General features: G+C 44.5%; 61 protein-coding genes, 2 pseudogenes and 1 riboswitch (2 of these 64 running past the window's edge). Of the genes and pseudogenes, 34 read left to right on the top strand and 29 right to left on the bottom strand.

Going from position 1 to position 57671, the window contains the following annotated elements:
• Positions 1 to 304, top strand: the 3' portion of a protein-coding gene (locus LDO37_RS02630; RefSeq protein ID WP_101111077.1) for a DUF2170 family protein. Its footprint begins 95 nt before the window's first position; the window shows 304 of its 399 coding nt (coding positions 96–399); its start codon lies off the left edge, out of view; its stop codon occupies positions 302 to 304.
• 1 nt (position 305) lies between these two features.
• On the opposite strand, the gene thiQ is transcribed toward LDO37_RS02630, so the two are convergent.
• The 5 genes from thiQ to mpl all read right to left on the bottom strand — a co-directional run bounded on the left by thiQ (position 306) and on the right by mpl (position 5926).
• Positions 306 to 1010, bottom strand: coding sequence for a thiamine ABC transporter ATP-binding protein (gene thiQ / locus LDO37_RS02625; RefSeq protein WP_126609322.1), 705 nt, complete (start codon positions 1008 to 1010; stop codon positions 306 to 308).
• The gene (thiP, locus tag LDO37_RS02620; RefSeq protein WP_126609321.1) at positions 1003 to 2598 is read right to left on the bottom strand and encodes a thiamine/thiamine pyrophosphate ABC transporter permease ThiP; all 1596 of its coding nucleotides are present in this window, start codon (positions 2596 to 2598) and stop codon (positions 1003 to 1005) included. Before thiP ends, thiQ begins: the two co-directional genes overlap by 8 nt.
• A 67-nt stretch (positions 2599 to 2665) precedes the next feature.
• Positions 2666 to 3646, bottom strand: coding sequence for a thiamine ABC transporter substrate binding subunit (gene thiB / locus LDO37_RS02615; RefSeq protein WP_399481193.1), 981 nt, complete (start codon positions 3644 to 3646; stop codon positions 2666 to 2668).
• Between the two features lie 72 nt (positions 3647 to 3718).
• Positions 3719 to 3850, bottom strand: a riboswitch (TPP riboswitch).
• Positions 3851 to 3904: 54 nt separating this feature from the next.
• Positions 3905 to 4528 carry a flavin prenyltransferase UbiX gene (locus LDO37_RS02610; protein ID WP_126609319.1) on the bottom strand — a complete coding sequence of 208 codons (624 nt, stop codon included), beginning with the start codon at positions 4526 to 4528 and terminating at the stop codon, positions 3905 to 3907.
• 33 nt (positions 4529 to 4561) lie between these two features.
• Complete coding sequence (mpl, locus tag LDO37_RS02605; RefSeq protein ID WP_126609318.1) at positions 4562 to 5926, bottom strand: UDP-N-acetylmuramate:L-alanyl-gamma-D-glutamyl-meso-diaminopimelate ligase; 1365 nt, start codon at positions 5924 to 5926, stop codon at positions 4562 to 4564.
• A 349-nt stretch (positions 5927 to 6275) separates the two neighbouring features.
• Between mpl and fbp the strand changes: the two genes are divergently transcribed.
• Positions 6276 to 7286 carry a class 1 fructose-bisphosphatase gene (fbp, locus tag LDO37_RS02600; protein ID WP_126606335.1) on the top strand — a complete coding sequence of 337 codons (1011 nt, stop codon included), beginning with the start codon at positions 6276 to 6278 and terminating at the stop codon, positions 7284 to 7286.
• A 225-nt stretch (positions 7287 to 7511) separates the two neighbouring features.
• On the top strand, positions 7512 to 8042 hold the full coding sequence (gene ppa / locus LDO37_RS02595) for an inorganic diphosphatase (RefSeq protein WP_101111082.1): 531 nt from the start codon (positions 7512 to 7514) through the stop codon (positions 8040 to 8042).
• 138 nt (positions 8043 to 8180) lie between these two features.
• On the opposite strand, the gene LDO37_RS02590 is transcribed toward ppa, so the two are convergent.
• The 4 genes from LDO37_RS02590 to LDO37_RS02575 all read right to left on the bottom strand — a co-directional run bounded on the left by LDO37_RS02590 (position 8181) and on the right by LDO37_RS02575 (position 15509).
• Positions 8181 to 8528 carry a gamma-glutamylcyclotransferase family protein gene (locus LDO37_RS02590; RefSeq protein ID WP_101111083.1) on the bottom strand — a complete coding sequence of 116 codons (348 nt, stop codon included), beginning with the start codon at positions 8526 to 8528 and terminating at the stop codon, positions 8181 to 8183.
• Between the two features lie 24 nt (positions 8529 to 8552).
• A complete protein-coding gene (gene tamB / locus LDO37_RS02585; RefSeq protein ID WP_126606336.1) occupies positions 8553 to 12320 on the bottom strand; it encodes an autotransporter assembly complex protein TamB in 3768 nt (1255 codons plus the stop codon).
• Positions 12317 to 14032, bottom strand: coding sequence for an autotransporter assembly complex protein TamA (gene tamA / locus LDO37_RS02580; RefSeq protein ID WP_185829710.1), 1716 nt, complete (start codon positions 14030 to 14032; stop codon positions 12317 to 12319). Before tamA ends, tamB begins: the two co-directional genes overlap by 4 nt.
• A 193-nt stretch (positions 14033 to 14225) precedes the next feature.
• Entirely contained in the window at positions 14226 to 15509 is a 1284-nt protein-coding gene (locus tag LDO37_RS02575) for a hypothetical protein (RefSeq protein WP_126606337.1), read from the bottom strand.
• A 327-nt stretch (positions 15510 to 15836) separates the two neighbouring features.
• Between LDO37_RS02575 and LDO37_RS02570 the strand changes: the two genes are divergently transcribed.
• The 3 genes from LDO37_RS02570 to LDO37_RS02560 are packed head-to-tail and all read left to right on the top strand — an operon-like array spanning position 15837 to position 18546.
• Entirely contained in the window at positions 15837 to 16727 is an 891-nt protein-coding gene (locus LDO37_RS02570; protein WP_126606338.1) for an N-acetylmuramidase family protein, read from the top strand.
• Positions 16728 to 16786: 59 nt separating this feature from the next.
• Complete coding sequence (locus LDO37_RS02565; protein ID WP_126606339.1) at positions 16787 to 17560, top strand: lamin tail domain-containing protein; 774 nt, start codon at positions 16787 to 16789, stop codon at positions 17558 to 17560.
• Positions 17561 to 17601: 41 nt separating this feature from the next.
• Positions 17602 to 18546: a hypothetical protein gene (locus LDO37_RS02560; protein ID WP_126606340.1), complete on the top strand. Its 945-nt coding sequence runs from the start codon at positions 17602 to 17604 to the stop codon at positions 18544 to 18546.
• Here the strand turns inward: LDO37_RS02560 and LDO37_RS02555 are convergent.
• Positions 18512 to 18772 (bottom strand): hypothetical protein, encoded by a 261-nt coding sequence (locus tag LDO37_RS02555; RefSeq protein ID WP_126606341.1) that lies wholly within the window; start codon positions 18770 to 18772, stop codon positions 18512 to 18514. The two genes, LDO37_RS02560 and LDO37_RS02555, sit on opposite strands and share 35 nt — an antisense overlap.
• 144 nt (positions 18773 to 18916) lie before the next feature.
• Here LDO37_RS02555 and LDO37_RS02550 point away from each other — a divergent pair, with 144 nt between their 5' ends.
• The 17 genes and pseudogenes from LDO37_RS02550 to LDO37_RS02470 all read left to right on the top strand — a co-directional run bounded on the left by LDO37_RS02550 (position 18917) and on the right by LDO37_RS02470 (position 34416).
• A complete protein-coding gene (locus LDO37_RS02550; RefSeq protein ID WP_126606342.1) occupies positions 18917 to 19342 on the top strand; it encodes a hypothetical protein in 426 nt (141 codons plus the stop codon).
• 15 nt (positions 19343 to 19357) lie between these two features.
• Positions 19358 to 19657: a hypothetical protein gene (locus LDO37_RS02545; RefSeq protein ID WP_126606343.1), complete on the top strand. Its 300-nt coding sequence runs from the start codon at positions 19358 to 19360 to the stop codon at positions 19655 to 19657.
• A gap of 30 nt (positions 19658 to 19687) precedes the next feature.
• The gene (locus tag LDO37_RS02540) at positions 19688 to 20548 is read left to right on the top strand and encodes a hypothetical protein (protein ID WP_126606344.1); all 861 of its coding nucleotides are present in this window, start codon (positions 19688 to 19690) and stop codon (positions 20546 to 20548) included.
• An 85-nt stretch (positions 20549 to 20633) separates the two neighbouring features.
• Entirely contained in the window at positions 20634 to 21356 is a 723-nt protein-coding gene (locus LDO37_RS02535) for a hypothetical protein (RefSeq protein WP_126606345.1), read from the top strand.
• Between the two features lie 4 nt (positions 21357 to 21360).
• Positions 21361 to 22317, top strand: coding sequence for a hypothetical protein (locus tag LDO37_RS02530; protein WP_126606346.1), 957 nt, complete (start codon positions 21361 to 21363; stop codon positions 22315 to 22317).
• A 207-nt stretch (positions 22318 to 22524) separates the two neighbouring features.
• Positions 22525 to 24021 carry a pyridoxal-dependent decarboxylase gene (locus LDO37_RS02525; RefSeq protein ID WP_126606347.1) on the top strand — a complete coding sequence of 499 codons (1497 nt, stop codon included), beginning with the start codon at positions 22525 to 22527 and terminating at the stop codon, positions 24019 to 24021.
• On the top strand, positions 24018 to 25013 hold the full coding sequence (locus tag LDO37_RS02520) for a ligand-gated ion channel (RefSeq protein WP_126606348.1): 996 nt from the start codon (positions 24018 to 24020) through the stop codon (positions 25011 to 25013). The genes LDO37_RS02525 and LDO37_RS02520 overlap by 4 nt, the downstream gene beginning before the upstream one ends.
• Positions 25010 to 26347, top strand: a complete 1338-nt coding sequence (locus tag LDO37_RS02515) for a cache domain-containing protein (protein WP_126606349.1) — start codon at positions 25010 to 25012, stop codon at positions 26345 to 26347. Before LDO37_RS02520 ends, LDO37_RS02515 begins: the two co-directional genes overlap by 4 nt.
• Positions 26344 to 27489, top strand: a complete 1146-nt coding sequence (locus LDO37_RS02510) for an MFS transporter (RefSeq protein ID WP_224055313.1) — start codon at positions 26344 to 26346, stop codon at positions 27487 to 27489. The genes LDO37_RS02515 and LDO37_RS02510 overlap by 4 nt, the downstream gene beginning before the upstream one ends.
• Positions 27490 to 27665: 176 nt before the next feature.
• A complete protein-coding gene (locus tag LDO37_RS02505; protein WP_126606350.1) occupies positions 27666 to 28256 on the top strand; it encodes a GNAT family N-acetyltransferase in 591 nt (196 codons plus the stop codon).
• 196 nt (positions 28257 to 28452) lie between these two features.
• Entirely contained in the window at positions 28453 to 29415 is a 963-nt protein-coding gene (locus tag LDO37_RS02500; RefSeq protein ID WP_126606351.1) for a transposase, read from the top strand.
• A 220-nt stretch (positions 29416 to 29635) separates the two neighbouring features.
• The gene (locus tag LDO37_RS02495) at positions 29636 to 30265 is read left to right on the top strand and encodes an MFS transporter (protein WP_221768495.1); all 630 of its coding nucleotides are present in this window, start codon (positions 29636 to 29638) and stop codon (positions 30263 to 30265) included.
• A 437-nt stretch (positions 30266 to 30702) separates the two neighbouring features.
• Positions 30703 to 31320, top strand: coding sequence for a DUF2589 domain-containing protein (locus LDO37_RS02490; protein ID WP_126606353.1), 618 nt, complete (start codon positions 30703 to 30705; stop codon positions 31318 to 31320).
• Between the two features lie 74 nt (positions 31321 to 31394).
• The gene (locus LDO37_RS02485; protein WP_126606354.1) at positions 31395 to 31889 is read left to right on the top strand and encodes a DUF2589 domain-containing protein; all 495 of its coding nucleotides are present in this window, start codon (positions 31395 to 31397) and stop codon (positions 31887 to 31889) included.
• A gap of 16 nt (positions 31890 to 31905) precedes the next feature.
• On the top strand, positions 31906 to 32499 hold the full coding sequence (locus LDO37_RS02480) for a DUF2589 domain-containing protein (protein ID WP_126606355.1): 594 nt from the start codon (positions 31906 to 31908) through the stop codon (positions 32497 to 32499).
• A 12-nt stretch (positions 32500 to 32511) separates the two neighbouring features.
• Complete coding sequence (locus tag LDO37_RS02475; protein WP_185829830.1) at positions 32512 to 32733, top strand: hypothetical protein; 222 nt, start codon at positions 32512 to 32514, stop codon at positions 32731 to 32733.
• A gap of 747 nt (positions 32734 to 33480) precedes the next feature.
• Positions 33481 to 34416: pseudogene (locus tag LDO37_RS02470) on the top strand (alpha-amylase family glycosyl hydrolase).
• A 177-nt stretch (positions 34417 to 34593) separates the two neighbouring features.
• Here LDO37_RS02470 and LDO37_RS02465 read toward each other — a convergent pair.
• From LDO37_RS02465 to LDO37_RS02455, 3 genes are all read right to left on the bottom strand, one after another.
• Positions 34594 to 35196, bottom strand: a complete 603-nt coding sequence (locus LDO37_RS02465; RefSeq protein ID WP_126608256.1) for a hypothetical protein — start codon at positions 35194 to 35196, stop codon at positions 34594 to 34596.
• A gap of 439 nt (positions 35197 to 35635) precedes the next feature.
• Complete coding sequence (locus LDO37_RS02460) at positions 35636 to 36130, bottom strand: outer membrane beta-barrel protein (protein ID WP_126608255.1); 495 nt, start codon at positions 36128 to 36130, stop codon at positions 35636 to 35638.
• A gap of 427 nt (positions 36131 to 36557) precedes the next feature.
• Complete coding sequence (locus LDO37_RS02455) at positions 36558 to 37625, bottom strand: L-dopachrome tautomerase-related protein (protein ID WP_126608254.1); 1068 nt, start codon at positions 37623 to 37625, stop codon at positions 36558 to 36560.
• A 128-nt stretch (positions 37626 to 37753) separates the two neighbouring features.
• Between LDO37_RS02455 and LDO37_RS02450 the strand changes: the two genes are divergently transcribed.
• From LDO37_RS02450 to LDO37_RS02435, 4 genes are all read left to right on the top strand, one after another.
• Positions 37754 to 38329, top strand: coding sequence for a TetR/AcrR family transcriptional regulator (locus LDO37_RS02450; RefSeq protein ID WP_126608253.1), 576 nt, complete (start codon positions 37754 to 37756; stop codon positions 38327 to 38329).
• A gap of 407 nt (positions 38330 to 38736) precedes the next feature.
• On the top strand, positions 38737 to 39147 hold the full coding sequence (locus LDO37_RS02445; RefSeq protein WP_126607931.1) for a PAS domain-containing protein: 411 nt from the start codon (positions 38737 to 38739) through the stop codon (positions 39145 to 39147).
• A complete protein-coding gene (locus LDO37_RS02440; RefSeq protein ID WP_126607930.1) occupies positions 39147 to 39689 on the top strand; it encodes a cupin domain-containing protein in 543 nt (180 codons plus the stop codon). Before LDO37_RS02445 ends, LDO37_RS02440 begins: the two co-directional genes overlap by 1 nt.
• Before the next feature lie 44 nt (positions 39690 to 39733).
• Positions 39734 to 41503, top strand: a complete 1770-nt coding sequence (locus LDO37_RS02435) for a GMC oxidoreductase (protein WP_221768535.1) — start codon at positions 39734 to 39736, stop codon at positions 41501 to 41503.
• A 104-nt stretch (positions 41504 to 41607) separates the two neighbouring features.
• Here LDO37_RS02435 and LDO37_RS02430 read toward each other — a convergent pair whose 3' ends face one another.
• Complete coding sequence (locus LDO37_RS02430) at positions 41608 to 42162, bottom strand: hypothetical protein (RefSeq protein WP_126607929.1); 555 nt, start codon at positions 42160 to 42162, stop codon at positions 41608 to 41610.
• 178 nt (positions 42163 to 42340) lie between these two features.
• Here LDO37_RS02430 and LDO37_RS02425 point away from each other — a divergent pair, with 178 nt between their 5' ends.
• From LDO37_RS02425 to LDO37_RS02415, 3 genes are all read left to right on the top strand, one after another.
• Positions 42341 to 43132 carry a substrate-binding periplasmic protein gene (locus LDO37_RS02425; protein WP_221768534.1) on the top strand — a complete coding sequence of 264 codons (792 nt, stop codon included), beginning with the start codon at positions 42341 to 42343 and terminating at the stop codon, positions 43130 to 43132.
• A 220-nt stretch (positions 43133 to 43352) separates the two neighbouring features.
• Entirely contained in the window at positions 43353 to 43922 is a 570-nt protein-coding gene (locus tag LDO37_RS02420; protein ID WP_126607927.1) for a cysteine dioxygenase, read from the top strand.
• Between the two features lie 294 nt (positions 43923 to 44216).
• Positions 44217 to 45113, top strand: coding sequence for a hypothetical protein (locus LDO37_RS02415; RefSeq protein ID WP_126607926.1), 897 nt, complete (start codon positions 44217 to 44219; stop codon positions 45111 to 45113).
• Between the two features lie 389 nt (positions 45114 to 45502).
• Here LDO37_RS02415 and LDO37_RS02410 read toward each other — a convergent pair whose 3' ends face one another.
• The 10 genes and pseudogenes from LDO37_RS02410 to LDO37_RS02365 form a co-directional block, all read right to left on the bottom strand.
• Entirely contained in the window at positions 45503 to 45769 is a 267-nt protein-coding gene (locus LDO37_RS02410; RefSeq protein WP_101111115.1) for a hypothetical protein, read from the bottom strand.
• An 87-nt stretch (positions 45770 to 45856) separates the two neighbouring features.
• On the bottom strand, positions 45857 to 46045 hold the full coding sequence (locus LDO37_RS02405) for a RebB family R body protein (protein ID WP_101111116.1): 189 nt from the start codon (positions 46043 to 46045) through the stop codon (positions 45857 to 45859).
• Between the two features lie 180 nt (positions 46046 to 46225).
• Entirely contained in the window at positions 46226 to 46504 is a 279-nt protein-coding gene (locus LDO37_RS02400; protein WP_126607925.1) for a RebB family R body protein, read from the bottom strand.
• 16 nt (positions 46505 to 46520) lie between these two features.
• Positions 46521 to 46778, bottom strand: coding sequence for a hypothetical protein (locus LDO37_RS02395; RefSeq protein ID WP_126607924.1), 258 nt, complete (start codon positions 46776 to 46778; stop codon positions 46521 to 46523).
• Positions 46768 to 47211 (bottom strand): RebB family R body protein, encoded by a 444-nt coding sequence (locus LDO37_RS02390; RefSeq protein WP_126607923.1) that lies wholly within the window; start codon positions 47209 to 47211, stop codon positions 46768 to 46770. Before LDO37_RS02390 ends, LDO37_RS02395 begins: the two co-directional genes overlap by 11 nt.
• A 116-nt stretch (positions 47212 to 47327) precedes the next feature.
• Positions 47328 to 47540 (bottom strand): hypothetical protein, encoded by a 213-nt coding sequence (locus LDO37_RS02385; RefSeq protein WP_224055312.1) that lies wholly within the window; start codon positions 47538 to 47540, stop codon positions 47328 to 47330.
• Positions 47541 to 47696: 156 nt separating this feature from the next.
• Positions 47697 to 47894: pseudogene (locus LDO37_RS02380) on the bottom strand (RebB family R body protein); the annotation flags it as partial.
• Positions 47895 to 47918: 24 nt separating this feature from the next.
• Positions 47919 to 48188, bottom strand: a complete 270-nt coding sequence (locus LDO37_RS02375; protein WP_126607921.1) for a RebB family R body protein — start codon at positions 48186 to 48188, stop codon at positions 47919 to 47921.
• 52 nt (positions 48189 to 48240) lie between these two features.
• Positions 48241 to 48441: a RebB family R body protein gene (locus LDO37_RS02370; RefSeq protein ID WP_126607920.1), complete on the bottom strand. Its 201-nt coding sequence runs from the start codon at positions 48439 to 48441 to the stop codon at positions 48241 to 48243.
• Positions 48442 to 48534: 93 nt separating this feature from the next.
• Positions 48535 to 49728, bottom strand: coding sequence for an AraC family transcriptional regulator (locus LDO37_RS02365; protein ID WP_126607919.1), 1194 nt, complete (start codon positions 49726 to 49728; stop codon positions 48535 to 48537).
• Between the two features lie 530 nt (positions 49729 to 50258).
• Between LDO37_RS02365 and msrA the strand changes: the two genes are divergently transcribed.
• Positions 50259 to 50891, top strand: a complete 633-nt coding sequence (gene msrA, locus LDO37_RS02360) for a peptide-methionine (S)-S-oxide reductase MsrA (RefSeq protein WP_126609612.1) — start codon at positions 50259 to 50261, stop codon at positions 50889 to 50891.
• A 38-nt stretch (positions 50892 to 50929) separates the two neighbouring features.
• On the opposite strand, the gene LDO37_RS02355 is transcribed toward msrA, so the two are convergent.
• Positions 50930 to 51139 carry a DUF1107 domain-containing protein gene (locus LDO37_RS02355; protein WP_101111126.1) on the bottom strand — a complete coding sequence of 70 codons (210 nt, stop codon included), beginning with the start codon at positions 51137 to 51139 and terminating at the stop codon, positions 50930 to 50932.
• A 209-nt stretch (positions 51140 to 51348) separates the two neighbouring features.
• Between LDO37_RS02355 and LDO37_RS02350 the strand changes: the two genes are divergently transcribed.
• Positions 51349 to 51900 (top strand): YtfJ family protein, encoded by a 552-nt coding sequence (locus LDO37_RS02350; protein ID WP_126609613.1) that lies wholly within the window; start codon positions 51349 to 51351, stop codon positions 51898 to 51900.
• A 103-nt stretch (positions 51901 to 52003) separates the two neighbouring features.
• Here LDO37_RS02350 and LDO37_RS02345 read toward each other — a convergent pair whose 3' ends face one another.
• The gene (locus LDO37_RS02345) at positions 52004 to 52396 is read right to left on the bottom strand and encodes a RidA family protein (protein WP_126609614.1); all 393 of its coding nucleotides are present in this window, start codon (positions 52394 to 52396) and stop codon (positions 52004 to 52006) included.
• A gap of 55 nt (positions 52397 to 52451) precedes the next feature.
• Positions 52452 to 53900, bottom strand: coding sequence for an N-acyl-D-amino-acid deacylase family protein (locus LDO37_RS02340; protein WP_126609615.1), 1449 nt, complete (start codon positions 53898 to 53900; stop codon positions 52452 to 52454).
• A gap of 351 nt (positions 53901 to 54251) precedes the next feature.
• Between LDO37_RS02340 and LDO37_RS02335 the strand changes: the two genes are divergently transcribed.
• The gene (locus tag LDO37_RS02335) at positions 54252 to 55505 is read left to right on the top strand and encodes an amino acid deaminase (RefSeq protein WP_126609616.1); all 1254 of its coding nucleotides are present in this window, start codon (positions 54252 to 54254) and stop codon (positions 55503 to 55505) included.
• Positions 55506 to 55580: 75 nt separating this feature from the next.
• Positions 55581 to 55970, top strand: coding sequence for a RidA family protein (locus LDO37_RS02330; protein ID WP_101111132.1), 390 nt, complete (start codon positions 55581 to 55583; stop codon positions 55968 to 55970).
• 171 nt (positions 55971 to 56141) lie between these two features.
• Here LDO37_RS02330 and LDO37_RS02325 read toward each other — a convergent pair whose 3' ends face one another.
• On the bottom strand, positions 56142 to 57134 hold the full coding sequence (locus LDO37_RS02325) for a M48 family metallopeptidase (RefSeq protein WP_126609617.1): 993 nt from the start codon (positions 57132 to 57134) through the stop codon (positions 56142 to 56144).
• Positions 57134 to 57671: the 3' portion of a YjgN family protein gene (locus LDO37_RS02320; RefSeq protein WP_126609618.1), read on the bottom strand. It continues 698 nt past the right edge of the window; 538 of the gene's 1236 nt are visible here — the last part of the coding sequence; the start codon falls outside the window, past its right edge — the gene reads right to left on this strand; its stop codon occupies positions 57134 to 57136. Before LDO37_RS02320 ends, LDO37_RS02325 begins: the two co-directional genes overlap by 1 nt.

Below are 57671 nucleotides of genomic sequence, written 5' to 3'. Positions count from 1 at the left end.
CAAAGAAGACAGCTTAATTGCCTACTTAAGTATTTCTGAACATCAGATCGTCATAGAAAGTATTCTATTCCCAGAACGTAACGTAAAAGATGTTAACGCCCTCAATAAGGAGATCCTACAAACTCACAAACTGATTCCATTAACCAACGTCGGTATAAACAACGTAGACGAGGTGAGCTACTACACTGCATTTGGATCGCTGTCATCTCAAGCTAAAGAAGAAAGTGTCATCATTGAAGTGGCAACGCTTTTCACAAACGCCGAAGCTTTTATCGACATGTACAACCATCACCTAGAGTATTGATCTACTCACCCGCTCTAACAAATACCGCTATTTCTTGGTTTGAGTTCGTTGCAACTAACTCCTCTATCGGCAATACCGAACGCACCTCCCCTTTTGACATGTAAGCAAATTGAGTGGCAATGGATTTCGCATCGCTGACGTGGTGCGTCACCATCACGATGGCAATGTTTCTCTCTTTGGCTAACGTTTGTACCAGCGAGAGCATTTCCTCACGAATGACAGGGTCAAGCGCTGAGAAAGGTTCATCCAAAAGCCAAATGGAATGAGGCTGAACAAAACATCTCGCCAATGCCACCCGCTGTTTCTGTCCGCCAGAAAGCTGCTCTGGAAGTCGATCCAAAAAGTCACCGTTCCCGACCATTACCGCCGCTTCTTCTACCTGCCCTTTCTGTTTTGAAGAAAGCCTTAAGCTAGGTTCTATACCCAACCCTATGTTTTCACGCACGGTTAAGTGAGCAAATAGGTTGTTTTCTTGGAATAGCATAGACAAAGGAATCTGGTGTGGCGGTAACCCTAAAACCGATTGCCCCGCGACAAGGATCTGCCCTGACTGTGGCTGAATAAAACCTGCCACCAGCGACAATAACGTAGATTTTCCTGCGCCACTTGGCCCCATCAATGAAACGATATCGCCTTCACTCACATCTAAGTTAAACCTAAACAGCTCATCGTTATAGCGGTAATGCACATCTTGTAAACTAAGAATGGTCATGGGGAACTCTCTGTTTAAATAGGGCTTCAACAAGTGAAAAACTCAACACACTCAGAAGTAAAAGGCACAAAGAAACCACTGCTGCCGCTTCCATTTGGTAGCTTCCAAGTAATTGAAATAAATACAAAGGCAGAGTCCTAAACTCTTGGCTACCAAACAGAGCAATCGCGCTAAGATCGCCCATCGATAGCATAAAGCTTATAGCGAAAGCATGGGCAAAGGGTTTTCGCAGTGCTCGCCACTCCATTAGGCGAAAATGATTCCACCCTCGAATACCTAAACTTGCTGTTAGATATTGATACTGTTGAACCAATTGGTACATAGGGAGCGACAATGTTTTGATAACGTAAGGCAATGCCATTAAACAGTTCACTGCAACGACAATCCAAAATGCTAGGCTAAATACGTCGGCTATTTCTCTGATCAATAAAAACAACCCGGTACTGATCACTAAGCCCGGTGTGACGAGGATAATGGTACCCGCCAATTCTATTTTATCGGCACGAAAATGTTGTTTTTTGAGTCGCCATACTCGGCTAGTCGACAAAATCGCTGCACCCAATAGCAACGCAGAAATACTGGCTAGTAAGGCGACCTGAAGCGAGGAAAGCACAGCGTTCCAAAAACGACCATCCGACAATACGATAAATACTTTGCTGTTAAGACCGCTTAACACAACCATTGTTAGAGGCGGCAACACCAACATCATCACTAAACCTATCCAAATGGTGTCCCAAGCTTTGGCTTTGCGGCTATCAGAATACATAGGCAGTGGTTTCAAGCTTCCTGAAGTCACAGACAAAGGCTTTGATAGCTTTTGAACACTGATGGCGAGTACGCCACACAACAACATTTGCCACATGGCTAGCAACGCACCCGTTTGAAGATCAAAATCGAATTTTATCGCTTGATAGATAGCTAATTCGATTGTCGTTGATTTCGGTCCCCCGCCGAGTGCCATAACAGTAGCAAAACTCGTAAAGCAAAGCATAAAGACCAAACCACACACTTGAGGGAGCTGCGTTGCCAATCGAGGCCACTCTACCCAGCGAAATTTATTCCATCGGGACATCCCTAAATGGGCACATAATTTATGTTGCTCTGGCGGGATACTCTCTAACGCTTGAAGCAGGAGCCGAGTTGCATACGGCAGGTTAAAAAACACATGGGCGAGCAAAATGCCGTTTAAACCATAAATCGAAAAAGGCAAAGACATCCCATTGTCTTTCAGCCAATCGGCAATCAAACCACTGTTGCCATATATGGCTAATATTCCGAATACCCCAACTAAAACTGGTAACACCAACGTGCTAGCAAACAGCTTAAGCAGTAAGCTTCTACCGGGAAATTGTCGGTAAGACAGTGCGTGCGCGACAGGAATGGCAAACCCTACGCTGAGTAATGTAGACAGAAAAGCTTGATAAAAGCTGAACTGGGTAACATGGCGATAATATGGATCAGACCATATTTGGAGAGGATTCAGAGAAGGCGCATTTGACAATAATGCCCACAAAGCGGAGACAACAAAGATTAAGATAACCGTCGCGACGACTATCCCGACTTTAGGTACATTTCGAATCACAGCAGAATGAGCCTATGCATATACAAGCAAGCCACGCATTATGCATGGCTTGTCGATAATGTAAAACTTAGAAAGTCAGGGCGTTTTGCCATTCCTTAATCCACGTTTTTCTGCTCTCAGCGACTTCATCTGAAGAGAAAGACAAGACTTTCGCTGGAACGGTTAACGTGTTGTATCCTTCAGGAAGCTCAACTGCAGTTACTGGGTACATCCAGTTGCCTGTCGGCATCGCAGATTGGAACTCATCGCTTAGAATGAACGCCATAAATTCGTCGGCTAATTTTTGATTTTCACTCGCCTTCACTTTTGCCGCGACTTCAATCTGAGTGTAATGACCTTCAGCAAAATTAGCAGCTGCATATTTGGCGTCTTTTTCTGCAATTAAGTGATACGCCGGAGATGTTGTGTATGAAAGCACAAGATCGGACTCGCCTTCCAAGAACATTGAGTACGCTTCAGACCAACCTTTCGTTACGGTGACCGTTTTCTTGGCCAGTTGTTTCCATGCATCCGTCGTATTGTCGCCATACACCGACTTCATCCACAGCATTAAACCTTGACCAGGCGTCGAGGTACGTGGATCTTGGTAAATCACTTTAAGATCATCACGCTTTTCAACCAGCTCTTTTAGGCTCTTGGGTGGGTTGGTGAGTTTTTCTTTGTTATAAACAAACGCAAAATAGCCGTAATCGTAAGGGACAAATGTGCTGTCTTTCCAGCCACCTGGGATCGTCACGTTAGTCGTGTCAACGCTATGTTCGGCAAGCAAACCGCTTTTCTTTGCCTCAGCCATTAGATTGTTATCAAGACCAAGAACGATATCCGCTTTGCTGTTTTTACCTTCAAGGCGTAAGCGATTGAGAATGGTCACGCCATCGTCAAGTGCAACAAACTCTAGATTACATCCGCATTGAGCTTCAAACGCTTTTTCGACCGTTGGACCCGGTCCCCAATCCGCAGCAAAAGAGTCGTACGTGTAAACCGTTAGCGTGTTTTCTGCGGCGAATGCCGGTGTGGCAGCAAGTGTAGAAAGTGCTGTTGTCGTCAATACATGAGTAGTCAGTGCGTATTTCACTGGTCGCTCCTATCCATTGTTGAGCGGCACAGGTGTTGAGAGGGGTAAATTTCCGCGCTCAATTCCTACGCCAGTATTATCTGGTTCAGGTGTACGGGTTCAAACCAAAGGTTTATCTCAGCCATAAGAAAAGCGATGCAAACATCGCCTATTCATTTAGCACCCCGATGAGAGTGGTTCTATTTTATCGACTTCTATGAACTTAGCCATATGCAATTACTTCAATCGTTTCTAATTGCGCTGATCATATCCCCAACGAGGGACCAATCCTTGCTCGACACCTAAATGGTCAAGAACGCGTGCAACCATAAAGTCGACTAAGTCATCAATGCTAGTTGGTTGATGATAAAATCCCGGTGCGGCAGGCATAATGGTGACACCCATTTGCGAGAGCTTATGCATATTTTCCAAATGAAGAGTAGAAAAAGGCGTTTCACGAACAACCAAAAGTAATTGCCCACGCTCTTTCATGACCACATCGGCAGCACGCTCTATAAGATTATCCGACATGCCGTGGGCGATGGCAGCCACACTGCCTGCGCTGCAAGGGCAAACCACCATCTGTTTCGGTGCTGCCGAACCTGAAGCTACGGGTGAAAACCAATCTTCTTTACCGCAAACGATGAGCTTATCCGCATCGCACTGAAGGTGTTCAACCAGCGCTTCTTTTACGCCATCTGGAGAGCCCGGTAGTTTCAACCCATGTTCCGTTGCCATCACCACTCGCGCGGCGGAAGATATCAACAAATAGACGGTGTAATCTGCGGCGAGTAGGCATTCCAGTAGCCGGAGCCCATAAGGTGCTCCGGATGCCCCTGTAAATGCCAACGTAATGGCTTTATTTTTTTGAGTCATTCTTACTTCTTGCATTGAAAAATCAGTCCACTCTTAGGTTAGCGTATCAGCCGTGAGTGCATTGAGTAACTTATCATGAATCCCACCGAATCCCCCATTGCTCATCACCAATATCTGATCGCCTGGTTTAGCTTCTTCGACGATACGTGTAACCAGCGTATTGATGTCGTCGCTAGTCTGCACCGGTTGATGGCATTGACTCGCAACATCGTCGACTGACCATTGGATATTATCTGGCTGAAACAAATAGATGGAATCGGCAGCACTTAGTGCATTGGCGAGTGTTTCTTTATGAACACCCATTTTCATCGTGCTGGAGCGAGGTTCTAGCACCGCTAGAATTTTTCCTTCACCAACCTTATTACGTAATCCTTGTAACGTTAGTTCAATGGCGGTTGGGTGATGAGCAAAATCATCGTAAACCGTAATACCATTCACCTCGCCTTTCAGCTCTAGGCGTCTTTTTGTGTTTACAAATAACGCCAGAGCTTCACATGCTAAATCAGGCGTAACACCCACGTGCCTCGCCGCCGCAATCGCCATCAGTGCATTATCGACGTTGTGATCACCAATCAGGTTCCAAGAAACCTTGCCAACATGTTTGCCTTGGAAGATAACGTTAAATTCACTGCCGTCTGATTTGATCTTTTCGGATTGCCAGTCGCCATTGAAGCCTGTCTTTTCTTGTTCGCTCCAACAACCCTGCTCAAGCACGCTTTCAAGCGCTTCGTCATTAATTGGGGAAAATATACGGCCATTTTCAGGCACGGTACGGATCAAATGATGGAACTGTCGCTTAATATCATCCAAGTCGTCGAAGATATCTGCATGATCAAACTCAAGATTATTCATCACCAAAGTTCGCGGGTGATAATGAACAAACTTAGAACGTTTATCAAAAAAAGCGCTGTCATACTCATCCGCTTCGACCACGAAAAACATACTTTCACCAAGACGAGACGAAACACCAAAATTGCCTAAAACGCCCCCAACTAAAAATCCGGGTTGATAACCGCAGTGCTCAAGGATCCAAGTTAGCATGCTCGACGTGGTCGTTTTGCCATGCGTTCCAGATACCGCCAACACCCAGCGATCATGCAACAAAAATTCTTGCAGCCACTGTGGACCTGATGTGTATTTCAGATTGTGATTCAGTACATATTCTACACAAGGGTTTCCACGACTCATTGCATTACCAATCACCACCAAGTCTGGCTTCGGCTCCAATTGCGACGGGTCAAACCCCTCTATAATTTCGATACCCTGAGATTCTAATAGCGTGCTCATTGGGGGGTATACATTGGCATCAGATCCCGTGACTTTGTGCCCCATTTGACGAGCCAATACCGCTGCTCCGCCCATAAATGTCCCGCAAATTCCCAAAATATGAATATGCATAAATTACGATTCCTAGTCTGTTTTGACGTCTTTAATTGCTTCTTATCATGCCTGATTTATGTCAGCGAAATGTGAGTATAAAAGTGTGATGTCCAACTAAAATTATTCAAGGATCAGCACGTTACTTCATTACCATTAAAAAGATTCAACTTATACAATAATAAATGAAACCCAGATACCCCTACATTTATCGGGTAGGCAACCCAACTTAGATTGGGACTTTATTGTATCTGAGCTCAACCACGCGACCTAGTTTCTTAACCGTGAACCCTTGAGAAACTTGACCTTCCCCAGTCAGTGTCGTCGGTAGCTCAGATCTCAGCCCAGAAAACTGAACAAAGGAACAAACATGTCTGAGATACGCACTCTAGGCGAGTTTATTGTTGAAAAACAAAATGACTTCGCTCACGCCAGTGGCGATCTATCCTCTCTTCTCGGTTCAATTAAGCTTGCTGCCAAAATTGTAAACCGAGAAATCAATAAAGCGGGTCTTGTCGATATAACGGGTGCCGTAGGCACAGAAAACGTACAGGGCGAAGCTCAGCAAAAGCTTGATGTCTACGCCAACGAAAAATTCAAAGCTGCACTTGAAGCTCGCGATCAGGTTTGTGGTGTCGCCAGTGAAGAGGAAGACGAAGCGGTCGCATTCAATAAAGAACTCAATAAAAATGCGAAGTACGTTGTTTTAATGGATCCACTGGATGGTTCTTCAAACATTGACGTAAACGTTTCCGTCGGCACTATCTTCTCTATTTACAAACGCGTTTCACCTATTGGTACGCCAGCAACAGAAGAAGACTTTTTCCAGCCCGGTGACAAGCAAGTCGCGGCTGGTTATATCATTTATGGTTCTTCAACCATGCTGGTATACACCACGGGTAAAGGGGTTCATGGATTTACTTATGACCCATCACTCGGCGTTTTTTGTCTGTCTCATGAAAATATGATGATCCCTGAAGATGGTTTGATTTACTCCATTAACGAAGGTAACTACATCCGTTTCCCAACGGGCGTGAAAAAGTACATCAAGTACTGTCAGGAAAATTCGCCAGAAGAAGGTCGCCCTTATACATCCCGCTACATCGGTTCATTGGTCGCCGACTTCCACCGTAACTTGCTTAAAGGCGGTATCTACCTTTACCCAAGTACACAAAGCCACCCGAACGGAAAACTGCGTTTGTTATACGAATGCAACCCTATGGCATTTTTGATAGAGCAAGCAGGCGGTCTGGCTTCCGATGGCGTTAATCGCATTATGGAAATCAAACCAACCGAGCTGCACCAGCGCGTGCCTTTCTTTGTGGGTTCTAAGAATATGGTTCGCAAGGTTGAAGAGTTTCTTGAACTGAATCAAGACTGAAACCGCCAAGCATAAATACGAATAATCCCCGCCTAGCTTAATAAAGCTGGTGGGGATTTCTCGTTTTAGTCACTCAGGTAGCACCCCAAATCCGATTATTTGACACCCACAGCTGGGTTAATTTCCATCAAAAGAGGATGCCCTTTTGGTCTAAAGTGGAATAGCAGGTTACGGTAAATTCGCTTAAGCTATGTACAGTGAAATTCATTAGAAAAGGAAAGCACAATGAGTTTAAACAATGTACCCGCGGGTAAATCATTACCTGATGACATTTATGTCGTAATCGAAATTCCAGCAAACGCAGATCCGATCAAATATGAAGTCGATAAAGATTCTGGCGCGGTTTTTGTGGACCGTTTCATGTCTGCCCCCATGTTCTACCCATGCAACTACGGTTATGTAAACCACACCTTATCCCTAGATGGTGACCCAGTGGATGTGCTTGTTCCGACACCACACCCACTTATTCCCGGCTCTGTTATCCGCTGTCGTCCTGTGGGGGTTTTGAAAATGACCGACGAGTCTGGGGAAGATGCCAAGATTGTAGCCGTACCTCACAGTAAACTCTCAAAAGAGTATGAACATATCCAAGATGTGAATGACATCCCCGAATTGCTAAAAGCGCAGATTACGCATTTTTTTGAGCGCTACAAAGAGCTTGAATCGGGTAAATGGGTAAAGGTCGATGGCTGGGCAGACGCTGCCGCCGCACGAGAGGAAATCCAGACCTCTTATGATCGAGCGCAGAATAAATAACCTGAACTCGGAATACTTTGGATAGCATTCCACAAATAAAAAAACAGCCCAATATCGACTGGGCTGTTTTACTTGAAATACATTAACGGATTCTGGATAACCAAAGAACTCATTCACCACCAATACCGTTCTACAGAACTAAAAGCGCTGGCACCAATCTCCCGAGTCGATTGGCTCCGATAACTGGCTGCCATCTTGATAGAGATAGACCCATGCTTCGCCAAATGGAGTCGACATTTTCTCACGTCGGTATTCGTATGGCACATCTTCAAGGTGATCTAACTTAGCCAATATTTGCGCATTGATCCGGTAGATTTCACCACAAATCTCTTGTTGACCTTGTACCATTCCTGGGTAATGACCTAAATCGTACAAAGCAAACGCAGGCCCTGTCCGAAACTGGGCGACCAACTCGCACCCTTCCAAGAAGTGATGATTGTCTTCGCCTTGTCGCAACGTCCCATACACAAACACCAGCTGTTCCATCGCACTCTCCATCAGGCTCACGCCTTAATCAAATTCGAACTGGTAAATCAAATCCACCGCACTATCAAGACCAGAAACCGCTTCAACATACAAATCCTGCATCAAGCGATAACGCACGGTAAATTCACCAAGTGAGTTAAAAATACCCACTCCGTAAGTGACTTTCAAGCCGGGTAATATGTATCCGCTCACAGTTACTTGAGAGTCATCACCAGAACCAGCCGTATCCAATTGCAAATCTTGTACACCAAATGCCTGGCCAATCTCTCCGACCACTTTTCCGCTTTTTGCTAAACTCAAGCCGATCAACGTGGTGGTCATTAAGTTTCCACCCGCTTCAGCATCTATATCTCTACCACGCAATAGGTAAGACAGTGCATTGGCTTGCGGCATGGCAGGGTCTGAAAATATCGATACCTGAGGATTATCCGCTGGTCCATCGACACGAATACCCGCGGTGACATCATCTTGGATATTATCTGGGTTGCGGATAGCGGTGATCACCACATAGGGCTGATCCACAGGACCATTCATTAATATCTTACCGGTTTGAATCAGCAGATCTTGACCGAACGAACGATATGAACCATCGAGGATATTGACTTCCCCGACGACAAAAGGCCCTTTGTCACGTTGAGAGACTTTTAAATCCCCTTTTAGATTGCCTAATAGACCAAAGGCACTTAACCGGAAGTCGTCACCAATTTTCACATTCACGTTGGTTTGAATGTTCATTGGCAAAGGCTGCTTTTCTTCTACAGGCTTGAAGTTTTCATCCAGTAATACTTCATCACTGGATACGCCAACCGCACTTGGCGGTAGCTCTTCCACTTCAATACGCCCCCACGGTAAGTGAATGTCGCCCTCAATTTTAGCGAGCTTAGGCGTCGCTGAAATCTTAAGATCTGGCTTCACTTTAATGTGAACCATTGGCGGTAGCTTCACGTTCAACTCTTCAGCAAAAACGGCTAAGTTGCCACGCCACGCTTTTAGATCCGCCCAGTTTCCATCACCGTCTAAATTGAGCGTGCCATCAGGCGTGTGAATTTGCGCGTTCAGAACCGCATCGTACCCGTTAAAGGCAACGGAGATTTGACCTTCATTGACATCAACGGGAGTAATGTCACCTTTGGCAATCAGTTTCTCAATGACGAAATCACCCTGCAATTTTGGATGAAGTAAAGGACCACTAAACGTTAAGTCTGAATGAATATTGGCATCCGCTTTACTGAATTCACCCAGCAAAGGCTTGAGCATACCGAGGTGGATATCGCGAATCCCCAACTTGCCGTCAATGGCCTGATTGTTGGATTGCACATTTGCAATATTCGCCTGACCATCAATCACACCGTTGTCGACTAAATCCAATGACCAGCGACTTCTTAAGTTATCGTTCTCTAACTCGGCATCTAACGTTATGTTGTTCCACCCAAGTGTGACTGGTGCATCCAACGATTGTGTAACCTGCCCTTCTGGTAAATAAACAGACACTTTTAGCTCAGGCTTGGCGTTTGGTGCCCAGCTCGCCCATGCTGTCGCATTAACTTCGCCTTGAAGGTCGGTTTCCTGTGGGACGAAGCGCTTAATCTGTTCAAAGTTAAACTGCTTGATAGCAATATTCGCCTCACCACTTTCCCCCGCAGAGAGGTCTTTGGTTAAACACAATGACGCATCTTGTTGATTCCAACAATGGGCTTGAACACTTGCCAGATTGGTTGCCATGTTAAAGCCTAATGCCGCCTTATCGGCTAATGTCCATGTGCCTTGTTCGGATGTAATTTCTGCGCGTTGTAATTCGCCTTGCCATACCATTTCTGGTTTATCCGTTAACCCACCGACGACCTTCAAACTTGTAGACACCAAATCGGATAACACATCTAATGTAAGCTGATGAGCTTCCTGTGTACCTGAGAATTCCAGATCCACGTTATCGATGTGTTGATCTTGCGCTTTCACGTTTTTAACGACTAATGACAGATCGCCTTTCGGAGCAGGTAGAGGTGAGATATCGCCAAATAGGGCAACGGATTCCACCGTCACTTCTTGCTTCCAATCGACTTCGTTAACACTCAATTCAATCTTGATTTGGGGTTCTTCAAATTCACCACGCAAGTTAACTTTGCCGTACATGTGCCCACGAAGTTCTGGAATCGACTTAACAAATTCAGGGAAGTTTAGCTCTACATCCAGCCCCCATTGTTTATCCAATGAACCCGACACAAATAGGTTATTAGGACCATGAGATAGCTCCAGCCCTTCAGTATGGATGCTAGGTTCACCGCTTTTATTGATGTCCGCAGCATCCAATTGACCATTGATGTACAACGGGTAGTCGCGGATTAAACCCTGGATAGCCAGTAGTGGGACACCCACTTTCCAACCACCACTTTCGGTTAAGGAGCCATTGGTCGTGATACTGCCACTGATATTGCCCTCGGCTTCTGGCCATTGTAACCCCGGCTGTATGCTGTCTAAACCGAGCGTAGTGTTCCATTTCACTAACTTGGACCAATCAGCTTCAACCTGACCAGAAACTCGACCGCCTAACGTATTGAGGACTAAGCTGTGTACATCGATACTTTCTAATGTGCCGCTCGCTGACGTATCGAGGTCTAAATCCGGAATATCTTTGCCCTGCGCTTTTAACGCAAGGGAGATCTGATACGCATCCAAGTTACCTTTAATATCAATGCTTTCAATGTCTGAGCGATAATCGTATTTGCCAGTAAGAGGCCATTGCACTTCCCCTTGTGACAAAGACAAGTCGAAAGGCAGCACAGCCTGTAGCGGCTTTAGGTTTCCTTCAAGGTGCGCTTTGATGACGCCCCCAAAATCAGCGTTGAGGTTGAGTTTCGCCACGCTACCGTCTGCCTTTAGCGCCAAGGTTTGCCCTTTTAACTCAGTCTGATTGAGTTTGGCATTAAGGGTCAATTTCGGGAGGGAGTAATCTCCTTTCAGTTCGATCTCAGTGCTAGCGTCCGCACTAACTTCTGGCATATCCAAGACCAGCTTTTCAATGCTGACTAAATGATCGCTCGCTTTCGCCTTTAATCCCAAGTGATTCACCTTCACTGGCGATTCACCGTGCAAAGCAAAGTTATGAATATCAAACCCTTCTACAACGACATCCAGCGGAATCAATACTTCTGGAAGTTCAATGTCTGCGTTTTTGTCCGTCGCAGCTTTGTCCGTCGACGCTTTTTCGACCGAAGCGTTGGCGTCGGTTGGAGCAAGTGTAATATCTATGCCATCCCATTTTGTTGGGTGCAACGTCAGCACTCGACCTTCCATCGTCGCCGCAGTAGAAAACGACTTCCACTTGATCTCTGTGCCCAACACATCAAGCGCAATATCATTCAACTGAACACGGTTAACTGAGACAGAAATAGGCAATGCGATCTCGGTGAGTGGCTCTGAAGGTGTTGGTTCTTCCTGAGTAGGCGCTGTGCCTGTAAGAGCAAAGGATAATGATTCTAGAGCGAGATTATCGATGCACACTCGGGGTTCAAATAAACATTCTGCATCCAGTTCGAGTTGCACTTTCTTAGCGTGTAGTTCGATAAATAAATCGGGATCACTAAAATTGACTTGATGAAGCGTTATACCCGTGAGTATCGCTCCTTCAGCTTCGTCTACAGTGAGTTGGGGCAATGCTTTTTGCGCCCCCCATATGGCAAGGTTCAACCCCGCTTGCGTGAACAGTAAGCCACCCAATAGAAGTAACAGAACAAGAACAAAACACGGAATAAAAAGGGCAAAGCGCACTAACCATTTAGCAACAGTACGGGTCATAGCTCTGGTCCCAACGTAAAGTGAATGGCAAATCTTTCGTCAGGTTTTTTATCCAATCCCCAAGCAAAATCTAATCGAATTGGACCCACAGGCGAAGCCCATCGAATACCCACACCAACACCTTTTTTCCACTCAGGTGTATCTGTCCATGCATCGCCGTAATCAACGAATGTTGCCGCCCACCAATTGCCATAAACTCGATATTGATACTCTAGGCTACTCACAGCTAAGTATTTACCGCCACTGAATTTATCTTCTGGTTGGGTCGTCGGAATATCTTCATACCCATAGCCACGGATACTGTTATCACCACCAGCAAAGAAGCGCAAAGAACGAGGGACTTTGTCAAATTCACCTGCAAATACACCGCCCGCATCGAAACGCGCTAATCCTCGATGATTTTCACCCACACTGCGTACGATGGCGGTTCGCCCCTGTACCCTTAAAATACCAGTATCAGAGAGCAGGCTTTCATTGCCGGCTTCAACGGTAAGCAGGTGCTTGTCTCCCCACATGGGCATTGCGCCACCACGAACTCGCGCGCGGCTGAAGCTAAATCCCGGTAAAACGAATTTAGAGATACGAGATTGGCCTCGCTCTTCTGAGTCGTCGTATAGGAATCTTACGGAAGCGGTTCTTTGCCAACCCGAATCTAATTTCCAGTGTCGTTTCACCGCTAGGTTATGCTCTAGGCTCTTGGTTTCATCTTTATCAGTACGCTTCATTCCGTATTGAATTTCATAATATTCACGTAACACGTCTTCTAGCGGAATTTTGTAGCTAGCGGTGATCGCTTGTTCAGGCACAGAAAGGGACATGCTACTGTCTAAACTATGCCCACGATCATTGAGCCACGGTTTTTTCCAGCTGAGTTTGCCTCGAATACCAATGTCCGTCGAATAGCCTAAGCCTGTTTCTATCTGGTTTTCAGCCTGCGGAGCGAGGTTTATATTCATCGGTAATTCGCGCTGTTTCCCGATGTAACTTAGATCGGGCTCAACGTGCACAGAAGAAAACCACTCGGTATTAGATAAGCTCTGATTCAGCTCACCGATGTTGGATGCCAGATAAGGATCACCCGCCTCAAAAGGCACGAGAGATCGCACTCGGCTTTCGCGGATTTGGCTGCCAAAAATCCGAGTCTCACCAAAGTAATAGCGCTGACCACTGGTAAATTCTATGGTGATAAAGGCTTGTTTATGCTCGGGAGAAACTTCTAAGCGAGTCTGACCAAACTCACCATCAAAATAACCTTTTCTTAATGCTAAATTTCGTAAGTTTGATTTGTAAGATTCATAGGCGCTGTGGTTCAACGGTTCACCAACACCCAGCTTGGCATCACTGCGAAGCTGAATGAAATCAGGATCCGTTGCTGCTTCCCCCGAAATGATCAAATCACTGGTGCGAATCACCACCACCGGTCCTGGATCAACCAATACCGTAAGAGATTGAGAATCTTCCCCAACTTGAAAAGCAATCTCAGGCTGGTAATGACCTAGTGCCTTCAATGCCTTCTGAATATTATCTTCCACTCGGGATTGAAAACGAAGTGACGTTGAGTATTCGCTAGGATCGATAGCAGACAGATAAGCAGACACGTTGGTGTCCAGCTCTCCTTCTAGTCCTTCTACTTCAAAATCGAAAGCGAATACGGGGAATCCAATAGTAAGTAACCCACACCCTAACAGGCGCGAAATTTGTTTCTTATTCATATCTGACAGCGCAATGTACAACCTTTTTCTCAAGACCGCTCAAAGCTATCAGAAATTGCGTGCGCCACATAGTGTTAAACAGTGGAAACTGATATTGGCTCTAATTACAGAGAAAAGTATGGTGAGTATGATGTAAGTAGTAAGTAAACGATGGGCAGTTAAAAAAGGCGAACCCTTCAGTTCGCCTTTAGCTTTAACGGTCAAGCTGAAGATACGCCCTCTCACTATGAATCGTGCTAGTTTCATCAGAGACAGCAACGACAACAGAAAGATAGTCTCCAGGCTTAGCTGTGTATGGTAAAAGTGTAGGTGTTTCACTTTCATGGATAAGTCGCCCACTGACATACCATTTATAACGTACCTTTAAGTCACTATCTGGAGTATCCGGATCTGTATATTCCGCAGGGTATAAGGAGATAAATGTTGTGGCGTCATTGGACCAAGAAAACACAAACATAGGAGTTTCCACGCTAGGTGGTAATGATAGGTTCTGTACTGGATGAAGCCTCGTGGTATTTACCATGGGAATAGCATTAGCAGAAAAAGTATTGCTATCTGAAAAATTAGTAACGTACGTACCTACATCAAAAGCACCATCATTATTTTTATCTACAAGATACTTGATGTAGCTGTCACTGTATTCAAATTTAACTTTTTGCTTGCCTATAAATGCCAGACTTCCACTAATATTTCGTCTATCTAAATTTACTAGATCAATGGCTTCGACATCGACAGTACCAAGATTAGAAAACGAAATGCGTCCATTATAATTTTGAACAAACTCCCTACGCGCCTCATCTTTCATAGCCACCGAACGCTTTATGTCAATTTTTGCTGAAGATACGCCATTAGTACCTATTGCAAGAACCGTTTCAGATCCAAAATTTTTTCTTGATGAATATCCACTTAGACTTTCAGAACCAATTGACAAGTTATCGTAATATATTTCAGAGTGTTGCTGCCCACTTTCATTTTGCGAGATAGATAAAGCTAACACCCCTGAAATCTCGACCCCATTCCTTTCTACACATTTGTCAAATTTATATCCTACTCGACCACTATTTTCTCCTTCATACAGTGTTTCTATCGTTACATTACCCGAAACCTTACATTCAAAATCGTCGTTGATACTTTTGAATGAATGTAACTGTTGGGATACACGACTACTAGAAATAAACCTCATTTCAACAAAAGAAAACGAATGTAATAGCGCTGAGCTCACCAGTTCCTTATCCAAATCAGCTGAATGGTTTACCCCTTCATATCTAAGCACCGCCAAACCCTTTGCCGCTTCTCTCAATTCCTGATCTGAATACTGGATAGGATTAGAAATAATCTCTGAATATTGCTTAATTTTTTCAGCTTTTTGTTCGGCTGTTAGAACGACTTCGTTGTTACCTGAGTCACTTGTACTTCCACCTCCGCAAGCAGAAAGCAAAAATGCAAGACCAACGAATGAAGTATATTTTGAGAGCATTTAATTCCCTTTAAACAATGTGCAGACCAACTAAGTCCGCAGCTTATTAACTTTCCGGGAAATTTATCATAGGAATGAAGCCACCTTTTTATCAAATACCTGAACTGCCTCGAACTTTATAATATGCGAACATTCAACTGGCTAAAGAACGAGCACAAAGGAAATATTGTGAAAACTTTGCCTTGTGCGTAAACAAAATTCCAGCATACCTAAGCTTGTGGTTTGGAAGCATGACTCCCCCAGCTTTTCCCCTCAATTCCACCAAGTTTTACCTACTGGCTCTCAGATACCGTAATGAAGACAACATTACGTAATCAGGAGCCAACTATGAAAGACATACCACTCACTTCCTCTGTCGGAAGCCATGCTGAAAATCGAGAAGAAGACGTACTTGCTATTCAAAAAGCGTTAAATGAAGCAGCCCAAAACATTGGGCTAGAAGAACCATTAAAAGAAGATGGCGTTATTGAGGGTGATTTTGAGCACTCAAAAACGTGCCAAGCGATCTGCAAGATGCAGGCAACATTATTGGGGTTCAAAAATCCTGATGGTCGTATCGACTGCAACGGCAAAAGCCACAAAGCATTGGCAGAAGCCGCTTCCGATGAACTGGGTTTTGCGCCAAGCCTGTTTTTGCCTCACATCGAACCTGAAGAGGGTTTGTCGGATGAGGACTTTGAAAAAGCTGCCGAGTCATTGGGTTGTGACGTTGCTGCTGTAAAAGCAGTGTCGGAAGTGGAATCGGCAGGCAGCGGTTTCTTTGCCAGTGGTCCACCTTGTATTCTGTTTGAAGCGCATATTTTCTCCAAATACAGCGACCGAAAGTTTGATGAGTCTCACCCAGAGATCTCCTCGCGTAAATGGGATCGCTCGCTCTATGTTGGCAGAGAAAAAGAATACGAGCGTTTGCAAGAAGCAATGACGCTAGACCGAAGAGCCGCCTTAAAATCGGCGTCTTATGGTCGCTATCAAATCATGGGGTTCAACCACGCTGCAGCGGGCTATGACGATGTTGAAACCTTTGTTCGTGACATGTTCTTCGCTGAACGCTTCCACTTGTTTGCGTTTGTCAGTTTCATCAAATCGAATCCGAAAATGCACAACGCGATTCAAGAGTTGGATTGGGCGACGTTTGCTCGCTACTACAACGGCCCAGCTTACGCTGAAAATCGATACGATGAAAAACTGCTTTCTGCTTACCAGAAATACGCTGGGTAACGGCGAAACCGACTTTAAAACACTTCAACAGCTGCATTTTGCACATCAAGGAGAACAACGTGGCTCTTACACTGAAAACTATCCAAAGCACATTAAAAAACATAACAGACGAAATACTTACCGTGCCAGCATCCAAAAACGATCTCGACAATTACTGGGAGAAACTAAACCAGCTGCAGTGGCTTTGCCAAATTGAGATTGGCGAGCTGAACTTTAGAGGGCAAACAGACCATTTGGATGAATCCATTACGCTGAATAACCGTGGTGGGCTCGCCATTGATTTGAGCAATTGGACAATTCAAGCAGGCTCCCCCGATCAAGAATTCACGTTTTCTGAAGGCGCGGTTTTGGCACCGTATGGACAACTAAACGTCGCCACGGCTGGTGAAGGTGAATTCAGTTTCCAATCTAAAATGCCGATTTGGAACAACCACGGGGATACCGCAACGCTGCTGGACCCAAACGGGCAAGTCGTCGCTAGATTGGTTTATGGTGGCGATGCCTATGCCGATGTACTGATCAGTAATGTGCACTTCGACGGCGAAGAAAAACACACTGAAGGTGACGAGTATGTCGAAATATCCAATATTTCAGACAACACCGTAGACATTAGCCTTTGGCGGCTTGAATCCATTCGCAACCAAAGTGTCTTTACTTTCCCTGAAGGCACGCGGTTGAATGCTCAGTCCACGCTAAAGATCTTCACAAATAAGAGTAACCTTGGTGACAACGAGTTCAGCTTTGATAGCCCTCGTGCTATTTGGAACAACGAAAGGGGTGGGTGCAAACTGTTTGATTACCTCGACCATGAAGTAGCAAGTTATCAGTATTAACTCCAGCCATTAGGTATACCACTAACTATTAGGTTTTCCCCGTGTCGAATAAACCAGTGAAGACATTAGCGAACGACTCCCGCCCCCAATCAGGCAAGGATTTACAACGCCTCGCCAATGACGGGTGTCTTCTACTGCACTATGTGGCGCGGCACGGGGACCTTTCTATCGATGCCGACATCGCTATGGGCATTGCTAGGGCAAATGAGAAAATGGGCACGAAATACTGGAGCACGGAAGACGAAATTCAATTGCTGCACTGTTTTGATCGACTCGCCAAGCAAGTGTACCCCGTCACCGTTGAAAGCATCAAAGCCGTGGTGCCAAATGTGACCGACGGCAAAGCCTCGTTTAACGGGGCGGCACGCGTAATCACATGGTATCGACGCTACACTGTGCTCACACTGATATGTTTGCTCGCCTTTCAAATGTTCTACCTATTTGGTCACTCCCTGACTCAAACATTGGTCAAATCGCTGCCGCAAGCCGAATTTCCTCTTAGCCAAGATTTAGAAGCCAATTATCAGCTTTTAAAGAAATGGAACGGCATATGGATGTTCGGGCAAGAATTTCAATTCAATACCCAGACCAACACTGAATCGGAGTTCGAATACCAAGCCAACCTCATTTCGGCACAGTCGGTTCTCCAAATGCTACAGAATTACGTTTTACCCTTAATGTACGGATTGCTTGGGGCTTTTATATTTGTATTGCGGAGTTTGCTCCAGCAAGTTCGAAACCTCACCTATACCGCCAGCCGCGAAGTGGGGTATCGGCTCAGGCTAACTCTGGGTTGTTTGGCTGGGATGATAACCGGTTGGCTGTTGAAACCCGAAATGGGCGATATGACGCTTTCCCCTATGGCGTTGGCTTTTTTGGCGGGTTACAGCATTGAAGTCATGTTTACCCTTCTAGATCGGTTAATTGATGGGATTCGCCGCAACACCGATACTACGGTTTCTTCTCAACCGAAGACACGCTCTTAGTCGCTTTCTCTGGCGCTTGTTCAATAAAGGTTTTCGTGAGTTTCATCAACATTTCATTCGTCTCATTGGAGAGCTCGGCGATCGATTGCTTCCCCAACAAAATACTCTCTATTTCCTTTTTTACTTTTGCCAATTGTTTAAATTGCTCGGGGGTTAACTTAGGTTTCTGAGGGCGTTTTTTAAGGGCTTTTATCGCCAATTCTAATGCTTTTAGTATGTCTTCCATAACTGACCTCCTACCCAAAACACTACTTCACTGCCCTTATAAAAACTTGGCAAAAACAACGAACAAATTCGTCCATTTCCCTGAGCTTTCCTACCCTTTATTGAGCCAAGATGAAAACACATTCCCCCTACTCTGGATTTGGTCATGAAGAACAAATTGCTCATCATCAGCTGGTTCACGCTTATACTCGCGCTGTCTGGCTGTGCACTTCAGTTTATTGCCAGTTACGACAACGAAACGTTAAAGCAAATCGAGATGATCGATCGTGAAGTCGACAGGCTTTATATGGATTTGTCTTTTACCCCTATGGAAGAAAGGCATTACCGCTTATTCGCGAAACGTTACCAAGAGGTTTTACTACAAATTCGAAGCTTAGAAAGACGACAAAAACGAAGAGAGAAAAACACAGAATCTCTAAAGCAAACCCAAACTCTTTTGGGGTTCTGGATACAAGACGACGCCACTCATAAGAAAAACAACACCCTCTCCGATTTCATTATCAGCCGCCGCACTAGCCAATACCGAAGACTTTTTGATGCCTTGATCGAAGGCGAACTAGCCAAAAAATAACGTAAGGATATTGTCATGCAAGAAAGTATTAACTCCGTGATCGATACCGTCACCTCGCAGTTAGACGACTCACCAATGAAAGATTTGCTTAGCAGCGCACTAAAATCGTGCGCGGACGAGCGAATGAGCGAACTTGAGATGTTGCTTATGGCAAAAAAACAAGGGCAACTCAGTGAAGATGAATTCCAGTTAGAACTGGATAGAGAAAGGCTGCTCGTAGAAGCAGAGATGCTGACTTGGCAAATCGCGGCCAAGGCTGACGTCCAAAAAGTGGTGAACAAGACATTTCACGCGCTAGCGCAAACCATTCTTTAGCCACATATACCAACACCACTGAGAGGCATTATGAAGCAGCGAACACGCATCATTTGGGTTCCGTATGGCTATCGGCTGAAACCACGAGCCAAATTGAAAAAAGCAGTCATTCGCCAGCGTGTTCCTGCTGCGACCATTAAAAAGTCGTCTCGCCACTCTCACGGTCATCAACAACATCAAGCTCATAATGAGCAAAAAATAGATGAAACCGTCTCAGTAAAACTAGGTGACACCGCGAATATTGGTCCAAATGAAAATTCATCGGTTGGCCAACCTAGCACTACAAAAAACCAAACTGACCGCTCGTCCGAGGTTAGCGTTACCACTGATAATAGCTATTTAGCAAAGGGCGACTGTGCAACTAGAAACAGCACGGTCAAGAAAGAAGAAAAAACCGTTGTTGACGCGCAGATGGAATACGACGAAAAAAGCCAAGTTGCCACCTTTGATGACGCATTTAACCCTTACAAAAATTACCTGCAAGACATGTCGAATTCACTGGCTGGCATGCCCGATGAGGTCTTTACTCGGAATGAATATCAGCAGGAGAGCTTTACCGGACAGACCACCATTTCGATAGCACCTGATGAAATCAACACACATACACCAGAGCTTGTCCATCCAGTGAGAGTTGACCCAGAAACGGTCAACCTAGATACGTGCAGTGCCTCTCAACAATCATGTGGAATGCCCCCTAATACCTCAATAGCGCCCGACGCTGAAAGGAAAAGCGAACGACAGGAAACCACTTTTTCCTCTGCGCCACCAGCCGCAAAAAATGAAGCAATCAAGAAATCGGAAACATTAGAAGACAAGAGAAAACACGTTGGTCCTCATCTTAGAAAATTGTCGGGTATCGCGCCAAGCCTAATGTCTGAAAACTACCCGTAACCCCCTACCTTTTCCTCCATTACGCCAAGAACTCATTACTACGCTTGATTATTCTGTAGAGGTTATACCTCAACAGGAGATCACCATGAGACAACTACTTTTTCGCTTATGTGAAGCGTCTGACGGACGCCAATTCGCTTTTTTAACAGACCAGCCGGATGTCGAAGACATGTTCGACAGTGGTTATAAAGTTGCCTACAAATTCAGAGATAACGGTAACGGGCAAGAATTACTCGCCAAGTGGCGCGCTTCTTACTCAGTCACTTCACAAGAATTTGAGCAGCTCCCCGACGATGATGAACTACCAGAAGGGCTGCAATCCGCATTCGACACCATGATTTCAAGCTTAATTCCGGGAGTGGACGTATTCTTCTGCGACTACAACCTTGCCATAGAAGCTGACTTGCCCATTTGCAATGACATGATGGATCGCTATCGCTCTACCGATTTCGTCCTATTTTCTTGCGAAGAGCTCATCGGTAATGATCGGAGTACCCAGCCCTATATGGTGTCTTATGCCTCTGCACGTTACCCAGAAAGTGGCAACACGGGCAGCCAGCATCGTATTTATTGCAAAACCGATCCGTTTGCGTTTTGCCAATCGGTGCATGCGATAGTGATTCAAAGAGAAAAAGACGCGCTGACTGGTGGGCACATTCGTACCGAAGTCGATACCTACATTAATGAAAAACCCATCGAAGCCACCACCGCGGAGCAAGTCATCAATCGCTTTGTCGAAGCATTGCCTCAATATAACAGCAGTATCAAAGCGTTAAACGCGCCGGACTCTCTCTCCAGTAAGGAGTAATGCCATGAGTTCAGACGACATGTACTATGCGGCGTTCAGCGCCGCATTAATGGCAGGAGCAGAGCCCGGAATTGCGCAGCAGTTGGCTTATCAGTTGGCGTATATCCACCTTTCAAGCCCACACTCAGAGCCGTGTTCCGCATCCAGTACAAAGCCCAAAACCTTTGTACCCGAATCCGAAGTAATACAATCACATGCCATGCATTCTAGTGCGATTGTTGAACCGGAATCACGTGCTATGAATACGTTCGTTCGCCCAATCAACCCACTGAATCACGTCGACTGGTTGGGTGGAGGTAAATTAAACGAAAGAGGTTTACGGCTTGGCTTGCGCCGGTCATCTCCGTTTTCGACCAAATCTGCTCGCTACACATCATCATTCACAACGAAGCCACCATTTACAACAAAGCCATCGTTCACAAAAAAGGCATCGAGCGATAAAGGTACATCGAAAGTGGCTAAAGCAATCCCACGCCCACATAAAATCAACCAAGCCATAATGTTGGCTATGATGGACACCGACAGCCAAGCACAAAGCAAATTCATTGCTGCGCTCTATTTCTATTGGAAAAGCCACCAAAAACACGTTGGTGGAAACATCAAATCAACCTACTGGTTACTGATGCATGCCATTCGCTGTTATTTGTTTGGCACCACCTTTCAATGGGAGGAAAGCTTTGCAAAAAGCACAGAGGACAGACAGCAGAACAAACCCATGTATCCAACGGTAAAAGAACTGTTAGAACACCTCAATTTCAATAGAGAGGAATCACACCATCTCCATTCGTTGAGCGAACAAATCAGCTATTACCCGTGCAATCAGCAAATTCAATGCATTGAGCTGGGCTTGGCATTTCGTTCCGACATCATTTCCGATTTTGATTTAGCCAGCGCCACTCACCAACACACGCTCAATCTCCACAAAATGGAAGACGCTGCCCTATGGGCTATGGCGTCTTAAATCGGTTCGCTTCATCACCAGACCTGTCGGTATCACAAGTACCGGCAGCTAATCCCAAGCGCAATCTAACGCCAGAAAATCACTCGAAAGGCTCACATTTATGACCATTCCTTTTTAAACCCCGATTTAAACGCAGCATTGCCCACGCTTGAACGGGTAAGCCTCGCTAAATTAACGAGACATTCGTTCAAATATTCTGAGGCATCTATGAGCTTTCCTCACTATTTATCCATCTGTGAAAATGGCATATCGACATCCGAAAAAAACCATATTTTGGGGAATTACTTGGATGAAATGCGCCTAAAAAAAACGCATTTTTTAGGCTATCAAACCAACCAGGAAGTCATTTTTCCACCTGAAATGCGCCCCTTTTTATCACTAAATTTACTCAACCTTGGTGATGGGTATGAAGAGGGGTCTTATCAAATCAATGCCAAGCAATTTGAGCGTGCTGTGCTCGATTATTACGCCCGATTGTGGGGCATGACGATGCCTAACTCGCAGCGAAATTATTGGGGTTACGTCACTGCAATGGGCTCCACAGAAGGCAACTTATATGCCCTATGGAATGCTAGGGATTACTTAAGCGGTAGTGCCGTAGAAGGGTATGAAAAATCGGTGCATGTGCCAAACCCGCCAGTGTTAATCAGCTCATCCTGTACGCATTACTCGATTTATAAAGCTTGCCAAATGTTAGGTATCCCCACCTTCAACCAAGTCGGTGAAAAGCTCGGCACTTGCCCCATTAACCAAGGGGATTGGCAGAAAAGCCTCACGGTAGATGAATACGGGTCGGTTATCGAGCAAGACTTATATCGTCTCACCGAATTTTTTGTAGAGCGACAGCATCCGGTTATTTTATTTTTGAATCACGGCACCACCTTCAGCGGTGGCAGTGATGCCATTTTTCGCATACTGACCACATTAAAACCTCTATTGGGCGTCAACACAGAATGCAATCGACGTTACTGGGTGCACGTCGATGGCGCTCTCTCGGCCAATTTCTCACCGTTTCTGCAATCGGATCCTTTTTCTGTCTCTTCAGAACCTTATGAGTTTCGCCACCGAGAGGTGATGTCGATGTGTACCAGCCCATATAAATGGCTCGGCGCACCGTGGAGCTGCGGTATTTTCCTGATGCAGGAAAGGTACAAAGTCGGCTCATCCAATCGCCCAACCTACATAGCTGGACGTGATTCCACCATTGCGGGGTCTCGACAAGGGCTTTACTCCCTTTATCTCTGGGAACGGCTCACTTCCCTTGGCACTCAAGGGCTAAAACAGATCGCTCAGCAAAATGAAAGTAATACTGAATACTTACAAGCCGCACTGCAACAGCTCGCGAATTCAAAACGCCTACAGCAACAGAAGTTCATCGTATTACCTCGAATGCCTGGTGCCAACATTGTTCGGTTCTCGTCGCCATCTGCTCATATCAATAAGAAATATTCCCTCGCGCAAGAGTACATATTGATAGAAGGCAAGCCACAACGCTTTAGCCACGCCGTGTTACTGAGCCATGTTCAGCGCCCTTTGATTGATCAATTTTTGGCTGAACTCTCCGCCTCTAATGCGTTTGAACCCCATACATTACCGACGCTCAACCCCTTGGTTAGCCAGCCAAACTTTTATCGACCTCAATCTCGCTCGGTTCACCATCAACCCAGTCCTATTCACCCAAACACTCTAAAGGAGAGCCCATGAAAACGTTATTTCCATTGCTGTGTTTCCTGGTCTTTTTGTCTTTTTCAACAAAGGCACAGCACGTCATTCACACCTCGTTTTCGATCAATAAAATTTACGGTGTGAACACCATTGATCAAACCTACAAAATCGATGGTTACCTCGTAGCCACTTGGCAAGACGTTAAGCACCCTCTTAAGCCAAAATCGGGAGTTCGATTGATAGAAAATCAGCACCTAGACAAACTGCTTGAAGAAGGCTCGTGGGTGCCCGCGTTTGAATTCATCAACATCATAGGGCAACGCCTCACCCCTAATAAGCGCTTGGTGATCGCCAGCAATGGCGATATTACCTATAACGAGCGATTTCAAGGCACCTTCACCACAGAAATGGACTTTCGCCGCTTCCCGTTTGATCGCCAGTCTTTTGAAATCATCATGGAACCCTTTTCGTTCGATCAAGAACGCTTAAAGTTTGGTGACGCCAGTGTGTATGTGGAGGAACTAACCAACAAAATCATCAGCGAATGGGATATGGAAAGTACCCCCACCGCGAAAGTGAGCCAACACAGCTACCACCATTTGGATGATACCGAAAGCACCTACTACTCCCGCTTAACCGTGACCATTGATGCCAACAGAAAACCGAACTATTACCTTTGGCAGTTTATTCTTCCGCTGTCGTTAATATTGGTCGCGAGCTGGGCGGTATTTTGGATTGAAGGGTTTTCCGAGCGCCTGATGACGTCATTCACCATGATGCTGACGGTTGTGGCGTATACCTTCTACACCAGTAGCCTACTGCCACGGCTGCCCTACACCACATTCATTGAGCGCATGATCATCATGGGATACGTCAGTATTTTCGCCGCCATTTTGATCATCGTGTTCGTCAAAATCCGCGAAGAAAAAGGCAAAACTACCCACGCTTTAATTCCATATTGCCGAACCGCATTCCCGACCTTTTTCCTTGCCGCGATAGCCATCTTGATCGGAGTAAACAGCCAGCTATGAGACCATCCAAATCTTTACAGACCATCATTGAAGCGGTGATCTGTTCATCCATCTTCATCTTACTGCTCGGGGTCACCACCTACTTGCTCTATTCCAAATCGCTCAATGCGTTGGAAGACCAAATCAAAATAGGGCTGATTTCGACAGTGAAAACCTCGGCTTCAACGCTTGATGGCGCAATGCATCTTACCTTTGATGAAAGCACCAAAGCGTCCGATGCAAACTATCAAGCCATGGCTGAGAAAATGGAGAAAATCCGACGTTCCGCCGCGGATGTTCGCTACATTTACACCAGCGTGCTCAAAGATGGCAACGTCTACTTTATGGTGAACCCAAGCCCACAAAATGACGCCGATGGCGATGGTTTGCCTGACCCTCCCCCCGCCCTGATGACCCTGTATGACGATGCGCCAGTCGAGTTAAAACGCTCACTCGAGCGATACAGCATTGAGATCAGCACCTACAGCGACCAATGGGGCAGTTTCATCAGTGCGTATGCACCGTTTTATAGTAACGAAGGGGACTTTGCCGGTGTATTGGCCATGGATTTGGAAGTGAGCGCTTTCCAAGAAAGGCTAGAGAGCATTGAACGAGTGTTCGATAAAGCCAAGATCATCATTCTGTTCTTGGGGCTGATTGTTGGGATGATCATCTGGTGGATACGCCGTTCGCAAGTCAATCACCTCAATATCATTCGCCATCGAGAAGCCAACGCCAAAGAAAAGCTCTCTCGTGCACATCATTTAAATGTACTGCTGTCGGGATTAACGACGTATTTTTACAAGCGTATTCCAAGGGATTTGGTGAAGCACACACCACGTGTTCGAGCGCTTTATCATTACTCGCAAAGCTTGAGACCCTTAGCCTTTCAATCAGACAAGCAATCGGTTCAGGATTGGTTCCACTCATTGGATCAACACACCTACAAACGTTGCAAAGGTTTTCATGACTGGCACATCCCAATGCAAACAGAAGCGGTGTTCACCAGCGATAAAATCACGGAAGAGTTAACACAATTACACGCCCAACTGGCGAGAGCACAATCGGAACCGCTCAGAGCCGAGACCAGCTTATTAAAAGAGCACCTCGATTGCTGGGCATTTTCAACTCATTTTTATTTGGATACATCTTCTAAACTCAGTGCCCTACATTCCTTGATAGCCAACGAGTTTGAACACATTACGGGCAGCGCCTATATGGCACAACAATCCCCAGACGAGCTCGGCATCATGAGCACCATCAATCGCCTAAGGCAAATGGGCTTCGACTTGGTCTCGGGTGAAAAAAACCGAATCGAACTGATTTGGAAAGTGTATAAGGAGAATACGGAATGACGAAAATCGCCCCTTTTTTACTGATCATCGCGACCTTGTTTGTTCAGCTTTCCTCTGGCATTAACTACGTCACCATACCGCTCACCATGAGTGAGCAAGGCTATGGCAATACCTTAATTGGGTTTGCCATGAGTTTTGAGATCATCGGTATCCTTTTGCTTTATCGTCCCCTTTCTCGTTGCGTGGAAAAATGGGGGCTGTCTCCCTCCATTCTTCTGATGTCGGCACTTCGGGCATCGAGCCTTATTTTGCTCTCTCACAGCCAACACTACCCGTTATGGATGGTGGGTATTTTTTGCTACGGCGCATCCACAGGGATGATGCTGGTGATTATCCAAACCTCATTAAACACCTGTATTCAAGGCAAGCTAAAAGGTTTGGTGATGGGGTTATTTTCGGCGGCGTTGTCTGGCGGGCTTGCACTGGGGCCATTACTGCTGCAACTGCCGTATATCGACCCCGAATGGCAACTGGAAACCAGCGCCATCATCACCAGCTTGCCCTTTGTGTTTTTGCTGATTGCGGGGCAAAAAACGCAGTCTTCCGACAATGCGGGAACCGTTCGGGTAAGGTTTGCGCTGCGCCACGCCAAAGTTATTTTAGTTTCAGCGTTTGTTGGCGGCATCAGCTTCTTTGGGTTGCCCTCTTTTCTCACCTTATATGGTATGGAAAACGCGCTCACCGAATCACAGTCGCAGCTTCTGCTGACCATGTTTATGTTTGGTAGCGTCACCCTTGGCATTTTTGTTAGCACTGGAGCGTCTTTTCTCAACCGCAGCATTGTGGTGTTGGGCTGCATTTTTACCTCGGTGGTGTGCGCGGTGTACCTTTCTCTGGCGGTGTACACCGAATACTGGCTGGCACTGACGCTGCTGTTTTTCTGGGGAGGTTCAATGGGAGGAATTTACGCCATTGGCTTAACGGCGGTAGGCGAGCGCTTCTGTCAGCAAGATCAGATGAGCGCCAATATGAGCTACACCATTATGGATTCGTTAGGCGGCATGACGGGCTTACTGGTGATCGGCTTTATGCTCGACTGGATGGGATCGGAAGGAATGACTACTGTGTTGATCACCTTTGGTTGTGCGCTGTTGGTGTTCTTTGTGTATGAGCTGTTAGCCCCAAGGCAGACGTTTGAGTAATTAGTATCTATTGACCCTAATGGACGTAAAGCCCAAACGACACAAATTGGGCGACAAACCTATTCAATAGGTCTTTCTGTCGCCCTTTACATGCAAGCACATATACGGCAACAGGTGGGTATAAAAACCCTTTTCGTCGCCCATTTTGTGTATTTCTTTATGCTCATAAGAAGCCATTGAGTACTTCCCCTCGATATGCTTACTTTTCGTTAACTATGTCATCCAGCCCTTTAAAACAATTCAACAATCACACCGTTAAAAAGCAAACCGCCAAAACGGATGTGATTCCACAACCAAATACGATTCAGCTGGCCCCCATTGAACTTAAGCATGCCCCGATCATCCTAAAGCGCATGAGCAAAGGCATTTGCCAAGCGTTGAACTGCTCACCGATAAGCTCCATTGAAAGTGCGCAGAATTACATCTTAGAAAACAGTGGCAAGCCACATACTCGGCAAGGGGTATTTCATCGCGAGTTTGGACTCATCGGCTGCGTGGGCTACTACCTACAGACTGACCAGCGACAACCTCATGCCTTTATCTATTACTGGATATCCGCTCCCTACCAACGCAAAGGCTTTGCTTCATTAGCCATCGAGCAGCTTATCCACCAACTCAGGCAGCAAGACATAACCCAGCTGTATGCCGATGTGTTCGACAACAACTATGCTTCTCAAAACTTACTGCATAGCTTTGGTTTTAAGCGGCAAGAAAAGCCGGTTCGCTTCGAACCTAGAATAATCTTTCGGTTTGAGAGGAGAATGTGAAACGAACAAAAGTTGATTAGAGAAACTGGAAAGGATGAAATAAAAAAATAACGGGGACACTCACTCTAAGAAAACACGAAACCCATCAATTACAGCCAGTCATGCTTCAAGCCACAACAGTAATCTTTGCTTATTTCTAGCTCAAAGGCTTTCACGTATGGTGGGGTTTCTTCTTCAAATGAGAACTTCGCGAATCATGACCAAAGCACGTGCTCAGCTAATCAGCTTAGAAGCGACACCCTATTATCACTGTGTATCTCGCTGCGTTCGACGCTCCTTTCTCTGCGGTTACGATTCAGAGCGAAACCAATGCTTTGAACACCGCCGCGGTTGGATTGAAGAGCGATTGCTCAATCTTAGCCAAGTGTTTTGTATTGATGTCTGTGCTTACGCCATCATGAGTAACCACTACCACGTGGTGCTGCATATCAACCAAGAAGAAATGCAATCCCTGTCTGACCAAGACGTTTGTGAAAGATGGTTGAGCTTTCACACCCCACCATTGCTGATTCAAAAGTGGTTAAAGCAAGAATCCCTAACAGAAGCTGAAGCGGAAAAAGTTCATGATCTCATTGACACTTGGCGGGAGAGATTAGCCAGCATCAGTTGGTTTATGCGCATGCTAAACCAATACATTGCCACTCAAGCCAACAAAGAAGACGGTTGTACTGGGCATTTTTGGGAAGGGCGGTTTAAAAGCCAAGCACTGCTCGACGAGCAAGCCCTTGCCGCCGCGATGACTTATGTGGACTTAAATCCAATTCGAGCGAACATGGCAGACAGCCCCGAAACATCGGAATACACTTCAGTTAAAGCCAGAGTGGACACACTCAGAGAGAACAAAGCCACAGCACCCTGCCTGCATCCCTTCGTCGGTTATCCTAGAACAAACCAGCCAACCGGAATCCCGTTCAGGCTGATGGATTACTTAGAATTAGTTGACTGGACTGGCAGACATATTCGTGATGATAAACGAGGGCACATCGATCATATTCTTCCCCCTATCCTGAGTCGGTTAGGCATTAGCAAAGAAACTTGGCTTCACGCCTGTACAGAACTGGAAAGAGGGAATGTAGTTGGTAAAGAAGAGTCGGTAAAGCGTGCTCTACCGACGCTCAAAAGAAAGCGAGTCTCTGGATATCGGCTTCCAGATAGCTAAACCTCCGCCCCCACTTCACTTCCCTCTCAACCTCTCTCAAAGCACGCTTTGCTGATGTCACTCGCCTTAAAAAGCGTAAAACTGCTTAAAATCACGCCTATGCACTGGGAATTTCCCAGATAACTTACCGGACTCCAAGCTGTCATCGACCTGACGGTGGGATTTTAAGGATCGTCTCAGTCGCCTTTTTTAGACTGCCTGTCCCGGTTTATTTCTGTTTTTGCTGATTGCGGGGCAAAAAACGCAGTCTTCCGACAATGCGGGAACCGTTCGGGTAAGGTTTGCGCTGCGCCACGCCAAAGTTATTTTAGTTTCAGCGTTTGTTGGCGGCATCAGCTTCTTTGGGTTGCCCTCTTTTCTCACCTTATATGGTATGGAAAACGCGCTCACCGAATCACAGTCGCAGCTTCTGCTGACCATGTTTATGTTTGGTAGCGTCACCCTTGGCATCTTTGTGAGTACCGGAGCCTCGTTCCTTAACCGCAGTATTGTGGTGTTGGGCTGCATTTTTACCTCGGTGGTGTGCGCGGTGTACCTTTCTCTGGCGGTGTACACCGAATACTGGCTGGCACTGACGCTGCTGTTTTTCTGGGGAGGCTCGATGGGGGGCATCTACGCCATTGGCTTAACGGCGGTAGGCGAGCGCTTCTGCCAACAAGATCAAATGAGCGCCAACATGAGCTACACCATTATGGATTCGTTAGGCGGCATGACGGGCTTGTTGGTGATCGGCTTTATGCTCGACTGGATGGGTTCAGAAGGGATGACCACCGTGCTGATCACCTTTGGCTGTGCGCTGCTGGTGTTCTTTGTGTATGAGCTGTTAGCCCCAAGGCAGACGTTTGAGTAGCAGAAGTGCATACTCTTAGCCATTCTCGTTGACGGATTCCAAATCAAAATTCACTCGAAATTTTTATCTAATAATGGGCATTACAGGCGTTTAATTTCGCCTGTTTTTATCTCCACTTCAAGTTATTTGAAAAGCCTTATATATATGTAACTCCACCAATAACGCTGTATGTCATAAAAAACTTAACGACTTTTTTGGTATGCGTATGTACTCATTGATACTAATAAGTACTATGAGCTTCCAAGGTTCTATGTTGTGCAATTTTAAATTTAGCACCTCCCCTTCAATGACTGAAAAATCCATTTTTTCCCCCGATTAAGCTCCTGTGCAAGAACCTAATATAGCACTGCACTTAGAAACAAAGTGCAGCTCAAAAACGAGTATTACTTTATCAACTCAGTACCAAAGGTACTGCAACAAAATAATTAGGAGACTTTATGTCTGGATTAGTATCAATGGCACAGCAGTTTGGTGGCTTGCCAATGAAATCCCTTATCGGTGGTCCACTAAAAGCAGCAACAGATGCAAACGGTATGATGGCCAGAACACAAACTCAATTTATGCTGAGTACGTGTTTTAACGGTGGAGGTGGTAATGGTCAACTAGAACCAATTATGGTTGAGTTCATCTTGAAACGCCCAGTGATTAAAGCCGACGGAAGCGCAGGTACCGACGCAGAGATCACGCTAAGACTACCACTTCTTACTCTTATACCACTTAACTCGTTAGCCGTTGACGATGTGAAAGTACATTTTGAAATGGAAGTATCAAGTTCAACCTCAACAGATAATGAAAAGAAAACTGAGCAAGAAACAGCTGCACAAGCAGATATTACGGCAAAATACAATGCTGGTCTTTTCTCCGTTGAAGTTAGTGGTTCGGTATCTCATAGTAATAAATCAAGTTCAACGCAGAAAGAACACTACGAGGCATCAAATAAAGCAAAATATGAGGTAGATGTTCATGCAGGTCAACTCCCACTACCTACAGGTGTAACAACCATTATCAATGCATTCACTAAAAACATTGAACCTATCATCGAAAAACCAGAGTAATCACAAATATTGATTGTTTAAACCGAGGAAGCTCCGGCTTCCTCATTTTACAAAGCCAATAGTAGGAGAAACATATGATCGAATTTCAATCGTTAATGCAGGCCATCCATAAAGGGGTTAAAGACGCTGCAAAGTCGGTAGAAGGTGAAACCATTGACTTTGTTAAGCGCTTTTTTGATGAGCACCTAGGTGAAGAGGGAGATGCGCCAAGCTACACCCCTAAAACTTGTAATATGCAGTTTCCCAGCCGAACAGAGCATGGGGTTGAGAATGTTAGTGCTGAAGTGCCTTTGTTAGCATTAGTACCTGTATCTGCACCGCGTATCACAGAGGTGAAGTTTCATACTGAACTGGAGATCAATACTAATGATATGAATCAGTTAATGGTCTCATTTGCGCGTAAAGCGGATAAACCAGGAATAAAAAATAAGATGCTAGGTCAACCGAAAAATGACAGTTCTGCCAATGCTAGCCTAGAAATCACTCTTACAGGTAACGAACCGCCTGAAGGATTAAAAAGGTTGATTGAAGGGTATGAGCGTGCATTAAGAGCACAGATACCAGGTTAATATTTAAGGACGCAATATGAACTCTAATATCGCTTCGCAATTTTCAGGGTTGCCAATGAAAGCACTCATTGGAGCACCTCTAAAAGCGGCTACCGATGCAAATGCAATGATTGCCAATGCACAAACGCAATTTTTATTATCAACTTGTTTTAAGCGTGATAAGGACAATGATGAGCAACTTGAACCTATTATGGTGAATTTTACATTGTCACGGTCAACTATCGACCAAAATGGATTGATGAGCGAAGAACCATTAAAAATGGATATATCTATTCCATTGATGACACTAATACCTTTGAATTCACTGGCGCTAGAAAAGTTAACTGTTGCGTTCAGCATGGAGGTAAAAAGCTCGCGTGAAATAAAAAATGAAAAGGCAACGGAACGAAAAAGAACAGACAAGCGAAAAAATACCTCAGATCATGAAACTGAAACAGAACTGCATGGCACGCTTGCTCAATCTAATCAGAAAGCTGACCAGCAAATAGGCTCAGCACATGCCAGTTATGAAATCATGTTAGAAGCAGGTCAATTACCGCTGCCAAATGGAATTACGACGATCTTAGAGCTTTTTTCAAAGAATATAACGCCTATCCCAACTAAAAAATAAGGAATTTATACTATGAGCATTAAATCTAAAGTAGATTGCCCAGATTGCGGTATGCCTATCCATTTTGAATCGAGTTTGTTGCTATCTGGTCAGGCTTTTCCATGTTCAAACCCAGCATGCGGTGTAACGCTTTCGTTAACTGGTACTGATAAAGCTGTCGTCTCAGATGCATTCAATAAGTTTGAAACCATGCGCAGTAATGCGACTAACCACGCTCAAAATTACGAGACGTGATCAGCAAAGGAATTGCTTATTGAGAACATTTCTTTAGCCTTTCACTTCAAGTTTAGGTATCCAAAAAATGAATAACCAATGGGACATGTTCCCAAGTAACCTCAAGATGCAGGATTCAGAGCCTATATTCTGTTCCAATTCAAGGAGAATAACTTAAAATGACGGGTCCTTTCCGAGTTCTTTGACGATGAAATGGTACCAAATATGGGCTCCCACAGACAATTTTAACTGGCTGTCATACTGCATTACCTATGTTTGATGTAGAGCGACTATCTCCTCCTCTCGGTACCCTGCTTGAGAGCCAGTTAACTCTCACTACCCAGAAACCAAATATTTTGAAGTAACTTGGGTACATAGATGCTCCCATGAACGTAAAGGGCAATAAATCTCATCAATTTGGATAGCGAAACGTTAATAATAATCGTAATCGCTTTATGACCCAATCTCAGATTTATTAAGAGCTAATATAGCATTCCCTGATTTCCCTAAAGTTATTCGTACAACATCCAATGCCTGAATGTACACAAGACTGATCCACACCGGCATTTTTGAGCACCGAGTAAAATGAGTACAATCATTAATGAAGTAAGCAACAGAAATATCAGAGATACTCGTTGTAAGAAAACACGAAACCCACCAATTACAGTGAGTTTTACCTATCGCTACACGGGTAATCCCTGATCATTTCGAGCTCTAAGGCTTTCGCGTATGGTGATGTTTCTTCTTCAAATGAGAGCTTCACTAATCATGACTAAAGCATGTACTCAGCTAATCGGCATAGAGGCGACGCTCTATTACCACTGTGTATCACGCTGTGTTCGGCGCTCATTTTTATGCGGTTATGATTCAGAGAGAAACCAATGCTTTGAACACCGCCGAGGCTGGATTGAAGAGCGATTGCTCAAACTTAGCTAAGTGTTTTGTATTGATTTATGTGCCTACGCCATCATGAGTAACCACTACCACATGGTACTGCATATCAACCAAGAAGAAATGTAATCCCTGTCTGACCAAGACGTTTGTGAAAGATGGTTGAGCTTTCACACCCCACCACTACCGATTCAAAAATAGTTAAGGCAAGAAGCCCTCACAGAAGCACTGAAAATTCATGACATTATTAATACCTGGTAGGATAGGTTAGCCAGTATCAATTGGTTCGTGCGTATGTTGAATCAAGACATTGTCACTCAAGCCAACAAAGAAGACGGTTGTACCAGGCACTTTTGGGAAGGGCGGTTTAAAAGCCAAGCACTACTCGATGAACCAGCCCCCGCAGCTGCCATGGCATATGTGGATTTAAACCCTATTTGAGCGAACATGGCAGACAGCCCCAAAGTATCCGAATACACTTCTGTTAAATCCAGAATTGATCCACTCAAAGAGAACAAAGCCACAGCCCCTTGCTTGCATCCCTTCGTCGGACCAACCAGCATTCCCTTTAGGCTGATGGATTACTTAGAGTTAGTTGGCTGGAGAGGCAGGCATATTCGGAACGACAAACGAGGGCACACCTCTAACACTCTCCCACCTATTCTGAATCGGTTAGGCATTAGCCAAGAAACCTGGCTTGAAGCCTGCACAGAACTGGAAAGGGAGAATATAATTGGTAAAGAAGAGTCGATAAAACGTGCTCCACCGACACTCAAAAGAAAGCAAGTCTCAGAATTTCGGCTTCCCAGATAGCTAACCGCAAGCAATGGCAACTACCAAATACAGAAAAATCGCAAAGTACTTAGGTAGCATTGATGGGACAGCACTAATGATACTCGCTAGTCGAGGTTATCACTCCTACCGCTCGCTCCAGCCTTTAATAATTTGGTGACGCTGTTTTACCCCATTGGTCAGTGTAGAGGGCTTGGATTACTTGTTACTCTTCCCCTCTTTTATGTCTTGCGCAACTTTTGTACTGCCATCGGCCACCTTGATTCGTGTATCGCCAACAACCAGTTCTGTTTCTTTTTTCATGATCTCTGCCAACTGACTGTTCATCTCTCTCGCTAAACCGACAAACTCGCTTGTCGACACTGAGTTGGCATCGAACTGTCTGGCTTTTTCTGCCATTTCTTGTTGATGTCTTTTGTCTTCAAATTCCATTTGAGCCAGTTTGACTTCTTTTTCCATCTGATACTGTTTTATTCGCTCTTCTCTCTCACGCTCTCTGTCTTTGTAGGTTTCGTCTTCCTCTTTACCCACAGAAGCCTCACGAATAACCATAATAAGAGCCATCACAACCGGAGCAATCATACCCACCACTGGCGTAAACGCTTCCACCTCAAGGAAATAGCCAGACATACAGGTAATAAGTACTAACACCACTGTTGTAGGCATTGCCCATCTTCCAACAAGCACCATAACCACTTCCTGGGGCTTTGATCGGTCTTTTGCTTTGGTATGTTCCTCCTCTTCTAAGTCTTTAAGTTCTTGCTCTATCTGTTCTAACTCATCAAGATCTTTGTCTGACATGCACCCTCCTACAATTGAAAGGACTGATTTAACTAGCCACTGTTATTGTTTGCGACGCTATAAATTGCACCGGTCGGCGACACGTATTGCATAATTTGAAACTACTACTAACCCTAAAAGCCACCGATACCACTCTGGAAACTCAGAGATAAGGGTGAACCCAGGAAGGATGTAGTCCCTGACTACAGGTATAAAACTTAAGATAAAAGGCAGGCAGAAAATCATCGTCAACCATTCGCTTTGCCAGCCGAAACCTACGCTCGTCTGGTCGATTAGCCGAATTTTTGCTTCTGCCCGAGCACGCTGTATTTTTTTGTGGCTGACCAACCGTTCCAGTAAAGTTGCTTTGCAAACTTTGTATACACTCCAAGCCATAATGCTCCTCACTTATTCTGTACACATTTAGCTGGCAATGTGCCCGTATACGAGCACTGCTGTTTTAAAACGAGACTTTCAAACCCACCTGAAAGAGATCAAACTCATCAAATTCTTCAATCGAACCATCAATTAGAATACTGTCATCAATTTGATAGCCTACGCCGAAACCAACCCCAAAATGGGAAGTGCTCCTTGTGAGTAGGCGTGTAGAGGAAGATGAATTGACCTTAAAATTTGCAAAAGTAGGCGATAGGTAGACAAACAACTGTTCTGTTACATCATGTTGTAGCCTGACACCAGAAGATGCATAGCGTTCAAGCCTCGTGACTGTATCACCACTACGACTGTCTCTTATACCAGTACCTAGCTTGATTTCTGGAATGATTGAAAAGTTGTTCTTCAATTTACTTTCGTGCCCAACAGACACTACAAATGTATCGAGTTTGGCATCACCTAGCGAGATTTTAGAGATAGAACTTCCCAAAATAAAATTAGATTCTGTTGCATTAGATGCCAGTGCGACAACTGACAAAAGCAAGGCATAGATTAAGCGCATTGTTCACTCCTTTGTTGATAGTCATTGATAGAAAGCTTTAATTTGAAGTGGCGAAATGCGACTTCAATTTCTTTCTACCTTGAATTTAAATCAACGCAGGTGCGCCTTACTCGGCTTGAGGAATGCAATAGTCTGCTAAATCATCTGGATTTCATAAAATATTGGGTGTAAGGAAGAGGGGGGGTCATGTTACAGCTTCCACTTTTAGCTTCAAAAATTGAAACTAAACACTTGATGAAAACTGGCGAAAAAATTGGTGGGCAATATGAGTTTTGGCCATTGCGGCGCAGGGATTGGCATCGGGCTCGCCCATTCATTAAGATTAGATGATTGAATTATAGAGATATTTCAAACCGAATAAACCTCAAGATTGGTGACTATACCTAAGGTTAGGTAGGAGAAGTTCCATCTTCCCCTACCTCTATCTTTATCGACCCACTTGTGTTTTTCCTAGGGCATCAAATTCAACGATGTAATAGCGATCGCCACTTTCATCTTTGTTCTGATTTAGCACCGGTGATTTGTGAAGCTTATTGACCGTAGCCAGAATCTTCCCATTGGCTTTTGTTGCAAAGCCATCGCTCCAACTCAGCAGTTCTGAATCGGAATGTAATACTCGATACTGGCGATCTTGACCAATGTACCCAACCGCATCGTTGGTGATATCCGTTATGTAGACATTGTCGTCCAGATCAATGGCGATACCGTCGCTGATCGGCTTGTTGGCGTATGTTTCTACCCGCTGTTCTAACTGCTTCGCCGACAACGCTGGATTACGCAAATCAGACGTATTAACTCGATACAGTTTAGTACCGCTCATTGCGCCAAAATAGAGCCATTCATTTTTTGTATCCAGTGTAATGGGGTTGGCGCCAATGCGTGCTGGCGACCCACCAAGCGTGACGACTTTATCGTCAATCACCATGTCGATGTCTTCTGGCTGCGTAAAAGGAGACCCATCTAGCACGCGTCGAGTCACGCCGGTCTTCAAATCAATCACGATTAATGCGGAATTACGCCCAGCAGCAGTATCGGTGATGTAAACCACTTCATTGTCTCTATCGACGGCCAGATCGTTTAGAAAGGAGTCTTGTGGAATCGTAGGCGCTGCGATGTAAACCACTTTGTGCAGTGCGTTTTTTTCTGTATCCCAACCAACAAGACGCCCGACACGCGTGTCAGAATCTGCCGTTTCTAGCATCCATAGCACGTTTTTCTTATCCAAAATCACTCCCAAAACAGGGTTAAGACTTTGGCTAAATACTTCATTTGGGTAAGCGACGGCTTTGCCTTCAGCGGTGATTTCGACAATCTTGTTTTTTGCCCCGTAGAAGTGATGATTACTCATAAATATTCGACCAGACGAAGAAGCGGCAATATTCCCCGGAGGCGCTTTATGATCCAGTTGATGAACAACATTCAGGTCGCTCGCTGACGCGTTGAATGAAACCATTATGGCGAGTGTACTAAGCGAAGTTAAAAGTGATTTTTTCATGAATTATCCTTTTTAAATTATTTTGAACGTTCATTCAAAATATATATCCAAAGTTTGCCTGTCAAATATTTTTTGAGTGATCGTTCAAAACTGCTATTATGTCCTCAGCAGTAGGAGATTAAGATCGCATGGCAAAAAAGAAGTATTCAATCGAAGAGGTCATTTCACAGGCAACGGACTTGTTCTGGAGCCAAGGGTACTCTGCGACGAGCATTCAACATATCTCGAAAAAAACAGGTCTTAAGCCCGGTAGTTTGTACAACGAGTTTGGCAGTAAGGAAGGGGTGTTTCGCATGGCGTTAGAAAGCTATGCCAATCATTCTGTTGAAGAAATTCATACCGCTGTCCAAAAAACGGGGAGTGCCATCAAAGGAATACAACACATTCTCACAGAGCTTATTGAGCAAACGAAAGAATCCCCCTACTGCGGCTGTTTTTTGGTTAAATCGCAACTAGAATTGTCCGCTTTGGATGATGATTTGCAGTTCTTAGCCACAGACAAACTGCAAGTGATAGAGCAGACGTACTGCCACCATCTAGAAAGCACATTTTCAACGTCGGAGGCACAAAATTACGCGCATCAACTCATGATGGTGATTTTTGGTATTCGAGTATATGGGTATCAGAAAAATGCGAGTGAAGTACTGACCGACAGCATTCAACGTTTTTTACCTTGGCTAACGGAAGCTAAGAGTGGAATGTAATAAAAAACCAATACTCCTTATAGCCCACAATAGTATTTAATCGGTATAGTTTTATTTGGTTTTAGTAAAAGTCCAGATTAGATTATTTCTGATTTTTTTATTTATAATTAACCTTAATATATTTAAGTCATTAAAATTTAAAGAAAATAAAAAATAATTTAATACACCTGTATAACATAAACCTCTCCTCCCACCTTTAACCCAAAGCATAAAAAACAAAAATAACCCTTAATAATCAACAATTAAACACACCACAAAGCAGAAGATTCCGATTTATTTTTATTGCAAACTCAATAAGCACAATAAATTATCCAGCCATCACATCTCAATTTAATAACCTTTTACACACAAATAAAAACCGCTCTACTCTAAATAAGTAATTTTGCACCAATAATAAGGATCAAAATATGCTTAAAAATGTTATAGAGCCCCCTATTAGTCCTGAGGAATTTAATTCGGACATCTTAATGGACGTTTTAGATACGCAAGATGGTATTTATTATGTTATCAAGAATACAGATTCTGTTTTTATTTGGGTCAACCAAAACTTTTCCGATTTAATTGGCGTCCCAAAAAGTGACTTAATTGGACAAAAAGACCAGTTTGCTGCTCATGTTGCCCACGACAAACTGGTTATCGCATCCGGAAAACCTATCCTCAACTTACATGAAACCATCCCCGTTCCTGATGGTTCTGGCGGCCTCAAAGACGAACCCATCGTAACTCAGAAAGGGCTTTGGCGAGACACCAAAAACCCAGACCTGATCAAGGGCATCACCGTGTGCTTTTCACTGGTCAACCCACCTGAGGAGGCGTGATGAAAGGCGCAGAATACTGGCTTGATCACCTAAAGCTAGAAGCCATTGAGCTAGGTGGATTTTTTGGTGAAGGTGAAGCCTCCGACGAGGTCATTCCTCAGCAAGCACTACCGGATAGATTCCAATCAGACAGACGATTTTATTCAAACAATTATTACATGCTTGCGCGTGACTTAGCGTCTCCAACTCCCTCTACTCGTTTGGCTTTGCATCAATTAAATCAAGATGAGCAGTGGTTCTTTTTACAAGGAGCGGCGCTCAAGCTCTATCTGTTTTTATCTAATGGTGAGTTCAAAGAAATTACTGTAGGAGACAAGCTGGAGCTGGATCAGGTTTTACTGTGCTCAGCCCCTCATAACACTTGGTTCGGGGCTGAACTCCAAGACGATTCCGACTTTGCTCTGTGCGCATGCAGTTTAGCGCCTGGGTGGGATCCGGAAGATTCAATCACTCCTACCGAATCCGATATTCAGCAACTTATCTCAGATTATCCAGATCAAGCAGACATCATTAAGCGCTTGGCATTCGGTGCTAAGAGCTAATTGCTACGTAACCAGCCACCTCTAATTTATAAAAGGAATAAATAATGGGAACAGCGGCATCAAGTAACAAACTTCAGTATGGCTACCCAACTCCGGGGCCACAAAGCCCAACGGCTCAAAAAGTCATGGATCACGTGTTTTTCCTATCTAATGGCGAATGGAAGAAAGCGCGTGAAGAAAATGATTACGATTACATCGTGGTCGGTACTGGCTTTTGTGCCTTGGCATTTGCAGAGCGAATTCTAGAAAAAGAAAATTCCAATGCTCGAATTCTATTGATTGAACGAGGCACGTTCTTTTTGCCTGAGCACTTCCAAAACCTCCCCCTCCCCTTTAAAGATACATTAGGAGGGCTATCGGAAACCTTCCCGTGGACAATGTCGATTGAAAATCAGCAGCCAGAATCCCTTATTAAGTGGCAACACGGCATGGTGCCTTTCTTTGGCGGGAGATCTACACTTTGGAGCGCATGGTGCCCAATACCGAATAGCGAAGAGTTTGCAGGTTGGCCAACACATACCATTGAAGCAGCAAGAAATAATTTCGAAACAGCTAAAACTCTACTTAGGGTGCAAAATGCAGACGAGATCGATAATTTCCCAAATCAAGAAATTGCGAATTTTGTCTCTGGCACTCGTCCTGTTTATGGTGCGCTACAAAGACAAGTACAAGGATTATTGCAAGAGCTCGGTACAGGCGTGAGTGGCATTTATCGTACCGACCCTGCTCCACTGGCTTCAGCCTCTATGCAGGAAAATGGCATTGATTTCCAAAAATTTGCAACGCCAGGTGAATTACTTGAACTGGCAGAGAAATTTAATAAAGTCGACGAAAATGGCGAACGCGTTGGACCTCAGCTCGATATTGTCAGCGCATGTACTGTCGAAGAGATCCACCAGCAAGAGCTGAACGGAGAAAGAAAAGCCACCGCACTGCAAACCTCTCGTGGTGTATTGCCACTGGGCAATGCTGAACTCGTATTGGCAATGGGAACTTTGCCACCGACTACGTTGGTTCGTAACTCATTCCCAACGATTCCGAATTTAGGATCGCGTTTTTCCGCTCACTTCATTAGCTCGATTGTGGCTCGTGTGCCTAAATCCGATTTAGATCCTCATGGGCAATTTGGTCAGTTAGAATTGGGGGCAAACTACGTGGCAGGTGTTGCCAACGATAGCTTTGATCAACAGTTCCACATACAACTTTCTTCCTTGTGGGATTCCGACCCAGAGAAAAACGCAGAGCTCGCACTAAGGTACATGCCGGATGTGGTTGCAACGGCCTCAATGGAACAGTTGCAATCCTCACCTGATCACGTCGTTTTTGTATGTGCGGTATTGGGTGAGCTTGACTATAAGAACTTCAATAACTGGTTTAAGCAAAACGCAGCAGACGATAATGTGACGACTAATTCGTTACTGCAGATTACCACCAACAAACTTGATATTGAAACGTGGGATAAGATGGATCAGTCCACTTTTGATATTTTGGAAACCGTGCTTTCACCGAATGGTTCGGGTGTGGTGGAATATTGGCATCCACGCTTTGAAAATGGGCAAGATCATGGGGAATGGGTGGGCTCGCGACCAGCAGCCAAAGATATCCGTGTCGATGCCCCCGTTCATGAAAGCTCCACACTTCACATTGGTGAAGAAGAATCCGCACCTGTTGATTTAAATTATAAACTCAAAGGCACAGCCAACGTTTATATCACTGGTGGCGCGTTATGGCCACAAGGCGGCTCATGGAACCCAACGTTAACGATGGTGGCGCTAGCGCAAGACTTGGCCGACAAGCTGCACAGTAAGAAATAGCAGTCTGCCTTAGATAAAATCAGCGGTGTGGGCTATGAATAATAGGCACCGCTGATCCATTCTGATCTGGTCTATTCTGAATGGTTAGCTAGAGGCAATAACACCTACAGTACTCGCAAGCATTTTTCAGGCGGTAAGCTTAATAGGGTATTGGCAAAATTGATTTTTTCATCTCGCCATTTCATTGCGGCTTCATGGCTGTCTTTCGATCGTCTGTCTGCTTCAAAATAACTGTGTTGAGGCATACCATCAGCCGGAGTCATCACCATAGATTGCTCATTCACGCGCATGGTAAACAAAAATTGCCCTCTTTGACCGGATTGCGCGCCAGGGTGATGCAATGTGGTATCGCAACAGTAACGTTTATCGCGAAGTGCACGGCAAGTGTATTCAAACGCATCTTGTGTTCCGCGACCGGGGAAAGACGTATAAATACTGATACCATCTCGCTGTAAGGGCATGTTTCCAGACGTTAATTCTACGGCGTACTGCACCAGTCGAAAGCCTAAAACAACCCCACCGACGCTGTTAATACCACTAAATTGAATGGCTGACGCTAAATCAAGGCGTAATTGGTCTTCATTTTCGTAAAGAAAAAGCTCGGGGGATGCCCAGTCACTTTGAGGAATAAGCAGCTTAGTAATATCAGTTTGTTCCATTTTCGTCTCCGCAGTGATTTCGTTTGTTCTAAATCTCAAATACAATATACGAATGATAACCATTATCAATATTGTTTTAGTAAAAATCTGATCAACCTAACCACAATAGAGACCGCCTATAATTTGGCTTAACGACTATACTTTTCAAAAGGGAAAATAAAGCAGTTTGGGGACGATGATGAAACTTTTACTTATCATGAGCTTATTGCTTTGGGGAATCAGTGCATCACAATCTTTAGCGCAAGAGCGAGAACGACTCCCCCTTGCAACGGGCGAATGGCCGCCTTATACCTCTGCCGAACTGGAGGGTTATGGCATTGTCACTGAGATCACGACCGCCGTTGTCATTGAAATGGGAATGACGCCTGACTATAAATTTGTACCGTGGAAAAGAGCAGAACACATGGTTAAAAATGGCGACGCTTTTGCTGCATTTCCCTACGCTATCACTCCTGCGCGTATCAAAAATTTCAGCTTCTCCGACAGAGTACTCATTAATCCAAATGGTCGATTTTTCTACCGAAAATCAAGATTTGATATACCAAAAGATGCTAAGCAACTCTCCGAACTTAAATCATACAAATTTGGCAGTTTAGCCGGCGAAGCTTCTATTACTACTTTGGAGGAAGCCGGCATACGACTTGAGTTGGTTTCGAAGGATAGCCAAAACATTATGCGGCTACACGCAGGACGAGTCGATCTGATATTGATGGATGAACTGTTGGGTTGGTATCTGATTCGCAAGCTTTATCCAAATGAACAACACCTATTTACTACTCTCGACACAACCTTTGAAGAAATGCTCAATCAAAGCGGGAACCCAAATTGGGATTCATATTTAATGGTTTCTCCTGAATACCCCAACGCAAAAGCATTAACAAAACGTTTTAACGAAGCACTTAAACGGATTAAAGAAAATGGCGTTTATGATGACATTCTTGATAAGTACGGGCTCGATTTATCTCTGTAAGCGTTAAACCCTAAACATAGGGTCGACACGAAACACTCGCTTTTGAATTAAATTTGCGATTATTTTCTCAAAGATCAATATTCAGCAATCCTTTCTCGAATATGCCCGTTTATGAGAAAAACATCGCTCAAAAATTAACAATTCAGCAACAAGTTAAAAACTAATTCTCCTTCGCCGACTTTAAGATAAAACTACCTTTATCGAATCGGACTCAACGAATATGAACGTGCTAACGGAATTGCTATCCATCACCCCGTCGTCGGTACAGCCTATATGTGTCAAAGAACTTGTTTCTCATTTAGATCAACCTTCCCAGCCGCTTTCGCTGCCGGTGATCCGTTTCTTGCTAGAGCATGTTCGGGTAGATCAAGCAACGATAGAGGAACTGTCTGTTTTTGATCGTACCCAATACCATCGACGCTACTTGTATCAAAGTGATCATGTGGAAGTCCTCATTCTTGGGTGGCTAAACGGTCAGAGAAGCCGAATACACGATCATGAAGGTTCTAATTGCGGGGTGAAAGTACTGAAAGGAGAAGCCACAGAAACCTATTTTGAGCGAGCAGAAAATGGGCACATCTTCGCGCTCGGTTCAACCAAACTAGAAAGAGATCAAATCACTTCCAGTTGTGATAACCAAATCCATCAAATCTCCAATTTGCAATCCAACGGGCAAGACTTAGTCACTCTTCACGTCTATTCCCCCCCATTGAATGCTGCCAAGCTCTATTCATTGGAGTCTAATCAGATTGAGAAGATGACTCAGGATCAGTGGGCTTATGAGATATAACGAAGAAATAAGACATATACTCAAGAAGCATAAAACAGCCAATGAAAGTCGCTAAGACTCAAAAGGTTAACACTCACTTATTAAATAAAACTAATTTTATAGTATTAGATTTATTAAATTAATTTCAGTGCAACTAAACCCATCAAATGAATTAGAAAAACGTACGGTAACCTATTCGTCATACGTTGCGCCCTATATTGAGGTGAATGTCTCCTTCACACATTTCCTAACGCAAAATTAACAAATAGACTCCAAATCGAAACATGTCGTTTCAATTAAATGGAGGTTATTGTTATGAAAGATGTACTGTTAGTAGGCACTACAAACTTAGATAGCACTGGAACAGCCGGAAATTTAACAGTTGAAAATGCTACACAAGCAATCATTGGCACAGGTTGGTCTTTCGGGTTAGACGAAGGGGTTGATCTGGTCAATTGCGACTGGGGTCATGGCGGTAAAATTTACGCCAGAACGGAAGAATGGGATAAAGGAAATTATAAGGAGGTCAAGGTAGAGGGCGACTCTAGCTGGGTTTACTTAGATAACTTCGTTGACGTAAACGTAACACTTAACAATTACTGCGGCTCAAAAGTACTGATCAACAACTCAAAGCGTGGTGACATTGAAACGGGATGCGGTCACGACAAAATCTATATCTCTGTTCAGTCCAATAACAGCCTTTGGGAAAACGATTTTGATATAAGCACTGGTGCAGGCAGTGATGTTATCACCATGGTGGACAGTAAAAATTCGCACCTAACTGATGTGACCATCGATGCCGGTTCAGGGCATGATTATGTCGATATATCCAAACTGAAAAACGCAGCAGATGGCATTGTTCGAGACGTCGATGGGGGATCGGGTTTTGACAAGTTTGTGTTTGGGTCCGATGACTCTGTCGATTTCAGAAATTTTGAAGTGATTGTGGGCACGGCTCAAACGTCCAACTTCAATCTAACGTCTGAACACCTAAGAAACAATGGATTTGAACCTCACGGCCTGATTGTTACTGGTTCAAACTTTGCTTTAACGGATGTAGATTCTGTTTCTCATTCCAACCTGAGTCATACTCAAGAAGCGTATCTCAATTGGCTTGGCTATAACGATGATGACTATTCCGCTTTAACGGTAATTGATGGTAATGACACATTCACCATTCTTACTGATAGCTGCTGTGACGTAGTGGTTTGATGAACAAATAATAAACTTCTGCTTTTCTCAAAGTAGACGTTCGCTTTCAAAACCCTACGTGGGTCTGAGACCCAGATAATCAATCCAAGTTGAGTGACGTCATTCAACTTGGATTTTCCTATTAGATTACGTTCTTTCCAATGAGTTGGAAATTACGAAACCAATAGCCAAGCGTCCACCATGGCTTTAAAAGCGGAATTGAATAAATAAAGAGAGATAAAAGTTAGCCAGGCTATGATCAGTATTTCAAGAATTCGCATTGTGTGTCCTTATTAAAACATCTGCACAAAACCAGGATTGTAATGAGGATTGAGGGTTAGAAACCCAGTAAGAACAGGGGGTTTTTAGGCGAAATCACGTATTCGGATAAATATGCCCCATACCGCTACTCAATCAAATTTCTTTGCAACATCGGCAGCCTTACTGCCCAATTCAGCAAAATTGGCAGTGCCTTTTTCCATGATTTTTTGAGCTTGTTCTATGACTTGGACATATTTAGGATCACCGGTGGCCAAAAGCTCTGAAAGGGCGACACCAATGGCTGTGGTGCTCATGGTATTTAGGTTACGGAGGTTATCTGCGGCATCTTGAATAGCAATAGCGGTAGATTGGGCAACGGATTGTTTCGCTTTGTCAGTTGTACTCTCGCCCGCCATAACGTTCCTCTACCCTAGCTTTTTTCTACACATAGCTTTTCTCTACCAAAGCTTTTCTCTACCAAAGCTTTCCTCTACCCAAAAAAGCTAACCACCCTTTTTCAAAATCAGAGCACAAGCGGTAGACGTTGAGGCGTTCGCGACCGTTTGCATGCCTTGCTGCGTCGTGACCGCGTTTTGCATGTGCAAGCCCATGGTGTCGGACATAGCAGAGTCGGCGAGTTGAACGATCATCTCCGAAACCTGTTCCAGATCTTTTTTTCCGTCGTCACTCATAGTTATCTCCTAAACTCGTCCATTTGCCTAAGGTCGTTTCTCGTAAAACAAAGGCTTACCTCAAGGTCATCGCTCTCTATAAAAAAAGGCCAATTAAGAGGGTTGGCCTAAATGGGGTATCAGGGTGGAGTTTTCTCAAACATTTCAAGAATGACAGGGATGACGAATCGGCTTTATGGCTTACTCGCTGTCTTTCTCAACAATTTCTTCCGTTGCTCTGCTGAGAGCGGCAGTCCCAATCGCTGTTAACGCATTAACACCTTGAACTGTTGCTGCTTGCATACCAATATTGGCTTGCTGCTGAGCATTGGTTGCGTTGTTGTTTAGGTTAGACATTGCGAGTCCCATGGATGTGTACAGGTTACCCATCGCATTCGAGGGAGCGCTGCCCAATACTTGGGTGTTAGTTTGCGTTACGGAATCCGTAATTTGCTCATTCACTTTTGGTGGCTTTGCCATACTCTTTCCTTATTTGCTAGTCATTAGGAAGCAACTGCTGAAGCTGCTCATTGATTTTTCTTATCTCTTGTTCAAGCAAGCCCTCAATATTACTGAGCATGCCATTCACTTCAGATTCGATTCTATCGACGGATTCTTCAGGATCGGAAACGTTAAATTGCTCACGAGATTTGGCGATCATCTCTTGCACTTCTTGCTGCTGATCTCGAGTAAAGGCTTCGATTTGTTCTAACTGTTTTTTTACATCAAAATTCAACGCATTATCACTGCTCACCACTGCTCTCTCCTTTATCTTTCTTCAAAAAACCCAGTAAGCTAAATTTGCCTTTTTTGGGTTCTTCCACCTCTGTTGCTTCTTCAGCGACAGAGGTTAAAGGCTCTTCATCGTGCCCCATTCTTTGCACCTTAGTGTTTGGTAATGCAGGCTCTTCTATGGGCGTATTCACTTGCACAAGTGGCGCTGGCTTAATCTGAGTTTGAAGTAACCTTGCACACGCATTGGTGACAGAGGCTGCGGTGGTCATTTGAGACTGCTGCTGACTGGTCACAGCATTATGCATCGAGAGACCAAGCGTATCTGCTAAAGTGGTTTCCAGCAGGCTGGTTGGCTGAACAGAAAAAGCCTGAAGCGTATTAAATTCATCAATCGTTTTGCTTGAGACTTCATGCTCAAATTCGTTTTCAAAGCGCGTATCCTGCTTATCCATGTTCGCTCCTCTTTGATCTCTGGATAATGATGTGTTGTGACCTATCACCGCTGTTTCGCGAGAATGAAAGTTACCTATCTACTAAAAAGACCGCCTGGCAGAAAAAATACGACGAATTATTGAGCTTGGTCTTGCAATACCGTTGCGACTTTCTCACCGACCACCCCAAAGTTTTCCGCGCCATTAGTGACGACTCTTTGTGCCTGATCGATGATCTGAAAGTACTTGGTGTCCCCTGTTTCCAGCATTTGACTTAACGCTGTCCCAATAGCGGTTGTACTCAAGATACTTAGGTTTCTTAAGTCATCAGTCGCATCCGCTAACGCCATAGCAGAAGACTATGCAATCGACTGGTTCGCCGCATTAAAAGCGGAGTTGTCTTGATCGGGCGGTGAATTAAGATCTTTCATATCTGTCGTTCCTTTGAGTGCACCTTTACCGTTTTATGGGTAAAGGTGCTTTCTTTATTACGCGTCTTTCTCGATAACACCTTGCACCGTTGCCGCTTGCATAGTGATTTGCGCTTGTTGTTGGTCTGCTGTGGAGTTATGAGCGGCTGTGCCCAATGCCTGACTGGTAGACATAAGCAGGTTGCCCATTGCCATTGCAGGGGTTTCACCCACAACTTTTGTGTTCACCTGTGTTACCGAATCCGTTACTTGTGCGTTTACTGTATCACCCATAATAATCTCCTAATTTACTATTAATTAAGCTGCTGGTTGAGGTTCTAAAATCAGCTCAACACTTCGTCCGATCACCGCTGTGCCTGTGGCAAACAACGAGTTCACGCCTTGAATTGTTGCTGTCTGATGTACCAATTGGGCCTGTTGATTTGCGCCGGTGCTATTGTGTGCAGAGATCCCCATTGCTTGGCTGGTTGCGAGCAGTAGGTTTCCTCCTGCCATAGCGGGCGTTTCGCCGACCACAGAGGTATTTACTTGCGTTACAGAATCTGTAACGGCTCCGTTCACTGACATAGTTAGTGCTCCTGTTGATGAAGAGGTGCACAAAAATGCACCTCAGAAACGGTTAAGAACCTTTTGCTGCAATGGAATAGATAAGCCCAGATCCCAGTGCGGTGTTTGTCACTAAGATGGTTTGAATTTGCTGCTGTGCATGAGTGGTATTTTCAGCCGCTTTCCCTATGGAATCCGCCACCATCGTTAGGTGCATGTTTCTTGAGGTAACGGGAGAAAACTCGCGCAACATCTTCTCAATATCGATTTCCATCAAAATGCTCTTTGTGTCCGTTCATGTGGTTCATATTACGTATCACCGCTGAGTCAGACTTGGCGAAAACAACGGACAATCAAGGGCTTCATATCAAGCTGGTGCACTGGCAAAAGCAAACTGAGTACGCTGTCTTTTTTGCGCTCGATATTGGCGAGGTGTGCAGTCGGCATAGCGTTTAAACATCTTCTCGAAATGGCTAAGGTCACCGAATCCAGCTTGCAAGCACACGTCCGTGACTTTAAGCATTGGAGAGGCATCAAATAGCTGCATGGCTTTTTGAATACGAACTTGAACAAGAATGGCTTTAAAGGAGAGATTAAGGTGCTCTCGAAAAAGATAAGAAAGGTGAGAGGGGCTGGTATAAGCCGCACTAGCCATATCGCTGAGCTTTATGCATTCTGTATAATTATTGCCAAGAAAAATCAATGCTTTTCTCAACGCTGGGTGCAAGTTTTCAAGCCTATCAAATCGTTGTTCCAATATGGTTTCGAATATATCGTATGTACAATCTTTTTTAGAAATAACCCCTAAAGATAATACATCTTCTTCACGAATTATGCCATCACAGCATGATGCTAGTAATATCAAAAAACTTCGAACCTGAGTAATATTACCAGGCCATTCATACTGTTTAAGTAAAGACATAGCACTCGGAGAGACTTGTATATTCTTCTCAATACCAAACTCACACAAAATATGTGCTACATATTCAGGGATATCATCATTTCTCTTTTTCAATGGTGGAATATTAATTTCAATGTACGGTAAATTGCTTTCTAACAACACGTCAACAAAAGCATTATTTTTCTTTAGATCACCTAATGATCTACGGCAAGATATTATTAACCTCACATTATTATTAATTAACAAATCATGGTACAAACCCATAGTAAATTGGCTAATCAAGAAGTCCTGTATGTCTCTTGATAGCACGTCGATGTCTTCCAGATATAACGTCCCATTTTTCGCTTCCTTTAAAGCTTTCTCTAAGTGAGATTGATACACGTCAACCCCACTAAAACTGGATGGAATACGGATAAAACGACTGACTGGTATTCGGTTTTTTTTATGGATAAACTCGGCCACTTCACTCTTTTCGGTACCCATTTCTCCGGTAATAAAAACCGACATTTTCATTTCAACAGCAAAGTGTGTCTGCTGCCTTATTTTTAGAACTAAAGGTGAACTTCCTATTATTGGTTCTCTTTTAATTATTTCACTCAGTGTTTTACTTTGTTCAAAAATACTAGCCTCTGTATTTTTCGTATTGGATATTATGTTCAAAATTAAATCCTTTTATCTAGCCAAGTTATGTTGAACACATATCCTAATTGGGCAACTTATTAAAATATTGGTGTTTATTACGATCTTTACGAGTGATTCGATGCATGGATAATGTAAGAGAACACTATAAAACAAGGAATTGAGATAGAAGATAAAACAAATTGAGGCGATTCATGCTAGATAGTTTAGAGCTGTAAGGTAACATTTTATATATACAGATAAAGCATATTCATTAATAATGAAATAATTCATAAAAAGTAAATAAAAATTATAACTGTTACCATATGGATTCTGAACCCAATATAATTCTATTATTAAAACAATCAACGAGTAACACCAAACTCTAATTAATCTGCACAATAATATTTTACTTAAGCGGGGTTATTATACCCAAGTAACTTCAAAATGAGGGATCGAAGATTCACACCAAAACCTCCTCAAGATGCGAGTTGATATCAATCCGTCATTGATTCTTCTACCTCAACTATTGTTAAATGCAGATAAGAACCTCAGAAACGAAAGGAATCAACATGGCAGACAAACTCACAATGGTGTCAGCCAACGATGCATTGCCAGGTCGAAGCACACCGCTTAACGTAGAAGCAACGCATTTTGTGAATCAATCAAACCTCTTCGACGCACCAAAAGGCACCCAACAAGAAGTCTTGCTTGGCTTAGGTTGCTTTTGGGGTGCAGAGCGACTGTTCTGGAAACTGGATGGCGTAGTCTCCACCTCGGTTGGGTATGCAGGCGGGTTTACGCAAAATCCAACTTATGAGGAAGTGTGCACAGGACAAACAGGGCATACAGAAGTGGTGCGAGTGATATTTGACCCTGAAGTTATTTCGTTTAACACATTGTTGAAAACTTTCTGGGAAAGTCATGACCCGACTCAGGGCATGCGACAAGGGAACGACATGGGCACACAATATCGTTCAGCAATCTACGTGTACAGCGAAAAACAAATGATGTTGGCGTTGGATTCGAAACTGGAATATCAAAAAGCATTGTCCGCTGAACAAAGAAACGCCATAACCACCGAAGTGTTGCCTGCTCCTACTTACTTTTTTGCTGAAACCTACCACCAGCAATACTTAGCAAAAAATCCTCAGGGATACTGTGGTATCGGGGGAACAGGCGTTTGCTTCCCCCCTGAAAGCTAAATTCGGCTCCATTCAGCTTAATCGCGTTAAATACCCAATTAGGCTGAAAAGCTCGAAAGGGAGTCAATCGTTGCATTGACTTCCTTCATAACACCTAGCATCTGCTTGTTATTAATGTCCGGCAGTACAACTTTACCTTGTTCAAAATAAAACATTCCGATACCAGCAATACAAAATGATCCTTTGAACAGAATCTTGACGAATTTAGCAATCTGCTTTGGATGATAGTGTTTAAAGACCCGTTCCATGATTCCCTCCATCCTTTTTTTGACGCTTTTTGAATTTCGTGATGACTTTGTGTTCAGCTCTGCAAAATTAGAGCCAAATCGGCAAATTGAGCGCCAAGTATTCGCGTTAAAACGCAAAATTAAGCTAACCTGTGAATGCGGACACATCGCATCTACAGAATGTGCCGTTCTTGCAAATAACTAATCAATAAAATCAGCCGGATAATATTATGAAACTGAAATTGCTCTCCACCCTGATCCTTGCTGCTGCACCAATGATGGGCATGGCGCACACCATAGAGATAGGCAAAGGCTTGCCTACTGTGAATGTCGCTAGCCACGGTGAACTTATGCTACAAGGTGACAAAATCGAATACGCCGAATGGTCCACAGCCAAATTGACAGGCAAAGTGCGAGTCATTCAGGCAATCGCTGGACGTTCTAGCTCTAAAAAAATGAATGCCCCTCTGATGACAGCGATTACCGCTGCCGACTTCTCTAAAGATGCCTACCAAACCACCACCATTATCAACCAAGATGATGCCATGTGGGGAACAGGATCTTTTGTAAAATCGTCAGCAGAAGACAGTAAAAAAGAGTTCTCTTGGTCTTCCATCGTATTGGATAAAGACGGTACGGCGGCTGGCGCGTGGGAGCTGAAAGAAGAAAGCTCCGCCATTGCAGTGCTCGACAAAGAAGGAACGGTTCTGTTTGTGAAAGAAGGATCACTAACGGAAGACGAAATCGCCAAAGTGATCGAGCTTGTTAAAACCAGCTTGTAGAGTTTCTTACTTTGAATAACGGTGTCCTTTTTACAGAAACCGTTTTGTGTATAAACCAAGAGCGCCAAACGGCGCTCTTTTCAATTCAACGAGCGTCGTTGTTTTAACGGCGATCTTCTCGATAACAAGTCACATCCACTTCGACTTTCACATCCACCACCAAATCACACACCATGCAGATACGTGCTGGCGGGTGTTCACCAAAGAACTCTTTAAAGACCTTATTGAACGACTGAAAGTAGCGAGAATCTGTCAAAACCACTTTAACGTGAACCACATCTTCAAGCCCATATCCGGCTTCAGTCATGATGTCGACACAGTTTTGAATCGCCAAACGAGATTGATCCACAATCCCACCTTCCACCACTTCTCCATCTGTCATCGGCGTTTGACCCGACACATACAAAAAGCCGCCCGCTTCTGTTGCCCTTGCAAATGGCAAATGCTGACCACCCGTTCCCGTTCCGCCTTCAATGCCGTAACGCTTAATTGTCATAATAATCTCCAGTTCTTACATTCCAGTTCTGTACGTGAGGGCTTTGCCCTTCGCTTTAATTGTTTCTGTATTCGTTTCTATACAAGAATCGACCATGTCGCGATTGGGCGACACGCCCGTTTTGATAACTGATTTCTCCATTCACCATAACGAGGTGAACACCTTTTGCCGCTGCAACGGGGTTTTCAAATGTCGCTTCGTCGCTAATTTCGTTAGGGTCAAACAACACCAAATCAGCAAAGTAACCCGATTTTATTTCCCCTCTTTTGGCTAACCCAAAGCGCTTGGCAGACATGCCCGTCATTTTGTGTATTGCCACTGGCAACGTGAATAGCTTTCGCTCGCGGCTGTAATGACCCAATACTTTGGGAAACGCCCCCCAGAGCCTAGGGTGAGGATGGGGATCATTCGGCAATCCATCGGACCCGACCATGGTGAGTTTGTATTTCAATACACGCTCGACATCCGATTCGTCCATGCAATGATAAACCGCGCCAGCAGGCTGTAGCGCTTTCGCAGTATCCATTAACGATAAATTCATCTCACTGGCAATGTCTTTGAGCATCCGCCCCGCGAGATCAGGTCGGGTATCCGACCAAGTAATGAAGATATCGAAGTCACTGGTGACTTGCTTAAGATCCAACGTGGAAGAGCTCGCAGAATAGGGGTAACAATCACAGCCAATATCTTGATGCTTCGCAGTTTTCTCCATCAAGTCCAACACTTCAACGGTGCGTCCCCAGTTACCTGCTCCTGCGCATTTTAAATGAGAAATAACAACTGGGACTTTCGCATGTTTTCCTGTACGAAAAGCTTCATCCATTGCTTCTAGTATTTGTTCGAATTCGGTTCTCATGTGAGTGGTATAAATACCGCCAAACTCAGCAAGCTCTTCCGCTAAAGCCATGACCTCTTCTGTGGGAGCTTGTTTGGCGCTGGCATAAGCCAAACCAGAACTTAACCCTAGCGCCCCTTCTTGCATTGCTTGATTCAATGCTTCTTTCATTGCCGCTATTTCTTGAGTCGATGCTGCGCGGTGCAACTCATCCATCACATTGTTACGAAGCGTGGTGTGCCCAACCAGAGCTGCTACATTTACGGCAGGCTTCGCGGTTTCAACTGCTTGAGCATAAGATTGGAAAGTTGGATATTGAAAATCTGATTGCTTACCAAGCAGGTTCATTGGGTCAGGGGGATCGCTTGCTAGAATCGCAGGAGAAGCGCTAATTCCACAGTTACCGACAACCACGGTTGTCACGCCTTGGCTTATCTTGGCCAAGCAATCTGGGTAGCGAATCACATTCGTATCATCGTGCGTGTGCACATCAATAAAACCGGGAGAAAGCGCCAAGCCATTGCCATCGATCAAGGTGATCGCATCAGCATTGGCAAGATCACCCACCTCCAAAATACGCCCTTCTTTTATGGCTACATCTGCACTGTACGTGCTCTCACCCGTGCCATCGACAACAAGCACGTTTCGGAACACAACATCGTATTGCATTTCCCTTCCTCAATTTGGGTATTACCACCTAGCCTATGTTTTTTTCTAACATAAGAGTCACGAGCATAAGGCACACTATTACAACAACAATCCCATCATTAAAGATGAAACATAATAAGCCTAATAAAACAACGAATTAAACTTAGAATAGGAAAGAAACCCACACTCTTACGGTCTTAATGTAAAGTGGATACTAGGCGGAATTAAATGGTCAAACAGTGAGAGGACGCACAGTTTAAAAAACGGTGTGTGATAGTTTCTATCACTCATTAAAGCTAGAATCGAGATAAGGCAAAGTACTGATTGAAGTTTTGACCTTGTTAGAAAAACAACAGGTAGGAAAGTAAATCCATGAAGAGCGTTACTCATTACCAAAACAAATTTGAAGCCGTGGGTTCCAAAGGCGTTTGGGCTGAAAACAATAGTAAAGGTCAATACAGTTTGATCAATGAAGAGATCATGCTGCCAGCCGCAGTTATCAAACAATCAGCGATACAAAGTAACCTCCAATGGATGCAAAACTTCGCCGACCAGCATGGTGTTAAGTTAGCGCCTCACGGCAAAACCACCATGACGCCAGATTTGTTCCAACAGCAATTGGAAGCAGGGGCTTGGGGAATAACAGTCGCCAATATTCAGCAGGCTTGGGTTGCCTATGAAGCGGGCGCTAAACGTATATTGCTTGCGAACCAATTGGTGGGTAAAGCCAATATGGCTAGAGCCTCTCAATTGCTGTCTCAAAATGACGTCGAGTTTTTTTGCTGCGTCGATTCGCAAGAAAACGTAGAGCAACTGAGTCGATTTTTCCAAGAACGCCAACAAGTGATCAACCTATTGATAGAATACGGTATGGCCGGCGGACGCTGTGGTGTCAGGCACCCAGAGGCGATGCAAAACATGGCGATGATGATCCGAAATTTGCCTGGCGTCGATCTTCATGGCATCGAATTCTATGAGGGGGCGATCCCCAAATGTGAAGATTCAGAACGTCGGATCCGATATTTTATTGGCAGCGCTGTTGAACTCACTCTGTCTTTCAAACAGCAAGGCTTGATAAAGCGCCAGTGCCCCATTCTGACAGGAGCAGGTTCAGCTTGGTATGACGTGGTGGCTGAATGCTTTACTAACCAATCACGCCTCACCACCATCATTCGACCTGGCTGTTACCTCATTCACGATAAAGGTATTTACCAAGATGCGCAGCAAACCGTCATGGAACGCAGCCAGCGCGACAATAGTGTGGCTTGTCATATGGGTGGAGACCTCACGTCTTCCTTAGAGCTTTGGGCGTATGTTTTGTCCATCCCTGAGCCGGGAAAAGCCATTATCGGTATGGGAAAACGAGATGTGGCGTTCGATGCCGGTTTACCCATACCTGAACGCGTCTATCGCAATGGCGATGCGATAAGTATCGAAGGGCTAACCGCGACCGATATTATGGATCAGCATACGTTCTTAGCGATTCCTGAGAACAGTGAGCTGACTGTTGGTGACATTGTTGTATTTTCAACATCTCACCCTTGTTTAACCTTTGATAAGTGGCGCTATATTTGTGTGTGTGATAACGACTACCAAGTGACGCATTTAGTAGAAACGCATTTTTAAAACGCTCACCTCTTTACGAATAGTGACTCAAAAGGCACACTGAAACCCCTTTTGAACAACGTGGAAACAAAAATAATGACGAAAGTTTTGCACACTGAATCTGCCCCTGCTGCTATTGGCCCATATGTACAAGGTGTTGACCTTGGCAACATGGTACTGACTTCTGGTCAAATCCCAGTGGTTCCAGCAACTGGTGAAGTACCAGAAGACATCGCAGCACAAGCGCGCCAATCTCTTGAGAATGTAAAAGCAGTCGTTGAATCTTCAGGTTTGACGGTTGCAGATATCGTAAAACTTACAGTTTTTGTAAAAGATCTGAACGACTTCGGAACAGTAAACGAAGTGTATGGTAAGTTTTTCGATGAGCACGATGTAGCGAATTACCCAGCGCGTTCATGCGTAGAAGTTGCTCGCCTGCCAAAAGATGTAAAAATCGAAATTGAAGCGATTGCGGTACGTAAATAGTCTTAGTTTTTGAAAAGACAAGCTTTTAATAAGATACGGCTTTGAAAAGACAAGCTTTTGACAAGACTCGGTTTTGATAAAATACGTCTTTGAAATGAATACAGAAACGAGCGCACTGACGCTCGTTTTTTTATGTCCAACCTCTATCTACTGTGAGTAGAAATTAGAACCCTATTCTCTCGCCTCTTGAATGCGTTTTTCCATTTCAGGGTGTGAACTTAGCCACTCCGGAATATCACTCGATTCCTCTTGTAAGCGCTCAAAAATCACAGCCAGCGGCTCACTCGTCCCGTATATCTTCTTTAGCGACTTTTTAGCAAATTCGTCCGCTTCTTTTTCTGCTTCTCGGGAATGCCCACTTTGCAAAACAAAAACACCGGCTCCAACCATAGTATCAATGAGCCCCGAGCTTTCACCTGTCATCACGGCTACCGTTGCAGAAACCAAACTGGATGAGACGAGCCTATGCATGACATGCTGATGATAAATATGCCCCAGTTCATGCAGCAATATTGCGTCGAGTTCTTCTTCTGTCTGAGCAAGCTCGACCATCTCGTCAAGCATGATGATCACGCCTCCACTTAATGCAAAGGCATTAGGTGAACCATCAGACGAGCGAAACTCCAGCTGAGGGGCAAATGGAGCGGGCGGGAGTTTACCTAAATGCTGATAGAATCGCGCTCTAATGGCATCTTGCTGCTCAATAGGTAATTCAGAAGGTGAAAGCCACTCTTCATCAATGGAAGTTAAGACATAATCAGCCAACACTTCATGTGCTTCATGAGGCAACCAATTCACCACCTGCTTGCTAAACCAAGGAATACCATGGGTAAAAGAACCTATGGTTAATCCAACGATCAGCAATGTGCTTACTATGATCGCTTTTGCGTTTTTTTCCAGGTGACTTAGGCTGCTCTTTTTTCCATGCTGTACTAGAAATTCATTGATCTTCTCAGCACTGCTGGGCACAAACAACCACCCAGAAGGTAACCGGATTTTCGGTGGCAATTTGCCAGGTGAAGCTGTGATGTCGATATCATGGATGGACGCACTGAAAATCTGCCCATCCACATGTAGATACATAAAGTCACGCTGCGACAAATCCAGCTCCGCCTCTATGCGTACAGAGCTTTTGGGGGGGTGGGCGATCCCTTTGACTCGCATTAGCCAATCCCGATGTCGACATCAAAGACATTAGACAATTCATCGGAAACCGCCGATTTCATGTCCTGATCTTCCCCTTCTACCACTAGGTTTGGCAGATCGCCAATCACATAGGTATGGTTAGCAAGGAAATGGCTGGTTCTAACCATGACCCACGGTCTTGCGATACCGAAAGTCACCAGTTGCAGCAAAAAGTTCGTCATTATCAGCCAGACAAAGCTCCACGTTGCCAACGTTGATTCAAACGCAAAGCCCGTATTTTCTGGTTTGTCTTCATCACCTTGAAGGTGCTCACTCTTAGCTTGGTCGCTTGCATCAATGTTTAATTGTGCAAAGGTGTAATTACGCATTTGAGCCGTTTTAAAGGCATTAGCGATAACCCCAACAAAGAAAAGCCCAATGTAAATAGCGATAATCAAACCGAAGAAAGCAAAATTAGGGAACCCGCCATCAGAAAGTGTAAAGTCTGAAGATACCATTGAAAGCAAAGAAGCCCCTGCGAACAAAGACGCAACAACACCAAACGCAATCGACAAG

This window comes from Vibrio penaeicida, assembly GCF_019977755.1.
Lineage (GTDB): Bacteria > Pseudomonadota > Gammaproteobacteria > Enterobacterales > Vibrionaceae > Vibrio > Vibrio penaeicida.
Note: the sequence above shows the minus strand (reverse complement) of the source record. Positions and strands in the feature narration are given on the sequence as shown.

Coding starts and splice junctions, on each gene's coding strand:
- LDO37_RS02610 (WP_126609319.1), bottom strand. CDS start 4,528: ATGACTCAAAAAAATAAAGCCATTACGTTGGCATTTACAGGGGCATCC.
- mpl (WP_126609318.1), bottom strand. CDS start 5,926: ATGCATATTCATATTTTGGGAATTTGCGGGACATTTATGGGCGGAGCA.
- fbp (WP_126606335.1), top strand. CDS start 6,276: ATGTCTGAGATACGCACTCTAGGCGAGTTTATTGTTGAAAAACAAAAT.
- ppa (WP_101111082.1), top strand. CDS start 7,512: ATGAGTTTAAACAATGTACCCGCGGGTAAATCATTACCTGATGACATT.
- LDO37_RS02590 (WP_101111083.1), bottom strand. CDS start 8,528: ATGGAACAGCTGGTGTTTGTGTATGGGACGTTGCGACAAGGCGAAGAC.
- tamB (WP_126606336.1), bottom strand. CDS start 12,320: ATGACCCGTACTGTTGCTAAATGGTTAGTGCGCTTTGCCCTTTTTATT.
- tamA (WP_185829710.1), bottom strand. CDS start 14,032: ATGAATAAGAAACAAATTTCGCGCCTGTTAGGGTGTGGGTTACTTACT.
- LDO37_RS02575 (WP_126606337.1), bottom strand. CDS start 15,509: ATGCTCTCAAAATATACTTCATTCGTTGGTCTTGCATTTTTGCTTTCT.
- LDO37_RS02570 (WP_126606338.1), top strand. CDS start 15,837: ATGAAAGACATACCACTCACTTCCTCTGTCGGAAGCCATGCTGAAAAT.
- LDO37_RS02555 (WP_126606341.1), bottom strand. CDS start 18,772: ATGGAAGACATACTAAAAGCATTAGAATTGGCGATAAAAGCCCTTAAA.
- LDO37_RS02550 (WP_126606342.1), top strand. CDS start 18,917: ATGAAGAACAAATTGCTCATCATCAGCTGGTTCACGCTTATACTCGCG.
- LDO37_RS02545 (WP_126606343.1), top strand. CDS start 19,358: ATGCAAGAAAGTATTAACTCCGTGATCGATACCGTCACCTCGCAGTTA.
- LDO37_RS02540 (WP_126606344.1), top strand. CDS start 19,688: ATGAAGCAGCGAACACGCATCATTTGGGTTCCGTATGGCTATCGGCTG.
- LDO37_RS02535 (WP_126606345.1), top strand. CDS start 20,634: ATGAGACAACTACTTTTTCGCTTATGTGAAGCGTCTGACGGACGCCAA.
- LDO37_RS02530 (WP_126606346.1), top strand. CDS start 21,361: ATGAGTTCAGACGACATGTACTATGCGGCGTTCAGCGCCGCATTAATG.
- LDO37_RS02525 (WP_126606347.1), top strand. CDS start 22,525: ATGAGCTTTCCTCACTATTTATCCATCTGTGAAAATGGCATATCGACA.
- LDO37_RS02520 (WP_126606348.1), top strand. CDS start 24,018: ATGAAAACGTTATTTCCATTGCTGTGTTTCCTGGTCTTTTTGTCTTTT.
- LDO37_RS02515 (WP_126606349.1), top strand. CDS start 25,010: ATGAGACCATCCAAATCTTTACAGACCATCATTGAAGCGGTGATCTGT.
- LDO37_RS02510 (WP_224055313.1), top strand. CDS start 26,344: ATGACGAAAATCGCCCCTTTTTTACTGATCATCGCGACCTTGTTTGTT.
- LDO37_RS02500 (WP_126606351.1), top strand. CDS start 28,453: ATGACCAAAGCACGTGCTCAGCTAATCAGCTTAGAAGCGACACCCTAT.
- LDO37_RS02490 (WP_126606353.1), top strand. CDS start 30,703: ATGTCTGGATTAGTATCAATGGCACAGCAGTTTGGTGGCTTGCCAATG.
- LDO37_RS02485 (WP_126606354.1), top strand. CDS start 31,395: ATGATCGAATTTCAATCGTTAATGCAGGCCATCCATAAAGGGGTTAAA.
- LDO37_RS02480 (WP_126606355.1), top strand. CDS start 31,906: ATGAACTCTAATATCGCTTCGCAATTTTCAGGGTTGCCAATGAAAGCA.
- LDO37_RS02475 (WP_185829830.1), top strand. CDS start 32,512: ATGAGCATTAAATCTAAAGTAGATTGCCCAGATTGCGGTATGCCTATC.
- LDO37_RS02465 (WP_126608256.1), bottom strand. CDS start 35,196: ATGTCAGACAAAGATCTTGATGAGTTAGAACAGATAGAGCAAGAACTT.
- LDO37_RS02460 (WP_126608255.1), bottom strand. CDS start 36,130: ATGCGCTTAATCTATGCCTTGCTTTTGTCAGTTGTCGCACTGGCATCT.
- LDO37_RS02455 (WP_126608254.1), bottom strand. CDS start 37,625: ATGAAAAAATCACTTTTAACTTCGCTTAGTACACTCGCCATAATGGTT.
- LDO37_RS02450 (WP_126608253.1), top strand. CDS start 37,754: ATGGCAAAAAAGAAGTATTCAATCGAAGAGGTCATTTCACAGGCAACG.
- LDO37_RS02445 (WP_126607931.1), top strand. CDS start 38,737: ATGCTTAAAAATGTTATAGAGCCCCCTATTAGTCCTGAGGAATTTAAT.
- LDO37_RS02440 (WP_126607930.1), top strand. CDS start 39,147: ATGAAAGGCGCAGAATACTGGCTTGATCACCTAAAGCTAGAAGCCATT.
- LDO37_RS02435 (WP_221768535.1), top strand. CDS start 39,734: ATGGGAACAGCGGCATCAAGTAACAAACTTCAGTATGGCTACCCAACT.
- LDO37_RS02430 (WP_126607929.1), bottom strand. CDS start 42,162: ATGGAACAAACTGATATTACTAAGCTGCTTATTCCTCAAAGTGACTGG.
- LDO37_RS02425 (WP_221768534.1), top strand. CDS start 42,341: ATGAAACTTTTACTTATCATGAGCTTATTGCTTTGGGGAATCAGTGCA.
- LDO37_RS02420 (WP_126607927.1), top strand. CDS start 43,353: ATGAACGTGCTAACGGAATTGCTATCCATCACCCCGTCGTCGGTACAG.
- LDO37_RS02415 (WP_126607926.1), top strand. CDS start 44,217: ATGAAAGATGTACTGTTAGTAGGCACTACAAACTTAGATAGCACTGGA.
- LDO37_RS02410 (WP_101111115.1), bottom strand. CDS start 45,769: ATGGCGGGCGAGAGTACAACTGACAAAGCGAAACAATCCGTTGCCCAA.
- LDO37_RS02405 (WP_101111116.1), bottom strand. CDS start 46,045: ATGAGTGACGACGGAAAAAAAGATCTGGAACAGGTTTCGGAGATGATC.
- LDO37_RS02400 (WP_126607925.1), bottom strand. CDS start 46,504: ATGGCAAAGCCACCAAAAGTGAATGAGCAAATTACGGATTCCGTAACG.
- LDO37_RS02390 (WP_126607923.1), bottom strand. CDS start 47,211: ATGGATAAGCAGGATACGCGCTTTGAAAACGAATTTGAGCATGAAGTC.
- LDO37_RS02385 (WP_224055312.1), bottom strand. CDS start 47,540: ATGGCGTTAGCGGATGCGACTGATGACTTAAGAAACCTAAGTATCTTG.
- LDO37_RS02375 (WP_126607921.1), bottom strand. CDS start 48,188: ATGTCAGTGAACGGAGCCGTTACAGATTCTGTAACGCAAGTAAATACC.
- LDO37_RS02370 (WP_126607920.1), bottom strand. CDS start 48,441: ATGGAAATCGATATTGAGAAGATGTTGCGCGAGTTTTCTCCCGTTACC.
- msrA (WP_126609612.1), top strand. CDS start 50,259: ATGGCAGACAAACTCACAATGGTGTCAGCCAACGATGCATTGCCAGGT.
- LDO37_RS02355 (WP_101111126.1), bottom strand. CDS start 51,139: ATGGAACGGGTCTTTAAACACTATCATCCAAAGCAGATTGCTAAATTC.
- LDO37_RS02350 (WP_126609613.1), top strand. CDS start 51,349: ATGAAACTGAAATTGCTCTCCACCCTGATCCTTGCTGCTGCACCAATG.
- LDO37_RS02345 (WP_126609614.1), bottom strand. CDS start 52,396: ATGACAATTAAGCGTTACGGCATTGAAGGCGGAACGGGAACGGGTGGT.
- LDO37_RS02340 (WP_126609615.1), bottom strand. CDS start 53,900: ATGCAATACGATGTTGTGTTCCGAAACGTGCTTGTTGTCGATGGCACG.
- LDO37_RS02335 (WP_126609616.1), top strand. CDS start 54,252: ATGAAGAGCGTTACTCATTACCAAAACAAATTTGAAGCCGTGGGTTCC.
- LDO37_RS02330 (WP_101111132.1), top strand. CDS start 55,581: ATGACGAAAGTTTTGCACACTGAATCTGCCCCTGCTGCTATTGGCCCA.
- LDO37_RS02325 (WP_126609617.1), bottom strand. CDS start 57,134: ATGCGAGTCAAAGGGATCGCCCACCCCCCCAAAAGCTCTGTACGCATA.